Source organism: Erwinia sp. MYb416, assembly GCF_037479575.1.
GTDB lineage: Bacteria > Pseudomonadota > Gammaproteobacteria > Enterobacterales > Enterobacteriaceae > Erwinia > Erwinia rhapontici.
Map to the genome: position 1 here is coordinate 531,057 of NZ_JBBGYT010000438.1, position 57,041 is coordinate 588,097.

At 53.0% G+C, this 57,041-nt stretch carries 55 protein-coding genes, 6 tRNA genes and 1 pseudogene (2 of these 62 cut by a window edge); 21 read left to right on the plus strand and 41 right to left on the minus strand.

The window, feature by feature from the left end; genetic code table 11:
- Positions 1 to 354, plus strand: the 3' portion of a protein-coding gene (locus WH277_RS11980) for a hypothetical protein (protein WP_238337072.1). It extends 756 nt beyond the left edge of the window; only the last 354 of its 1,110 coding nucleotides appear in the window; the start codon falls outside the window, past its left edge; it ends in the stop codon at positions 352 to 354.
- A 222-nt stretch (positions 355 to 576) separates the two neighbouring features.
- Here WH277_RS11980 and WH277_RS11985 read toward each other — a convergent pair whose 3' ends face one another.
- Positions 577 to 822: a hypothetical protein gene (locus WH277_RS11985; RefSeq protein ID WP_133845626.1), complete on the minus strand. Its 246-nt coding sequence runs from the start codon at positions 820 to 822 to the stop codon at positions 577 to 579.
- 175 nt (positions 823 to 997) lie between these two features.
- On the minus strand, positions 998 to 1,759 hold the full coding sequence (gene ygbI, locus WH277_RS11990; protein ID WP_167864164.1) for a DNA-binding transcriptional repressor YgbI: 762 nt from the start codon (positions 1,757 to 1,759) through the stop codon (positions 998 to 1,000).
- Positions 1,760 to 2,073: 314 nt separating this feature from the next.
- Between ygbI and ltnD the strand changes: the two genes are divergently transcribed.
- The 11 genes from ltnD to tatE all read left to right on the plus strand — a co-directional run bounded on the left by ltnD (position 2,074) and on the right by tatE (position 11,129).
- Positions 2,074 to 2,988: an L-threonate dehydrogenase gene (gene ltnD / locus WH277_RS11995; protein ID WP_133845624.1), complete on the plus strand. Its 915-nt coding sequence runs from the start codon at positions 2,074 to 2,076 to the stop codon at positions 2,986 to 2,988.
- A complete protein-coding gene (otnK, locus tag WH277_RS12000; protein ID WP_133845622.1) occupies positions 2,988 to 4,250 on the plus strand; it encodes a 3-oxo-tetronate kinase in 1,263 nt (420 codons plus the stop codon). The genes ltnD and otnK overlap by 1 nt, the downstream gene beginning before the upstream one ends.
- Entirely contained in the window at positions 4,247 to 4,870 is a 624-nt protein-coding gene (gene otnC / locus WH277_RS12005) for a 3-oxo-tetronate 4-phosphate decarboxylase (protein WP_159337445.1), read from the plus strand. Before otnK ends, otnC begins: the two co-directional genes overlap by 4 nt.
- 2 nt (positions 4,871 to 4,872) lie before the next feature.
- Positions 4,873 to 5,649 (plus strand): HPr family phosphocarrier protein, encoded by a 777-nt coding sequence (locus tag WH277_RS12010; RefSeq protein ID WP_339505728.1) that lies wholly within the window; start codon positions 4,873 to 4,875, stop codon positions 5,647 to 5,649.
- A 145-nt stretch (positions 5,650 to 5,794) separates the two neighbouring features.
- Positions 5,795 to 7,150 carry a GntP family transporter gene (locus WH277_RS12015; protein ID WP_133845616.1) on the plus strand — a complete coding sequence of 452 codons (1,356 nt, stop codon included), beginning with the start codon at positions 5,795 to 5,797 and terminating at the stop codon, positions 7,148 to 7,150.
- Between the two features lie 97 nt (positions 7,151 to 7,247).
- Positions 7,248 to 7,331, plus strand: coding sequence for a membrane protein (locus tag WH277_RS28710; protein WP_017346848.1), 84 nt, complete (start codon positions 7,248 to 7,250; stop codon positions 7,329 to 7,331).
- An 835-nt stretch (positions 7,332 to 8,166) separates the two neighbouring features.
- Positions 8,167 to 8,736 carry a lipid IV(A) palmitoyltransferase PagP gene (gene pagP, locus WH277_RS12020; RefSeq protein WP_133845614.1) on the plus strand — a complete coding sequence of 190 codons (570 nt, stop codon included), beginning with the start codon at positions 8,167 to 8,169 and terminating at the stop codon, positions 8,734 to 8,736.
- A 150-nt stretch (positions 8,737 to 8,886) separates the two neighbouring features.
- Positions 8,887 to 9,096 (plus strand): transcription antiterminator/RNA stability regulator CspE, encoded by a 210-nt coding sequence (gene cspE, locus WH277_RS12025; RefSeq protein WP_004156612.1) that lies wholly within the window; start codon positions 8,887 to 8,889, stop codon positions 9,094 to 9,096.
- Positions 9,097 to 9,497: 401 nt separating this feature from the next.
- Positions 9,498 to 9,923 carry a GNAT family N-acetyltransferase gene (locus tag WH277_RS12030; RefSeq protein WP_133845612.1) on the plus strand — a complete coding sequence of 142 codons (426 nt, stop codon included), beginning with the start codon at positions 9,498 to 9,500 and terminating at the stop codon, positions 9,921 to 9,923.
- Positions 9,924 to 9,948: 25 nt separating this feature from the next.
- A complete protein-coding gene (locus WH277_RS12035; RefSeq protein ID WP_133845776.1) occupies positions 9,949 to 10,752 on the plus strand; it encodes a deaminated glutathione amidase in 804 nt (267 codons plus the stop codon).
- Positions 10,753 to 10,925: 173 nt separating this feature from the next.
- Positions 10,926 to 11,129, plus strand: coding sequence for a twin-arginine translocase subunit TatE (gene tatE / locus WH277_RS12040; RefSeq protein WP_133845610.1), 204 nt, complete (start codon positions 10,926 to 10,928; stop codon positions 11,127 to 11,129).
- 59 nt (positions 11,130 to 11,188) lie between these two features.
- On the opposite strand, the pseudogene lipA reads toward tatE, so the two are convergent.
- From lipA to leuS, 13 genes and pseudogenes are all read right to left on the minus strand, one after another.
- Positions 11,189 to 12,154 (minus strand): annotated as a pseudogene (gene lipA / locus WH277_RS12045) (lipoyl synthase).
- Between the two features lie 190 nt (positions 12,155 to 12,344).
- A complete protein-coding gene (lipB, locus tag WH277_RS12050) occupies positions 12,345 to 13,013 on the minus strand; it encodes a lipoyl(octanoyl) transferase LipB (protein WP_420361217.1) in 669 nt (222 codons plus the stop codon).
- A gap of 75 nt (positions 13,014 to 13,088) precedes the next feature.
- Complete coding sequence (ybeD, locus tag WH277_RS12055; RefSeq protein ID WP_062745316.1) at positions 13,089 to 13,352, minus strand: DUF493 family protein YbeD; 264 nt, start codon at positions 13,350 to 13,352, stop codon at positions 13,089 to 13,091.
- Between the two features lie 137 nt (positions 13,353 to 13,489).
- A complete protein-coding gene (gene dacA, locus WH277_RS12060) occupies positions 13,490 to 14,701 on the minus strand; it encodes a D-alanyl-D-alanine carboxypeptidase DacA (RefSeq protein ID WP_339505729.1) in 1,212 nt (403 codons plus the stop codon).
- Between the two features lie 100 nt (positions 14,702 to 14,801).
- On the minus strand, positions 14,802 to 15,959 hold the full coding sequence (gene rlpA, locus WH277_RS12065) for an endolytic peptidoglycan transglycosylase RlpA (protein WP_159337440.1): 1,158 nt from the start codon (positions 15,957 to 15,959) through the stop codon (positions 14,802 to 14,804).
- Positions 15,960 to 15,970: 11 nt separating this feature from the next.
- Complete coding sequence (gene mrdB / locus WH277_RS12070; RefSeq protein WP_133845600.1) at positions 15,971 to 17,083, minus strand: peptidoglycan glycosyltransferase MrdB; 1,113 nt, start codon at positions 17,081 to 17,083, stop codon at positions 15,971 to 15,973.
- A gap of 6 nt (positions 17,084 to 17,089) precedes the next feature.
- Positions 17,090 to 18,994, minus strand: coding sequence for a peptidoglycan DD-transpeptidase MrdA (gene mrdA / locus WH277_RS12075; protein ID WP_133845598.1), 1,905 nt, complete (start codon positions 18,992 to 18,994; stop codon positions 17,090 to 17,092).
- Positions 18,995 to 19,027: 33 nt separating this feature from the next.
- A complete protein-coding gene (gene rlmH / locus WH277_RS12080; RefSeq protein WP_056240011.1) occupies positions 19,028 to 19,498 on the minus strand; it encodes a 23S rRNA (pseudouridine(1915)-N(3))-methyltransferase RlmH in 471 nt (156 codons plus the stop codon).
- Between the two features lie 3 nt (positions 19,499 to 19,501).
- Positions 19,502 to 19,819: a ribosome silencing factor gene (rsfS, locus tag WH277_RS12085; protein WP_062745328.1), complete on the minus strand. Its 318-nt coding sequence runs from the start codon at positions 19,817 to 19,819 to the stop codon at positions 19,502 to 19,504.
- Positions 19,820 to 19,952: 133 nt separating this feature from the next.
- Positions 19,953 to 20,609, minus strand: a complete 657-nt coding sequence (gene nadD, locus WH277_RS12090) for a nicotinate-nucleotide adenylyltransferase (protein WP_133845595.1) — start codon at positions 20,607 to 20,609, stop codon at positions 19,953 to 19,955.
- A complete protein-coding gene (gene holA, locus WH277_RS12095; protein ID WP_339505730.1) occupies positions 20,602 to 21,633 on the minus strand; it encodes a DNA polymerase III subunit delta in 1,032 nt (343 codons plus the stop codon). Before holA ends, nadD begins: the two co-directional genes overlap by 8 nt.
- Positions 21,630 to 22,229, minus strand: a complete 600-nt coding sequence (gene lptE / locus WH277_RS12100; protein ID WP_133845591.1) for an LPS assembly lipoprotein LptE — start codon at positions 22,227 to 22,229, stop codon at positions 21,630 to 21,632. The genes holA and lptE overlap by 4 nt, the downstream gene beginning before the upstream one ends.
- A gap of 14 nt (positions 22,230 to 22,243) precedes the next feature.
- Entirely contained in the window at positions 22,244 to 24,826 is a 2,583-nt protein-coding gene (leuS, locus tag WH277_RS12105) for a leucine--tRNA ligase (RefSeq protein ID WP_133845589.1), read from the minus strand.
- 216 nt (positions 24,827 to 25,042) lie between these two features.
- Between leuS and WH277_RS12110 the strand changes: the two genes are divergently transcribed.
- Positions 25,043 to 25,525 (plus strand): zinc ribbon-containing protein, encoded by a 483-nt coding sequence (locus tag WH277_RS12110; RefSeq protein ID WP_133845588.1) that lies wholly within the window; start codon positions 25,043 to 25,045, stop codon positions 25,523 to 25,525.
- Positions 25,526 to 25,610: 85 nt separating this feature from the next.
- On the opposite strand, the gene WH277_RS12115 is transcribed toward WH277_RS12110, so the two are convergent.
- From WH277_RS12115 to miaB, 9 genes are all read right to left on the minus strand, one after another.
- Positions 25,611 to 26,336: an amino acid ABC transporter ATP-binding protein gene (locus WH277_RS12115; RefSeq protein ID WP_133845586.1), complete on the minus strand. Its 726-nt coding sequence runs from the start codon at positions 26,334 to 26,336 to the stop codon at positions 25,611 to 25,613.
- Positions 26,337 to 27,014: a glutamate/aspartate ABC transporter permease GltK gene (gltK, locus tag WH277_RS12120; protein WP_062745345.1), complete on the minus strand. Its 678-nt coding sequence runs from the start codon at positions 27,012 to 27,014 to the stop codon at positions 26,337 to 26,339.
- Positions 27,015 to 27,017: 3 nt separating this feature from the next.
- Complete coding sequence (locus tag WH277_RS12125; protein ID WP_133845584.1) at positions 27,018 to 27,749, minus strand: amino acid ABC transporter permease; 732 nt, start codon at positions 27,747 to 27,749, stop codon at positions 27,018 to 27,020.
- A 243-nt stretch (positions 27,750 to 27,992) separates the two neighbouring features.
- The gene (locus tag WH277_RS12130) at positions 27,993 to 28,922 is read right to left on the minus strand and encodes an amino acid ABC transporter substrate-binding protein (protein WP_133845582.1); all 930 of its coding nucleotides are present in this window, start codon (positions 28,920 to 28,922) and stop codon (positions 27,993 to 27,995) included.
- Between the two features lie 401 nt (positions 28,923 to 29,323).
- Positions 29,324 to 30,859 carry an apolipoprotein N-acyltransferase gene (gene lnt, locus WH277_RS12135; protein WP_133845580.1) on the minus strand — a complete coding sequence of 512 codons (1,536 nt, stop codon included), beginning with the start codon at positions 30,857 to 30,859 and terminating at the stop codon, positions 29,324 to 29,326.
- A 7-nt stretch (positions 30,860 to 30,866) separates the two neighbouring features.
- Positions 30,867 to 31,745, minus strand: coding sequence for a CNNM family magnesium/cobalt transport protein CorC (corC, locus tag WH277_RS12140; protein WP_133845578.1), 879 nt, complete (start codon positions 31,743 to 31,745; stop codon positions 30,867 to 30,869).
- A 128-nt stretch (positions 31,746 to 31,873) separates the two neighbouring features.
- Positions 31,874 to 32,341 (minus strand): rRNA maturation RNase YbeY, encoded by a 468-nt coding sequence (ybeY, locus tag WH277_RS12145; RefSeq protein ID WP_133845576.1) that lies wholly within the window; start codon positions 32,339 to 32,341, stop codon positions 31,874 to 31,876.
- A complete protein-coding gene (locus WH277_RS12150) occupies positions 32,338 to 33,399 on the minus strand; it encodes a PhoH family protein (RefSeq protein WP_133845574.1) in 1,062 nt (353 codons plus the stop codon). Before WH277_RS12150 ends, ybeY begins: the two co-directional genes overlap by 4 nt.
- Before the next feature lie 196 nt (positions 33,400 to 33,595).
- Complete coding sequence (gene miaB, locus WH277_RS12155; RefSeq protein ID WP_167864130.1) at positions 33,596 to 35,020, minus strand: tRNA (N6-isopentenyl adenosine(37)-C2)-methylthiotransferase MiaB; 1,425 nt, start codon at positions 35,018 to 35,020, stop codon at positions 33,596 to 33,598.
- A 185-nt stretch (positions 35,021 to 35,205) separates the two neighbouring features.
- Here miaB and ubiF point away from each other — a divergent pair, with 185 nt between their 5' ends.
- Positions 35,206 to 36,384 carry a 3-demethoxyubiquinol 3-hydroxylase gene (gene ubiF / locus WH277_RS12160; RefSeq protein WP_133845570.1) on the plus strand — a complete coding sequence of 393 codons (1,179 nt, stop codon included), beginning with the start codon at positions 35,206 to 35,208 and terminating at the stop codon, positions 36,382 to 36,384.
- A 102-nt stretch (positions 36,385 to 36,486) separates the two neighbouring features.
- Here the strand turns inward: ubiF and WH277_RS12165 are convergent.
- The 11 genes from WH277_RS12165 to nagB all read right to left on the minus strand — a co-directional run bounded on the left by WH277_RS12165 (position 36,487) and on the right by nagB (position 43,298).
- Positions 36,487 to 36,561 (minus strand) — tRNA-Gln (locus WH277_RS12165).
- A gap of 67 nt (positions 36,562 to 36,628) precedes the next feature.
- Positions 36,629 to 36,703, minus strand: a tRNA-Gln gene (locus WH277_RS12170).
- A gap of 7 nt (positions 36,704 to 36,710) precedes the next feature.
- Positions 36,711 to 36,787 (minus strand) — tRNA-Met (locus WH277_RS12175).
- A gap of 41 nt (positions 36,788 to 36,828) precedes the next feature.
- Positions 36,829 to 36,903: transfer RNA gene (locus WH277_RS12180), tRNA-Gln, on the minus strand.
- 24 nt (positions 36,904 to 36,927) lie between these two features.
- A tRNA-Leu gene (locus WH277_RS12185) sits at positions 36,928 to 37,012 on the minus strand.
- 10 nt (positions 37,013 to 37,022) lie between these two features.
- A tRNA-Met gene (locus WH277_RS12190) sits at positions 37,023 to 37,099 on the minus strand.
- A gap of 220 nt (positions 37,100 to 37,319) precedes the next feature.
- On the minus strand, positions 37,320 to 38,984 hold the full coding sequence (gene asnB / locus WH277_RS12195) for an asparagine synthase B (RefSeq protein WP_133845568.1): 1,665 nt from the start codon (positions 38,982 to 38,984) through the stop codon (positions 37,320 to 37,322).
- A 262-nt stretch (positions 38,985 to 39,246) separates the two neighbouring features.
- On the minus strand, positions 39,247 to 39,999 hold the full coding sequence (locus tag WH277_RS12200; protein ID WP_133845775.1) for an HAD-IIA family hydrolase: 753 nt from the start codon (positions 39,997 to 39,999) through the stop codon (positions 39,247 to 39,249).
- A gap of 22 nt (positions 40,000 to 40,021) precedes the next feature.
- Entirely contained in the window at positions 40,022 to 41,242 is a 1,221-nt protein-coding gene (gene nagC / locus WH277_RS12205) for a DNA-binding transcriptional regulator NagC (protein ID WP_133845566.1), read from the minus strand.
- Positions 41,243 to 41,249: 7 nt separating this feature from the next.
- On the minus strand, positions 41,250 to 42,398 hold the full coding sequence (gene nagA, locus WH277_RS12210; RefSeq protein ID WP_212813895.1) for an N-acetylglucosamine-6-phosphate deacetylase: 1,149 nt from the start codon (positions 42,396 to 42,398) through the stop codon (positions 41,250 to 41,252).
- Between the two features lie 99 nt (positions 42,399 to 42,497).
- On the minus strand, positions 42,498 to 43,298 hold the full coding sequence (gene nagB, locus WH277_RS12215; protein WP_133845562.1) for a glucosamine-6-phosphate deaminase: 801 nt from the start codon (positions 43,296 to 43,298) through the stop codon (positions 42,498 to 42,500).
- Positions 43,299 to 43,633: 335 nt separating this feature from the next.
- Between nagB and nagE the strand changes: the two genes are divergently transcribed.
- Both nagE and glnS read left to right on the plus strand, forming a co-directional pair.
- Positions 43,634 to 45,580, plus strand: a complete 1,947-nt coding sequence (nagE, locus tag WH277_RS12220) for a PTS N-acetyl glucosamine transporter subunit IIABC (protein ID WP_339506346.1) — start codon at positions 43,634 to 43,636, stop codon at positions 45,578 to 45,580.
- A gap of 157 nt (positions 45,581 to 45,737) precedes the next feature.
- Positions 45,738 to 47,405 (plus strand): glutamine--tRNA ligase, encoded by a 1,668-nt coding sequence (gene glnS, locus WH277_RS12225; RefSeq protein WP_133845560.1) that lies wholly within the window; start codon positions 45,738 to 45,740, stop codon positions 47,403 to 47,405.
- Positions 47,406 to 47,458: 53 nt separating this feature from the next.
- Here glnS and WH277_RS12230 read toward each other — a convergent pair whose 3' ends face one another.
- Positions 47,459 to 48,337 carry a LysR family transcriptional regulator gene (locus WH277_RS12230; RefSeq protein ID WP_339505731.1) on the minus strand — a complete coding sequence of 293 codons (879 nt, stop codon included), beginning with the start codon at positions 48,335 to 48,337 and terminating at the stop codon, positions 47,459 to 47,461.
- Positions 48,338 to 48,429: 92 nt separating this feature from the next.
- On the opposite strand from WH277_RS12230, the gene WH277_RS12235 reads away from it, so the two are divergent.
- From WH277_RS12235 to mtr, 3 genes are all read left to right on the plus strand, one after another.
- The gene (locus WH277_RS12235; RefSeq protein ID WP_339505732.1) at positions 48,430 to 49,788 is read left to right on the plus strand and encodes an MFS transporter; all 1,359 of its coding nucleotides are present in this window, start codon (positions 48,430 to 48,432) and stop codon (positions 49,786 to 49,788) included.
- Positions 49,776 to 50,165 carry a hypothetical protein gene (locus tag WH277_RS12240; protein ID WP_159337435.1) on the plus strand — a complete coding sequence of 130 codons (390 nt, stop codon included), beginning with the start codon at positions 49,776 to 49,778 and terminating at the stop codon, positions 50,163 to 50,165. Before WH277_RS12235 ends, WH277_RS12240 begins: the two co-directional genes overlap by 13 nt.
- Positions 50,166 to 50,281: 116 nt before the next feature.
- A complete protein-coding gene (mtr, locus tag WH277_RS12245; protein ID WP_339505733.1) occupies positions 50,282 to 51,529 on the plus strand; it encodes a tryptophan permease in 1,248 nt (415 codons plus the stop codon).
- 104 nt (positions 51,530 to 51,633) lie between these two features.
- On the opposite strand, the gene fur is transcribed toward mtr, so the two are convergent.
- The 4 genes from fur to ybfF all read right to left on the minus strand — a co-directional run bounded on the left by fur (position 51,634) and on the right by ybfF (position 54,305).
- On the minus strand, positions 51,634 to 52,077 hold the full coding sequence (fur, locus tag WH277_RS12250) for a ferric iron uptake transcriptional regulator (protein ID WP_062748415.1): 444 nt from the start codon (positions 52,075 to 52,077) through the stop codon (positions 51,634 to 51,636).
- 397 nt (positions 52,078 to 52,474) lie between these two features.
- Positions 52,475 to 53,005, minus strand: a complete 531-nt coding sequence (gene fldA / locus WH277_RS12255; RefSeq protein WP_133845550.1) for a flavodoxin FldA — start codon at positions 53,003 to 53,005, stop codon at positions 52,475 to 52,477.
- 141 nt (positions 53,006 to 53,146) lie between these two features.
- A complete protein-coding gene (ybfE, locus tag WH277_RS12260; protein ID WP_133845548.1) occupies positions 53,147 to 53,428 on the minus strand; it encodes a LexA regulated protein in 282 nt (93 codons plus the stop codon).
- A gap of 112 nt (positions 53,429 to 53,540) precedes the next feature.
- Entirely contained in the window at positions 53,541 to 54,305 is a 765-nt protein-coding gene (ybfF, locus tag WH277_RS12265; protein ID WP_133845546.1) for an esterase, read from the minus strand.
- Between the two features lie 261 nt (positions 54,306 to 54,566).
- On the opposite strand from ybfF, the gene seqA reads away from it, so the two are divergent.
- The gene (gene seqA, locus WH277_RS12270; protein ID WP_133845544.1) at positions 54,567 to 55,112 is read left to right on the plus strand and encodes a replication initiation negative regulator SeqA; all 546 of its coding nucleotides are present in this window, start codon (positions 54,567 to 54,569) and stop codon (positions 55,110 to 55,112) included.
- A gap of 24 nt (positions 55,113 to 55,136) precedes the next feature.
- The gene (gene pgm / locus WH277_RS12275; protein ID WP_133845542.1) at positions 55,137 to 56,777 is read left to right on the plus strand and encodes a phosphoglucomutase (alpha-D-glucose-1,6-bisphosphate-dependent); all 1,641 of its coding nucleotides are present in this window, start codon (positions 55,137 to 55,139) and stop codon (positions 56,775 to 56,777) included.
- Positions 56,778 to 56,822: 45 nt separating this feature from the next.
- Here the strand turns inward: pgm and kdpE are convergent, their stop codons facing one another.
- Positions 56,823 to 57,041, minus strand: the 3' end of a protein-coding gene (kdpE, locus tag WH277_RS12280; RefSeq protein WP_339505734.1) for a two-component system response regulator KdpE. Its footprint extends 465 nt past the window's final position; the window shows 219 of its 684 coding nt (coding positions 466–684); its start codon lies beyond the right edge, outside the window; it ends in the stop codon at positions 56,823 to 56,825.

Below are 57,041 nucleotides of genomic sequence, written 5' to 3' on the forward strand. Positions count from 1 at the left end.
GATCTACAGGCGCTGCAACAAAAAATAGAAGTGGAAGAACAGGAAGCGCTGCTGGCGGCTAAGCCGGTGAAAATGGCGCTGAGCGATATGGATATCGTGAATCTCTGGCCGGTGACGATGACCCTGACGTTCTTTTTCCTGCTCTCGCTGGTGGCAGCGGGCGTGACGGCGGGCGGGGGTTGGTTAGGTCTGATTAGTCTGGTGATCTGCGGGATGTCCGGCGCGCTGCTGCTGCTGCTCGCTGCACCTGTTTTCCTTGTGCGACAGAGTTTACGCAGCCGCAACAAAAAGGAGAGGGAAGAGTCGGCCACTTCTGTGCCAGAAGAGAACCCGGCATCCCCGCCAGCCGTATAAAAAAGCCCACGTAAAGTGGGCAACTAAAGCTATTCATCTGACTTTGCCATAATAATTACGGCAATAAATCATCGCACTAATCCCACAATAAATATAAGTGATTATACAGATCGATCTTTAGTGATCGATCGGAAAAACCGATTGATAGTCAAAATGTGAAGCAGGCGATACAAAGATAGAGCGAAATCGCACAATGCGCTTCTAAGTGGCGTCAATAACAGCCTAATGCGGTTGTTCAAATCCTGCTTTAACCATCTGTTCGCGCAGGGCACTGGTGATAACCCGGTTGCCCCCCGTGACCGGAAAGATCACGTTATTGATCACATCATCCAGATAGTGCTCATTAAATTCATGTGCGGTCAGCTGACCACCACCTTCATCGTTGATCGCTATCGATCCTTTAATATGATCGCCCGCATTCTTCGCGGTCAAACTGTAACGACCCATGCTGGTATTTATCGTGCTCATAAGATCTCCTTGTAACATTTTCAGGGGGAAAGGGTAGCAAGTGAGTCCATAAAATGACCTGAATAAGTCTAGCCAGGCTGCGCGCGATCCTCTAAGTCCTGAGCGTAAAGAAATGAAAGATCGTGAGCGCGGTCGCTAAATTTTATGCATGTTGCAGGGCATTATCTGTCCGTCGTTAACCCGCGAGGGTGACGTCAAGTTCAAGCGTAGCCAGTTCCTGACGTGCGGCGGCAGGCAGGTGTGGGTCAGTGATGATGCTATCAAACTGTGTCAGTGGCAGGGCAAGAAAGGTGGCAATTTTGTTGTACTTTGAGCTATCGGCCAGCAGTACTCGCTTGCGGCTGACTTCACTGACGGCGCGTTTAACGGCGATTTTTTCTTCATCCGGGGTAAAGGTGCCACGCATTCCCCAGCATGAGGCGGAGATAAATGCGATGTCTACGGACAGGCCACGCAGCGCCTGAGCAGCAGCATCCCCTACGCAGGAGCGGTTGTCGCGGCACAGTGTACCGCCAGTGTGGATCATCCGGCACTGGCTGGTGTCGATCAGGAAATTGGCAATCACAAAATCGTTGGTGATGATCAGCAGGTCGTCACGGATGCCCAATTCGCGTGCCAGGGCCAGCGTGGTGGTGCCGGCATCCAGGTAGATACAGCTGTTACGCGGGATATGGCGGGCGGCGGCGGCACCAATGGTCTGTTTTTCAAGGCTGAACATACTGGTTTTATCCAGATGCGTCGGCTCGCTGGAGAGGCGTTCTGTGGAACGGACACCGCCTGACACCAGTAACACGGCTCCCTGTTCTTCCAGCTTTTGCAGATCGCGGCGAATGGTCATGTGCGATACGGCCAGACGTTCAGTCAGTTCAGCAATACTCACGACTCCCCGCTCCTGTACCAGCGTTAATATTTGTTGATGTCGTTCTACCGGGATCATCATTATTCCTGTTGAGAGGGGAGTTGGCTTGACCAGAGTGTAAAGGAGCGTACCCGGCGTCTGCACCACAATTTTTATCAATTTATCACGGAAAGAAGACGTTTTCCTTCCCATATATCGATGGTTTTGTTTTTATCTTTATGAATTTAAATGAGTATTTTTATATCACGGTTATCGTGCTGCGGTGTTAATTCTTGTTATTCCTTCCTTTTTTACGGTTAATTGTTGTGATGCACGTCACCAAAAGTGCCGATAAAAGCGCCTATACTTCACATATCAAAACAAATAATCACCAAAATTAACACGGAGTGCGTATGTCTAAGGCAACATCAATGTCGGTTTGTGTCGTCGGCCTCGGTTCAATGGGGATGGGAGCTGCGCAGTCCTGTATCAAAGCGGGCCTGAAAACCTGGGGCGTGGATCTTAACCCACAGGCTCTGCAAACACTGCGCGACAGCGGTGCGCAGGCGGCGGAGAACTCGGCCAATGACTTTGCAGCCCAGCTTGATGCGGTGCTGCTGCTGGTGGTGAATGCCGCCCAGGTGAAACAGATTTTGTTTGCGGAGCACGGACTGGCGTCACGCTTAACACCCGGCACTGTGGTGATGGTTTCTTCGACGATCTCTGCGCAGGATGCACAGGCGATTGAACAGCAGCTGGCCGCACACCAGTTAATTATGCTCGATGCACCGGTATCCGGAGGGGCAGCGAAAGCGGCAACCGGTGAAATGACCGTGATGGCCTCCGGTAGTGATGAGGCATTTGATCGGTTACAGCCCGTGCTGGACGCGGTAGCGGGAAAAGTGTATCGCATTGGCAGCGAGATTGGTCTTGGTTCGACAGTGAAGATCATTCACCAGTTGCTCGCCGGTGTTCATATTGCCGCAGGCGCAGAAGCGATGGCACTGGCCGCCCGCGCCGGTATTCCTCTGGATACCATGTATGACGTGGTGACCAACGCCGCAGGCAACTCCTGGATGTTTGAAAACCGTATGCGTCATGTGGTTGACGGCGATTATTCACCGAAATCGGCGGTCGATATTTTTGTTAAAGATCTCGGCCTGGTCGCTGACACGGCGAAAGCGCTGCATTTCCCACTGCCGCTGGCGTCCACGGCATTCAATATGTTTACCTCCGCCAGTAACGCGGGCTTTGGCCGCGAAGATGACAGCGCAGTAATTAAGATTTTCAGCGGCATTACGCTGCCCGTAAAACAGGAGCAGAAATAATGCGTCTGGGTGTGATTGCGGATGATTTTACTGGGGCGACGGATATTGCCAGTTTCCTGGTACAGAACGGCATGTCTACCGTCCAGGTCAATGGCGTGCCAGCAGGGCCACTGTCGTCGCAGGCTGATGCCATTGTTGTCAGTCTGAAGTCGCGCTCCTGTGCAGCGGAGAAAGCGGTGGCTGATTCGTTACAGGCGCTGGCCTGGTTACAGCAGCAGGGGTGCGAACGTTTTTATTTTAAATACTGCTCCACTTTTGACAGTACCGCACAGGGGAATATTGGCCCGGTCACCGATGCGCTGCTGGCGGCACTGGGTGAGTCACAAACCATTATCTCTCCGTCACTGCCGGTGAATGGTCGCACGGTGTATCAGGGGCATCTTTTTGTCATGGATCAGCTGCTGTCAGATTCCGGTATGCGTCATCACCCTGTAACGCCGATGACCGACAGCAATCTGTTAAGGCTGATGGAAGCGCAGGCGAGCGGTAAGGCGGGATTGATTAACAGTCAGACGCTGGATCAGGGCGCCGATGCAGTGCGTCAGGCGCTGGAGGAACTGGCACAGCAGGGCGTGCAGTATGTAGTGCTGGATGCGCTGAATGAGCAGCATCTGCTGACCCAGGGAGAAGCGCTGCGCGATCGCCGCCTGGTGACGGGCGGCTCAGGGCTGGCAATCGGCCTGGCGCGCCAGTGGGCCAGTGCCGGGCACGATAGTGCGCGTGCTCAGGCCGCGGGTGCGCCGCAGGGCCAGCGCGCAGTGGTGCTGTCTGGTTCCTGCTCGACCATGACCAACCGCCAGGTGGCGCGTTATCGCCAGCAGGCTGCAGCCGCGGCGATTGATGTGGAACGTGCGCTGCATGAGCGCGACCGTTACGCCAGCGAACTGTGCGACTGGGTGGTGCAGCACGAATCGGATGCACTGGCCCCGTTGTTGTTCGCGACCTCAGACCCGGAAACCCTGCAACGTATTCAGCAGCAGTATGGCGCCGCGCACAGCAGTGAAGCCGTTGAGCAGTTGTTTGCCGCTGTGGTGCGTGAGCTGCAACAGCGTGGCTGGCAGCGTTTTATCGTGGCAGGAGGGGAAACCTCCGGCGTAGTAGCGCAGACGTTAGGCATTGATGCATTTCATATCGGCCCGGTGATTTCGCCAGGCGTGCCCTGGGTGCGCGCCCTCGGGCAGCCCGTTTCGCTGGCGCTGAAATCCGGTAATTTCGGCGATGAAAACTTTTTTGCCCGCGCACAAACGGAGTTTGTAGTATGACTGAACAACAAGCACGTGAAGAGATGGTCCGGCTGGGCGCTTCGTTTTTCCAGCGTGGCTATGCCACGGGCTCAGCCGGGAATCTGTCTATGCGACTGGAAGATGGTACGTTGCTGGCGACGCCCACCGGCTCCTGCCTGGGTGAGCTGGTCGCAGAAAGGCTATCGAAAGTGACCCCGGAAGGAGAGTGGATTGGCGGTGATAAACCGTCGAAAGAGATCAGCTTTCATCGCGCTATTTATCTGAATAATCCGGCATGTGGGGCGATTGTTCATCTGCACTGCCTGTATCTTACTGCGCTCTCCTGCCTGGAAGGGCTGGACACAAAAAACTGTATTCGCCCATTCACGCCGTATGTGGTGATGCGCGTGGGCGATGTCCCCGTGGTGCCTTATTATCGCCCGGGCGATGAGCGCCTGGGAGAGGACCTGGCGAAACTGGCCCCGCACTACAAGGCGTTTCTGCTGGCGAATCATGGTCCGGTGGTGGTGGGGAAAACCCTGCGTGAAGCCGCTGATAATACCGAAGAACTGGAAGAGACTGCCCGACTGATCTTTACGCTGGGCGACCGCCCGATTCGTTATCTTAATGATGACGAAGTGGCTGAATTACGGAGCTGAACATGCCTAAATTTGCTGCCAATCTGTCCACCCTGTTTAACGAACTGCCATTTTTGGCGCGTTTTGATGCCGCAGCTGAAGCTGGTTTTCATGGGGTAGAGTTTCTTTTTCCCTATGATTACGACGCCGATACGTTAAAGCAGGCGTTAACCCGCAATCATCTGGAACTGGTGCTGTTCAATACGGCGCCCGGTAATACAGCGGCGGGTGAGTGGGGGGTTTCTGCAATCCCCGGCCGTGAAGTGGATGCCCGCAAAGATATCGATCGGGCGCTGGAGTATGCGCTGGCGCTGAACTGCCGCCAGGTTCATATCATGGCGTCAGTGCTGCCGGAAGGGGCTGACCGTGAGGCTTACTGCCGCACTTTCATCGATAACGTGCGCTATGCCGCAGAGCGCTTTGCTCCGCATGGCGTGCGTGTTTTGCTGGAAGCGTTGAATCCAAAGACGAAACCCAATTATCTCTATTCCAGCCAGTATCAGGTGCTGGATATCATCAAACGTATCGACCGCCCAGGCGTGTTCAGCCAGCTCGATCTGTTCCATGCGCAGTTGGTAGATGGCAACCTGAGCCATCTGATTACTGACTATATCGGGCAGTATCAGCATATCCAGATTGCTTCCGCACCGGATCGTCATGAACCGGACGAGGGTGAAATTAACTATCCGTGGCTGTTCGATCTGCTCGATCGTAGCGGATATAGCGGCTGGATTGGCTGCGAGTATTTCCCGCGCACCACCACGCTGGAAGGACTGGGCTGGTTTAACGCCTTTAAATAACAGGACCTGTGTGATGAACGCTGCGTGTTCTGGCGCGCAGCGCTGGTTTTTTGCTGCCTGAATCAGGCGGTAAAGCCGGGGAAAATGAAATAAAACGGTGCTGTAGAGCACTGCGTAAAAAATAAAACCCTACGAGGCTGCAAAGATGTCTACTGCCCTGTTATTAACCATTGCTGTTGCCAGCGTGCTGATCCTGCTGCTGCTGGTGATTAAAGCCAAAGTTCATCCGTTTGTTGCTCTGCTGGTCGTCAGCCTGTTAGTGGCGATCTCGACCGGTATACCTGCCGATAACATTATGAAGGTGATTGTTTCCGGTATGGGCGGGCTGCTCGGCTCGATTACCATTATTATCGTGCTGGGCGCCATGCTGGGTGCGATCATTGAATCGTCCGGCGGAGCGGAGTCGCTGGCACAGCGCTTTACCCATACGCTGGGAGTCAAACGCACCGTCGCTGCACTGACTATGGCGGCGTTTATCCTCGGGATTCCGGTCTTCTTCGAAGTCGGGTTCATTATTGTTATCCCGCTGATTTACGGTTTCACCAAAGTGGCGCGCGTCTCTCCGCTAAAATATGGTTTGCCGATGGCGGGGGTGATGTTAACCGTGCACGTCGCATTGCCTACTCATCCGGGGGCGGCGGCAGCAGCGGGGTTGTTAGGGTCTGACATGGGCTGGTTGATGTTGCTGGGTATCGCGGTATCGATTCCGGTCGGTGTGGTGGGTTATTTTGTCGCGAAAGTGATGAACCGTCGTCAGTATCATTTATCGCTGGACGTCCTGGAGCAGCTTCAACTGGCGAAACCGGAAAGTAGCCCGCGTCAGAATCAGGAATTACCACCGGGTGCCTGGATGATTTCATCGCTCATTGTGGTGCCGATTGTCCTGATTGTGGTGGGTACACTGGCACATAGCGTACTGCCTGAAGGCAACAGCCTGCGCCAGTTCCTGACGCTGGTGGGGACGCCGGCCATTGCATTACTGATCGCACTGGCGCTTTCTGCCTGGTTGCTCGGTCTGCGCCGTGGCTGGAGCAAAGAAAAGCTCAGCGAATTGCTGGACCGCGCTATTCCGAGTTCAGCAGGGGTGATTCTGGTAGCAGGTGCAGGGGGCGCGTTTGGTAAGGTGTTGGTGGAATCAGGCGTCGGTAAAGCATTGGCACTGTCGCTGGAAACTATCCATCTGCCGTTGATTCCGGCTGCTTTTATTCTGTCGCTGGCACTGCGTGCCTCGCAGGGATCGGCGACCGTTGCCATTCTGACGACCAGTGGCCTGCTGACGCAGGCGGTCACCGGGTTAAGTGATACACAACTGGTGCTGGTCACCCTGTCTGCCTGCTTCGGTGGCCTGGGGCTGTCGCATGTGAATGATGCCGGATTCTGGGTGGTGACGCGTTATCTTGGCCTGTCGGTCGCCGACGGTCTGAGAACCTGGACCGTGCTGACAACGGCGATGGGATTGACCGGTTTTGCGCTGGTATGGATGCTGTCTCTGGTGCTGTAGTGTTTGTCTGATCGGTTTCACCACGCGAAGAATCAATCTTCTTCTATACTTAAGTCACTACGTTGTAGTGACTTTTTTTATGAGAAGAGGGCATGGAATGAAAATTATTCTCTGGATTATTGCGATCATCTTTATTGTCGGTCTGCTGACTATTACCGGTGTATTCAAGCTTATTTTCTAACGGTATGTGGATAAGCATTATTCCGTTTTAACACGGCGGTCAGCAGTTTGCTGGCCCCGTACTCAACGTCATTCCGTCAACATCAGCCGCGTAAGGGTTTATCCGTAAAGTAGCATACGGCATGCTTATCGCCTTTTTTCGCTGGCCATACTGAAACCGATTCCGCAGAACGGATGCAGACATCATGTGGATTCAGACGCTTATGACAGACTGCACAAGCAGCCCCGTGATATTCAGTACTATCATTACGCGTCGTGAATATAAATTTTGAACTTCCGCACCTGCCACACCTTAGCATTTTCACAACCTCTACTCTTCCTGAGTGCTATTCAATGAGAATTATCTTATCAAAAATTCCGAGGAGATCTATAAATAATATTCATTAATTAGCTTTGTGAATTAACGGCTAATAGTATGATTTTTGTAGTGTTTACGGTTTTTTTATCAGTTTTTTCGAATTATTGAGGATAAAAACAGTCATTTCATTCACTGTACAATGATTTTCATCAAGTAAACTTCACCGAATTTTTACTGATTGATTAGCGTTGTGAAGGTTTTTTTCACTTTTTGGAAAGATTACTGCTGAAGTTTACGAGTTTTCCTGGTGTGATATTTTCTCAGCTGAATTATATTTTTTCTTACCTACACCGATGTTTTATAATGTGAAATAACGGGAATGCTCTTTTTACTGATGGGATATATTTCGGTGATTAATGGAGTGTTTAAGTGCTTTGTTTATAATTATTACCAGAACGGGTAATACATTTGGTCAGGGTTTCTGACTAACGTTGAGGATGTTGCATACAGCGATCATCCAGGGAGCAGTGAATTTATCGTGAACACAAAACCGGCCTTATTACTTTCAACCCTGCTCGGTGGGCTGACTCTGAGCAGCGCGCATGCGGCAACTCTCGGAGATGGGATTGCTGATACATGGCATTCCTTCAGTGATAACGTTAGCCAGACATGGAATGAACCACAAACTGTCGATCTCTATGTCCCTGCTATTACCTGGCATAACCGCTGGACTTACGACAAAGAGAAAACGGACCGCTACAATGAACGTCCCTGGGGCGCGGGTGGCGGTGTTTCACGTTATGACGAAAAGGGTAACTGGAATGGCATCTATCTGATGGTGTTTAAGGACTCTTATAATAAGTGGGAACCGATTGGCGGTTATGGCTGGGAGAAAACCTGGCGACCGCTTAATGACCCTGACTTCCGCCTTGGCCTGGGGTATACCGCCGGGGTAACAATGCGTGATAACTGGAACTATATCCCGATCCCACTGGTGCTGCCGCTGGCCTCAGTCGGCTATGGGCCTGCAACTTTCCAGATGACTTACATTCCAGGAACTTACAATAACGGCAATGTTTTCTTCGCCTGGCTGCGCTGGCAGTTTTAATCTCCGGGGTTTGTCGTAAAAATGATGTCGGGTAAAAAAAGGCGATATTTATCACTTTTTCGTCCTCGGCTACTGGACAAAAGCCTTGGCAATTGCTGTACTAACCCCCGACACAGTTTAGTGTCCATTTTTCATGTAAAGGTAATATAGATGTCTAAGATCAAAGGTAGCGTTAAGTGGTTTAATGAGTCCAAAGGATTCGGTTTCATTACTCCTGAAGATGGTAGCAAAGACGTGTTCGTACACTTCTCTGCCATCCAGAGCAATGGTTTCAAAACTCTGGCTGAAGGTCAGCGCGTAGAGTTCGAAATCACCAACGGTGCCAAAGGCCCATCTGCTGCTAACGTTGCCGCTATTTAAGTTATCAGACAGAATTTTTAAAAACCCGCCAATGGCGGGTTTTTTTTCGCCTGCGATCCGGGGGCACAGTATGTCTCTACGTGTTGAAATACTGCATTAGCCACGCAACAGTCGCAGTACAGGCCAGCAGCACGGCAAGATACTCATTTTTGTGGCGGGGAAGAAGGTTCATGGCGATCATCTCTGTTGGCTGAATGATGACCAGTGTGCCGTGCGATTATTAAGGAAACATTAAAATAGGGGGTTGCACGCCATAATTAAGGGGATCCTTACACGAATTAGCTTTTGTAACATTACCCTGTGATCTGGCTCCTTGCAGGGACTGCCTTGCTACAGCTATAAACATAGGCAGAAGTTTTCACCTGTTCACCCGGCTTGTTGGCATATTGCGGAGAATGACCATGAATATTCGTCTGGCTGAATCGAAAGATGCTTTTGCCCTCAGCGCATTGTTAACAGAACTGGGCTATGCGGATACCGCGCCTTTTATTGAGCGCAGGCTGGCTCAACTGATGATCGACGAGACTGAACAACTTCTTATTGCCGAACAGGGAAATACGGTATTGGGGTTTCTGTCGTTGCATTTTATTCCACAGCTTGCGTTGGCAGGGGATTTTGCCCGTATCAGCTATTTCTGCATTGCCGAAGGTGAGCGCAGCAAAGGGGCCGGGCAGCAGCTGTTACAACATGCTGAGCAGTTGGCAATGGAGCGTGGCTGTGACCGGGTCGAGGTACACTGCCATGAGCGTCGTGAAAAGGCGAATGCGTTTTACGCGCGCGAGGGTTACCAGGAATCACCACGCTACCACATCAAAGATTTGACCTGACCGCCCCAGGAGCATAACGATGACGATGAAAGTGGCATTAGGACAGTTCGCCGTGAGCCGTGAGTGGCAAGATAACGCCGATATCTGCATCGGCTTAATGGCTCAGGCAGAGCAGCAGGGAGCAAGACTGCTGGTGCTGCCAGAAGGGGTGCTGGCGCGTGATATTACCGACCCGGACCTGGTGCTAAAAGCGGCGCAGCCGCTTGATGGCCCGTTCCTCAGCCAGGTCCTGGCCGCCAGTCGGGCGAATACGCTGACGACGATGATGACGGTGCACGTACCGACGGCGGATGGACGGGCGCTGAATGTGCTGGTGGCGATACGTAACGGTGAGATTATTGCCCGTTACGACAAACTGCATCTGTATGACGCCTTTGCGATGCAGGAGTCGCGCAATGTCACGGCGGGCAATAATGTCCCTTCGCTGGTGGATGTGGACGGGTTGAAGGTCGGGTTGATGACCTGTTATGACGTCCGCTTCCCTGAGCTGGCACGTCGCCTGGCGCTGGACGGTGCTGACCTGTTGGTACTGCCTGCTGCCTGGGTGAAAGGGCCGCTGAAAGAGATGCACTGGGAGGTGCTGGTGACCGCCCGAGCGCTGGAGAATACCTGTTATGTGGTCGCGGTGGGTGAGTGCGGCCCGCGTAATATCGGCAATAGCCTGGTGGTTGACCCGCTCGGTGTGGCGATTGCCAAAGCCGCAGAAGGCCCGGCACTGGTGTTTGCCGAGGTCGACCCACAGCGTATTGCCGATGCACGCCGTGCATTGCCGGTATTAGAGAATCGTCGCTTTGCCCGCCCTGAACTTGATTGTGGGAAGACTCAGTAATGAAATAACACGCTATTACGCTGATGCTGGGGACGTTAAATCTGGTCAGCCACGCTGCGCCAATACAGCGCATATTCTGTTACAGATTGCAGTTGTAATTTCACGCCATCAGCGCGTTAATACTCGCCTGTTACCGACCGTTGTGACGGTCAGATAAATGAAAGAAGGTAAGTATGGAAGGTCTCAGTCTTGGCAAATTGCTGATCGTTGGCGCGTTAATCGTCCTATTATTCGGAACCAAAAAACTGCGCACCCTGGGAGGGGATTTAGGTTCGGCCATAAAGGGATTTAAGAAGGCGATGAATGACGATGATTCTTCTGCGCAGAAAGCCTCGTCAGAAGAGAAAAACGCCGGACAGATCTCTCACAAAGAGTAATTCTGCTCAAAAAAAACGGATGACATTGTCATCCGTTTTTTTTGCTCCGGGCAGAAGGATTACTTTACTTCCAACCCTTTCGCCTGCAGATCAGCATGGTATGACGAACGTACGAACGGGCCACAGGCTGCATGGGTGAAGCCCATATCCATTGCGGCTTCTTTCATTTCGTCGAACTCAGCAGGGCTCACATAGCGCTGTACGGGTAAATGGTGGCGGCTTGGCGACAGATATTGCCCGAGGGTCAGCATGGTCACGCCATGGCGACGCAGATCACGCATCACTTCAACGATTTCTGCATTAGTTTCACCTAATCCCACCATCAGGCCTGACTTGGTTGGAACGTCCGGGTGAGCTTCTTTAAAGCGCTCCAGCAATTTCAGTGACCAGTCATAGTTAGCACCCGGACGTACCTGGCGGTAAACGCGCGGCACGTTTTCCAGGTTGTGGTTAAACACATCCGGTGGTGTATCAATCAGAATTTCCAGTGCGCGGTCCATACGACCACGGAAATCAGGCACCAGCGTTTCGATTTTAATCGCAGGGCTTTTTTCACGGATAGCACGGATACAGTCAGCAAAGTGCTGTGCTCCGCCATCGCGCAGGTCATCACGGTCAACCGAGGTGATCACCACGTAGCGCAGTGCCATATCCGCGATGGTCTGTGCCAGTTTGCCGGGTTCATTGGCATCAGGTGTTACCGGGCGGCCGTGGGCCACATCGCAGAACGGGCAGCGGCGTGTTCAGATGGCGCCCAGAATCATAAAGGTGGCCGTGCCGTGGTTAAAACATTCAGACAGGTTAGGGCAGGAAGCCTCTTCGCAAACGGAGTGCAGACCATTTTTACGCATCGCGGCTTTGATGCCCTGAATACGGCTGGAATCGGCAGGAAGTTTAATACGCATCCAGTCTGGCTTACGTAAAATCTCCGTACGCTCGGTCATCACGGTTTTCACCGGGATCAATGCCATTTTGTCTGCGTCGCGGTATTTTACACCGCGTTCCATCACGATCGGTTTACTCATATTCTTGCAGGTTCCAGGTTGGATTGCGGCAATCTATTCGTATACAAAACAGCCGCTAACACTCAATGAGTTGGTGATTTTCAACTTTTTTTGATAAAGCGCAAAAATTATATCATCTCCTCGCAGCAGATTCAGCCTGACTGTGCGAGAAAGCGTTGCAGAATTGTAAAGCAACATACGTATTTGCCCCCTATCTTAGCGGGAGTTCCGTACTTTCGCTCCAGGAAACGTCAGTTATTGCCAGTTGAAGAGCAAAATTTTTGATCAGCAACGGCTGGATATCGGCAGGTGTCGCAGAGGCAGTGAGTGCCGCCAGCTGTGTCATCTCCATTCCGGCATAGCCGCAGGGGTTAATGCGCAGGAAAGGGGTTAAATCCATATCAATATTCAGCGCAAGGCCGTGAAAGGAGCAGCCATTGCGGATCCGCAGCCCTAATGAGCAGATTTTTTTGCCGTCAACATAGACACCCGGGGCATCGGGGCGCGCATTGGCGGTCACGGAAAAATGCGCCAGTGTATCGATCACCGTTTGTTCAAGGGCGGTAACCAGCTGGCGTACGCCCGTTTTACGACGCTTCAGATTCACCATCACATACATGATCTGCTGACCGGGGCCATGATAAGTCACCTGGCCGCCACGATCGCTCTGCATGACTGGAATGTCGCCGGGCATTAACAGGTGTTCACTTTTTCCTGCCTGCCCCTGAGTAAACACCGGGGGGTGTTCCACCAGCCAGATCTCGTCCGGCGTATTATCGTCACGCTGGTCGGTGAACTGATGCATGGCGAGAGAAACAGGCGCCCAGGGCTGCATGCCGAGTTGGCGGATAATCAGGCTAGTGTGAGGCAAAACGGACAATCCGGTTGGGTAACGAGGGGAACAGTATAACGTTGGCACAGGGCAAGAGCCAGCTTGCCCCCGCCAACGTCAGGGTTACAGCACCATGCGGACAATTTCAATCTTACCCAACTCGTCATACAGGGTTTCGACCTGTTCGATGTGGGTGGCGGTGATGGTAATCGACACCGAATGATAATTGCCTTTGCTGCTTGGTTTAACATCCGGAGAGTAGTCACCTGGTGCATGACGCTGCACCACTTCAACCACTTGATCGACCAGCTCCGGCTGTGCCAGACCCATCACTTTATAGGTAAAAGAGGTGGGGAATTCGAGCAGTTCTTTAAGATTGGTTTTCATATGGACTCCGGTGACACCAACAAGGACTCCCGCCGCAGCGGGAGTAAACAGATACTCACAATATGGGGATATTAGAGATTAATTTCAAGATGTGAGCGATCGCGTAGGGGTCGGGCATGCCCAACCCGGATCTGTGGTTAACCGAACCAGTGGTGGAACATCAGTTTGATATAATCAATGATGCGGCCAAAGAAGCCACCTTCCGGCATATCATTCAGCACCACCAGTGGGTGCTGTTCAATGGTTTTGCCGTCCAACTGGAAGTTGATGCTGCCGACGACCTGGTTTTTCTGCAAGGGAGCATGCAGCTCGGTATTGCTCAGGGTATAGCTGGCTTTCAGGTCTTTCATGCGGCCACGAGGGATGGTAAGGAACACATCTTTTTCCACGCCCAGCTGCACACGATCGCTGTTACCGAACCATACAGGCTCAGAGGCAAACTCTTTCCCGGCTTTCAGTGGTGCCACCGTTTCGAAGAAGCGGAAGCCCCAGGTCAGCAATTTCTTGCTCTCGGTTTCACGCCCTTTGTAGGTGTGGCCGCCCATCACGGTGGAGATCAAACGCATCTGGCCTTCGGTCGCAGAGGCCACCAGGTTGTAACCTGCCGCATCGGTGTGGCCGGTTTTAATACCGTCAACGTTGAGGCTGGTATCCCACAACAAACCGTTACGGTTGGTCTGGCGAATATTATTAAAGGTGAACTCTTTCTCGTGATAAACAGCGTATTCGTCCGGCACATCACGGATCAGTGAGCGGCCAATCAGCGCCATATCGCGCGCAGAGCTGTACTGCCCTTCAGCGTCCAGACCGTGGACCGTCTGGAAGTGAGTGTTTTGCAGGCCCAGCGCTTTCACGTAGTTGTTCATCAGGCCCACGCACGCATCCTGACTGCCGGCAACATAATCGGCCATGGCCACACAGGCATCATTACCTGATTGCAGTACGATACCGCGCGTCAGCTGGGAGACCGGTACGCGGTCGCCAGGCTTCAGAAACATCAGAGACGAACCTTTGAACACCGGGTTGCCGGTGGCCCAGGCATCTTTCCCGACGGTGACGATATCATCCTGATGGATTTTACCGGCTTTGACCGCCTGGCCGATGACATAGCTGGTCATCATTTTTGTCAGACTCGCCGGGTCACGGCGCGCATCGGCATTCTTCTCAGCCAGGACTTTCCCTGAGTTGTAATCGATCAGGACATAGGCTTCAGCATCAATTTCCGGTACGCCGGGGATCATGGTCTTGATGTTCAGGTCGTCAGCATAAGCGACAACATTGAGGCTGAGGGCGATAAGCGTGCCTGTAGTCAGGCGTTTGAGCAGTCGGGATGGCTTCAGAGTGTTCATGTAAGGACAACAACATCCATGGGCTAGGTTAAAAAAAGTGACTCACTATAGCAAAATCATCCTGCCACGACCCGCCTAAATCTGGCGGATCGGTGGAGAATTACATTGCGTCAGGTGCGACAGTAATAAACGATTGTTGCTGTGCTTCACTCGCCAGGCGCTGCTGTAATGCGGCGGCCTGCTGGCGCGAAGTGAAACGACCAAGCTGGACGCGATACACATTGCCACGGCTGTCTACTGAGCCGGGAACGCCGAACTGTTTACCCAAACTGGTTGCCAGCTGGCGTGCACGTGGACCATCGCTCAGTGCGCCAACCTGCACCACATAATTGCCGGTGGCACCCGTTGCAGGGCGTGAAGCTGCTGCTGCTGCCGTTGGGGCCGCGACAGCAGCAGGGGCTGAAGAAGCGGAAGGTGTTACCGCGACCGGTTCACTGCTTTCCAGTACGCCGCCCGGTAAGGGTTGTGCCGCGCCAAGGAAACCACTGCTGCGCACGGGAGCGCCCATGGTGTTATCACTGTTCAGCGAGCCGTTATCCACCGGACGTGACTGTTGTTCCATTTCCTGTGGCTGCGGACTGGAGTACTGTGCGGGCTGTGATGGTGATGATGACATCACGGGTGTCGAAGCAGCACCGCCGCCCATTGTCATACCGCCACCAATTTCCGGGCGCGAGGGCAGTGCATAGCTCTGTTTCGCCACGGTAGTGCCAACCGTCCCCGGGCCTGACAGGCTGCCATCCGGTGCGACAGCAATGTAATCGACGCGGACTTTGCTGTTATTGGAGATATTAAGGCGGTCGCCTGCCGCACGAGACAGGTCAATAATACGGCCTGGCGTGTAAGGGCCGCGATCGTTGACGCGCACCACAATCATACGGCCATTGGCAATATTGGTCACACGGACGTAGCTGGGCAGAGGCAGCGTGGGGTGTGCGGCCGTCATGGCGTTCGGATCGAAGGTTTCGCCCGTTGCGGTACGGTTGCCGTTGGCTTCTTCGCCATACCATGCAGCCAGGCCAACCTGACTGAAGTTCGATGGATCTTTGACAATTTTATAATTTTTGCCGTTGACCGAGTAATCCTGGCTGGTGCCGGGATTAATCGGTTCATAGCGAGGCTCCGCACCGCCAATCTCGACCACCGGGCCGTTATAGGTCGCTTGCTGTTGGGTGACGGGCGCCTGCTGGTCGCTGTCAGTAGTACAGGCTGCCAGCAATGCTGAAGCCAGGGCAATCCAAAGCCAATCCTTACGCATGTTTATGCCTCTTAAACGCTCTTCGACAACAGTTTTCGATGGGTGTGAATCGACATAATGATCCCGAACCCGGCCATCAGGACGATCAGCGCGGAACCCCCGTAGCTCACCAGCGGTAACGGTACCCCAACAACGGGCAGAATGCCGCTCACCATGCCAATGTTAACAAAAACATAAACAAAGAAGATCAGCATCATTCCACCAGCCATCACGCGACCAAAGGTTGTCTGCGCGCGGGCGGCCATCATCAGGCCGCGCATAATCAGCAGCACGTAGAGTATCAGCAGAACCAGCACCCCGACTAATCCTAATTCTTCGGCCAGTACGGCGAAAATAAAGTCCGTGTGACGCTCCGGTAAAAACTCCAGCTGTGACTGGGTTCCATGCAGCCACCCCTTCCCGCGCAGGCCACCAGAGCCGATGGCTATCTTCGATTGAATAATATGGTAACCCGCCCCCAGCGGATCACTTTCCGGATCCAGCAACATCATCACGCGATCGCGCTGATAGTCGTGCATCAGGAAGAACCACAGGATCGGGATAAATGCGGCGACCAGCAGCACCGCAACAGCGATCAGTTTCCAGCTCATGCCAGACAGGAAAAGGACAAAAAGCCCGGAAGCGGCAATCAGGATCGACGTTCCCAGATCGGGCTGTGCAGCCACCAGCAGGGTCGGCATAAAGATCAGTACCAGCGCGATAGCGGTATTTTTCAGCGTAGGCGGGCAGACATCACGGTTAATAAAGCGCGCCACCATCAGTGGTACGGCTATTTTAGCGATTTCCGATGGTTGGAATCGTACCACGCCGAGATCCAGCCAGCGCTGTGCGCCTTTACTGATATGACCGAACGCATCGACCGCAATCAGCAGGATCACGCAGACAATATACAGATAGGGTGCCCACCCCTCGTAGACGCGCGGTGGGATCTGCGCCATCACCAGCATGACAATCACGCCCATGGCGATCTGACCGAGCTTGCGCTCCATCATGCCGGGATCCTGGCCGCTGGCACTCCACATCACCAGCGCACTGTAGATCAGCAGCGCGGTAATGATGAGGCAAAATAGAGGATCAACGTGGATGCGAGTCCAGATTGTCCGTTTTTGATGGCTATCATTCATAACCGGTTATTCGCCTTCATAGCCTGGCGGCGTTGGTGCAGCGTCAGGCAGGTTGGTATTGTTATCGCCAAGAATAATATGGTCGAGTATCTGGCGCATGATCGTACCGACTGCCGGGCCTGCGCCGCCGTTTTCGAGAATAATACTGACGGCCACGCGTGGGTGATCATAAGGCGCAAACGCGGTCATCAGTTTATGGTCACGCAGGCGCTCAGTCAGTTTGTGGGCGTTGTAGGTTTCGTTCGCTTTCAGGCCAAATACCTGCGCGGTACCGGACTTGGCGGCAATTTTATAGGGCGCATCGTCAAAGCTTTTACGCGCCGTACCGTTTGGACGGTTCGCCACGCCATACATCCCGTCTTTCGCAATTTCCCAGTATCCGGTGTGAATATCCGCGATAGGCGCAGCCGGGGGTTGACGCCACGGCACTTTCACCGAGCCTTGCATGGTGTCCATCATCAGGTGTGGCGTTTTAATCACACCGTCGTTAATCAGGATCATCAGCGCTTTGTTCATCTGCACCGGTGTCGCGGTCCAGTAACCCTGGCCGATGCCCACCGGGATGGTATCACCCTGGTACCAGGGTTTCTTAAAGCGCTTCATTTTCCATTCGCGCGTGGGCATGTTACCCGGGGTTTCTTCGATCAGATCGATGCCCGAAAGATGACCGTAACCGAATTTGCTCATCCATTCGCCCAGACGGTCAATGCCCATATCATAGGCGACCTGATAGAAGAAGGTATCGGCAGATTCTTCCAGCGATTTGGTGACATTCAGACGACCATGACCCCAGCGTTTCCAGTCACGAAAGCGCTTCTCAGAACCGGGCAGCTGCCACCAGCCGGGGTCAAACAAACTGGTATTGCGGGTGATAACACCTGCCGTCAGGGCGGAGACCGCAATATACGGTTTCACCGTCGAGGCGGGAGGGTAGGCACCCTGGGTGGCACGGTTAATCAATGGGCGGTTTTCGTCATGCAGCAGGCCGTTGTAATCTTTACTCGAGATACCATCGACAAACAGATTTGGATCATAGCTTGGCATGGAAACCATCGACAGGATTTCGCCATTCCGCGGATCCGTTACCACCACTGCCGCACGGCTACCCGCCAGCAAGGTTTCGATATATTGCTGAAGTTTAAGATCAATGGTCAGGTAGATATCACGCCCGGCCTGAGGGGATTGCTCATGCAACTGGCGGATCACGCGGCCACGATTGTTAACTTCTACTTCTTCGTAGCCGGTTTTACCGTGCAGAACATCTTCATAGTAGCGTTCAATACCCAGTTTGCCGATGTCATGAGTGGCAGCATAGTTCGGCCATTTACCCTCTTTGTCCAGGCGCTCGACGTCACGATCGTTAATTTTCGACACGTAACCCAGCACATGGGTCAGGGCAGATCCGTAGGGATAATAGCGACGCTGGTAGCCTTTGACTTCAGCGCCGGGGAAGCGATATTGGTTCACGGCGAAACGCGCCACCTGGACATCGTTCAGGCTGGTTTTCACCGCGATAGACGTAAAGCGGCGCGAGCGTTTGCGCTCTTTTTGAAAGGCTTCGATATCGTCATCGGTGAGATCGATAATCGGTTTAAGTTCCTGCAACGTCTGCTGCAGGTTCTCCACTTTTTCGGGCATCAGCTCAAGCTGATAAATGGTGCGATTAAGCGCCAGCGGGACGCCATTACGATCGTAAATAATCCCGCGACTCGGTGCGACAGGAACCAGCTTGATGCGGTTTTCATTGGAGCGCGTGCTGTAGTCATCAAAGCGGATGATTTGCAGGTGGTAAAGATTGGCCACCAGAACACCGGAAAGTGTGATAATGCCAAAAAATGCAATCAGAGCCCTGCGAACAAACAGAGTCTGCTCGGCGGTGTAGTCACGAAAGGAGTTACGTTGTAATTTCATCCGCTGCTTTGTCAGTCCGGTTAGCCTTATTCGCTATTCGCGATGATAAGGATGATTCGCAGTAATGCTCCATGCACGATATAAACTCTCTGCAACCAATACGCGTACCAGCGGATGGGGCAGGGTTAGCGCCGAGAGTGACCAGCTTTGTTCCGCCGCAGCCTTGCAGGCGGGTGACAAGCCTTCCGGTCCGCCAATAAACAGGCTGACATCACGGCCATCCTGCTTCCAGCGCTCCAGCTGGCTGGCAAGCTGCGGGGTTTCCCACGGCTGGCCGGGTATATCCAGCGTGACGATGCGGTTGCCTTTTCCTGCGGCGGCCAGCATCAGTTCGCCTTCTTTTTCCAGAATGCGTTTGATATCCGCATTTTTACCGCGCTTTCCGGCGGGCACTTCAACCAGTTCAAAGGGCATATCTTTGGGAAAACGCCGCAGATATTCCATAAAACCAGTTTGTACCCAGTCAGGCATTTTGGTGCCGACGGCGACCAGTTGAAGCTTCACGGTTTAACTCCAGAGCTTTTCCAGTTCGTAGAGCTTACGGCTCTCAGCTTCCATCACATGAACAATGACTTCACCGAGATCAACCACTACCCAGTCACTTGGGGCACGGCTGTTCACGCGAAATGCATCCAGACCGATCAGCTTGGCTTCCTGTACCACGTGTTCTGCGATTGAAACCAGATGACGTGTAGATGTACCGGTGCAGATAACCATGCAGCTGGTGATGCTTGATTTGCCCTGAACGTCGATAGCAATGATGTCCTGAGCTTTTAAATCGTCACATTTATCAATGACGAAGTCTTGGAGTGCTTGACCTTGCAAAAGGTTCCCCCTTGGGATTTTAAGTCTGATGGGTTATCTCATATAAGCTATGTCAGCCGAAATGATAACCGTAACATTGTGTGTTTGCGGGGCTTACGCCCTGAAAATTTGAGCGGCGCAGTATATCACGCTGTTAGAGGTTACGATATAAACCCTCGCGATCGATGTAGTCGCTGACTGCCGGGGGCAGCAGGTCGACATCCGACTGGCCCCGATGGCGGCGAGCGCGGATTTCCGTGGCGGAAATATCAATCAACGGTGTTTCAGCCAGAAGAATATTACCGGCGGGCGATTGTTGTAGCACCTGTGGCTGTGTTGTCAGATGACAGTCAAGCCAGCGTTGCAGCTCTGGTGTCTCCATTTCACTGCGATAGCCGGGGCGTTGACAGACCAGCAGGTGGCAAAGTGACAGTAAATCCTGCCAGCGATGCCATTTGTGTAAGGTGAGCAGGGAATCCTGACCAATGATAAAGGCGAGTGGCTGTCGGTCACCGCGTTCAAGGCGCAGGGCTGCCAGCGTGTCGATAGTATAAGACGGCGTGTCGCGCTGCATTTCCCGCAGATCAAGGTCAAACAGCGGGTTATCGCTAATCGCCAGTTTTACCATCGCCACACGCTGTTCTGGTGTGGCTTCCGGCTGTGGACGATGTGGCGGGACGTTGTTCGGCAATAATGTCACTTTTTCCAGCCCGGTGAGATGGGCCAGTGCTTCTGCTGGTTTCAGGTGACCGTAATGAATCGGGTCAAATGTGCCACCGAACAGCGCATGGAGCGCGTAGCGATCAGACATCACAAAAACTCGCCGGGAATGATGGATGGCATAACATCAGCGCCAGGGTTTCCAGCTCAGACCAAACAGACTGGCCGTAATCCTGTTTTAGTGTTAACTCAATCTGCGTTAGCAGCCTTACCGCCTGGGCGAGTTGCATGGCACTCAGTCGCTGTAATGCATCGCTGAATAGCGTACGGCGGTTCTGCCAGACGCGATGCTGATCGAACAGCGTGCGGAGCGGCGTCTGTGCCATTTGTCGCTGTAACGTCACCAGCAGCAGCAGGTCGCGTTGCAGGGTTCGCATCAGGATCACCGGCTCGCTATCTTCGGAATGCATCTGGTGCAGGATGTGCAGGGCGCGTTTGCTTTTACCTGCCAGCAGGGCATCTACCCAGTGGAAAGGGGTAAAGTGCGCAGCATCGTTTACCGCCTGCTCAACGCGGGGTAGCGTCAGCTTTCCGTCCGGCCACAGCAGCGAAAGCCGCTCCAGCGCTTGCGACAAAGCCAGCAGGTTGCCTTCGTAGCAGTAACACAACAGCTGATTAGCGGCATCATCCAGCGTGAGTTGGTGCTTTTTGGCGCGTGCAGAAACCCAGCGCGGCAGTTGCGCCTGTTCCGGCGTCTGGCAGGGAACCACAACACCTTGTGCACTGAGCGCTTTATACCAGGCGCTATTTTCCTGCGCCTTGGTCAGTTTGGCGGCTCGCAGCACCAGCAGAATATCGCTGTGCAGCAGTGTCGACAGGGTGAGCAGTTGTTCACCTGTCGCGGCATTGGGGCCATTTTCTGGCAAAATCAGTTGCAGTGTCTGGCGGCTGGAAAACAGACTGAGCGCCTGACAGATGGCAAAAATATCCTGCCAGTCGGTGCTCGCTTCCAGTGTGACACTGAAGTGTTCGGTAAAGCCCTGCTGCTGGGCGGCGGCACGAATGTCATCTTGCGCTTCCTGCAGCAGCAGCGGTTCATTACCACTCAATAAATAACAGGCGCGCAGCCCCTCACGGAGTTGCGCGCCTAGCTGTTCAGGGTAAATCCTGATCATCGTGTGTAAGAACTGTCCGACATACTGCCCGGATCAGTCGGTAAACGGTCGACCGCTGAGGGGGTATTGCCAAGCGTGTTGATTGACGCATCGTTCTCAGCCGCATGCACGGTGAGAAGCTTGCGCACCAGCTGCTGCACGGCCTGAGTTCGCATTTCATTGACAATGATCTGCTGTTCAGAGTCTTTCGCCAACGCTGCCAGTGGGTTATCAAAGAATGAACGATACACCGTGGCGCTGATTGGATAGATGCCCTTATTGGGTACCAGTACCTGAGCATTAACAGTCATCACCATTGAATACTCCGCCGTTTTACCGTCCTGGAAAATCGAGGCGGTATCACGACCCCGAGTTTCGCCCATCAGACGCAGGGAAGGGACATCGGTGCGCTCTTGCGGATTATCAATAATGTTAACATCGTTCAGTCTTAACTGTTCACGCACCTCGCGAGTCAGTGGACCGTACGGGTCAGCGGTATCGAGAATCAGGGTTTTCATTTCCGGCGGCACCGATGTGGTGCCGCGCAGATGGTAACCACAACCGGCGGTGATCAACACCGCCAGGCTGAGTAACAGAGAGACTATAGGATGTCGCACAATTCCTCCAGACATCAACCAACGACCAGGTTAAGCAGCTTGCCCGGTACGTAAATCACTTTACGAATGGTGACGCCATCGAGATATTTGGCCACCAGATGCTCCTGCGCAGCGCGAGCCTGCACCTGTTCTTGATTAGCGTCAGCGGCTACGGTGATTTTACCGCGCACCTTGCCGTTAACCTGTACCACAACCAGCAGTGAATCTTCTACCATTGCAGCGTCGTCTGCCTGCGGCCACGGTGCGTTGTCAATATCCCCAGCGCCACCCAGCGCCTGCCACAGCACGAAGCTGGCGTGCGGGGTAAACGGGTTGAGCATGCGTACAACGGCCAGCAGCGCTTCCTGCATCAGCGCACGATCCTGTTCGCTCTCCTGTGGGGCGCGTGCCAGTTTGTTCATCAGCTCCATAATTGCCGCAATCGCGGTGTTAAAGGTCTGACGACGGCCGATATCATCAGACACTTTACTGATGGTTTTGTGCAAGTCACGACGCAGGCTTTTTTGATCGTCGTTGAGTTCATCAACGTTCAGGGCAACCGTTGCGCCTTTTTCTGTATGTTCAAACGCCAGCTTCCAGACACGTTTCAGGAAGCGGTTAGCCCCTTCCACGCCGGATTCCTGCCATTCCAGCGTCATTTCTGCTGGTGAAGCAAACATCATAAACAGACGAACAGTATCTGCACCGTAACGCTCAACCATGATCTGTGGGTCGATGCCGTTGTTTTTCGACTTCGACATTTTGCTCATGCCGGCATACACCAGCTCATGGCCTTCGGCATCGCTGGCTTTGGTGATACGGCCCTTCTCATCACGCTCAACGGTCACGTCAACCGGTGAAACCCAGTTACGTTCTCCGCTGGTACCAAGATAGTAGAAGGCATCTGCCAGTACCATTCCCTGACACAGCAGGCGTTTTGCGGGTTCATCCGAGTTCACCAGGCCTGCATCACGCAGCAGTTTATGGAAGAAACGGAAGTAAAGCAGGTGCATGATGGCGTGTTCGATGCCGCCAACATATTGGTCCACTGGCAGCCAGTAGTTGGCGGCAGCCGGGTCCAGCATGCCTTTATCGTAATCCGGGCAGGTGTAACGCGCGTAATACCATGAGGATTCCATAAAGGTGTCAAAGGTGTCGGTTTCACGCAACGCAGGCTGGCCGTTGACGGTGGTCTTTGCCCATTCAGGATCGGCTTTAATCGGGCTGGTAATGCCATCCATCACCACGTCTTCTGGCAGGATCACCGGCAGCTGGTCTTCCGGGGTTGGCATAACGGTACCGTCTTCCAGGGTGACCATTGGGATTGGGGCGCCCCAGTAACGCTGACGAGACACACCCCAGTCGCGCAGGCGGTAGTTCACTTTACGCTCACCGACGCCGTTATCGGCCAGTTTCGTCGCGATGGCGTTGAAGCCTTCTTCATAAGACAAACCGTCAAACTCACCGGAGTTAAACAGCGTGCCTTTTTCGGTCATTGCCGCTTCGCTCAGATCCGGTGCGCTGCCGTCTGCAGCCAGGATAACCGGTTTGATCTGCAGGTCGTATTTAGTGGCGAACTCCCAGTCGCGCTGGTCGTGGCCAGGAACGGCCATCACAGCACCTGTGCCGTATTCCATCAGCACGAAGTTAGCGACCCATACCGGCACGTCCTCACCCGTCAGCGGGTGTTGTGCGTACAGGCCGGTGGCCATGCCTTTTTTCTCCATGGTTGCCATTTCTGCTTCAGCAACTTTGGTGTTACGGCATTCAGCGATAAAGTCAGCCAGCGCAGGGTTGCTTGCTGCTGCTTGTGCAGCCAGAGGATGGCCTGCAGCCACAGCGAGGTAAGTCACACCCATGAACGTGTCAGGACGTGTGGTATATACGCGCAGCTTTTCCGGGCTGTTGCTGACATTAAACTCGATTTCCACGCCTTCAGAACGGCCAATCCAGTTACGCTGCATGGTTTTAACCTGTTCAGGCCAGCTTTCCAGCGTGTCGAGGTCATTCAGCAGTTCGTCAGCATAATCCGTGATTTTTACAAACCACTGCGGGATCTCTTTACGCTCAACTTTGGTATCACAACGCCAGCAGCAGCCATCGATGACCTGCTCGTTAGCCAGAACGGTCAGATCGTGTGGACACCAGTTAACCGCAGAGGTCTTTTTATAGACCAGGCCTTTTTCATACAGCTTGGTAAAGAACCACTGTTCCCAGCGATAGTATTCTGGCTGACAGGTCGCCAGTTCGCGGTTCCAGTCGTAGCCGAAGCCCAGCAGTTTAAGCTGGTTCTTCATGTAGTCGATGTTGGAGTAAGTCCATGGCGCAGGCGCAGTGTTGTTTTTAACTGCGGCTCCTTCAGCGGGCAGACCGAATGCATCCCAGCCGATAGGCTGTAAGACGTTTTTACCCAGCATGCGCTGATAGCGGGAGATCACATCGCCAATGGTATAGTTGCGTACGTGGCCCATGTGCAGGCGGCCAGAAGGATAGGGCAGCATGGAGAGGCAGTAGTACTTCTCTTTACCTTCTTCTTCGGTCACTTTGAACGTTTGCTTGTTATCCCATTGCTGCTGAACATGGGATTCTATCTCTTCCGGGCGATATTGCTCTTGCATAGTAGCCAGTAGTCCTTTGTATCAATTTTTTCGTGTTCGTTCAGATCCGCATAGCATAGCTGATTCGGCCCCGAGGCAACAACAGTAAGCGTCCTGCCGCGGGGCATTTCTCTACAAGCTGGAAGCGCGGCGGCAAATTTCAGTGCGAAAATGTGGGTATTTGCCATCAGCAACTAGAATGAGGAGAAACGCTTTCGTTATCAATAAGGAGTGTCTATGAACAAGGTTGCTCAGTATTATCGCGAGCTGGTGTCCTCGCTGACCCAACGCCTGGAGCGCGGTGAACGTGACATCGATACTCTGGTGGAGAGTGCCCGACAGCGCATGCAAAACCGGGGTGAGTTGACCCGTAGCGAAATTGATGAAGTCAGTCGTGCCGTTCGTCGTGATCTCGAAGAGTTTGCCCGCAGCTATGCGGAGAACCAGGAAGAATTAAGCGATAGCGTGTTTATGCGGGTTATCCGTCAGAGCCTGTGGAAGGAGCTGGCTGATATTACGGATAAGAGTCAGCTTGAGTGGCGCGAGGTCTTCCAGGACCTCAACCATCATGGTGTCTATCAAAGTGGTGAAGTGGTGGGATTGGGCAATCTGGTGTGTGAGAACTGTCAGTATACGCGGGCGATTTACACACCCGAGGTTCTGAAACGTTGCCCGGAGTGCAGTCATGACCAGTTTGTACGTCAGCCCTTTGAGCCATAAATGAACGCAGGACAATGGCACAACGGATTAATGTAGGGGTCGGGCATGCCCGACCCAGAGCCAGGCATACCTGGCTCCCTACGGATTAATGCAGAATCTTCGCCAGGAAGTCTTTAGCACGCTCAGACTGTGGATTGTTGAAGAACTCATCCTTCGGTGAATCTTCGACAATCTTTCCTTCATCCATAAAGATCACCCGGTTGGCCACTTTACGGGCGAAGCCCATTTCGTGCGTCACCACCATCATTGTCATGCCTTCATTCGCCAGTTCGACCATGACGTCCAGCACTTCATTGATCATTTCTGGGTCCAGCGCTGAAGTGGGTTCGTCGAACAACATGGCGATAGGATCCATACACAGCGCGCGGGCAATTGCTACACGCTGTTGCTGACCACCGGAGAGCTGTCCAGGGAACTTATTGGCATGGGCGGACAGTCCAACGCGTTCGAGTAGCTTAAGCCCTTTCTGACGCGCTTCTTCTTTATTGCGTTTCAGGACTTTTACCTGTGCCAGCGTCAGGTTCTCGACGATCGACAGATGTGGGAACAGCTCAAAATGCTGAAACACCATGCCAACTTTAGAACGCAGTTGGGCAAGGTTGGTCTTCTTGTCGTTGACGGGGGTGCCATTCACTTCAATCAGCCCTTTTTGGATAGGCTCAAGACCGTTCACCGTTTTGATCAGCGTCGACTTCCCTGAGCCTGAAGGACCACACACCACCACCACTTCACCTTTTTTGACTTCGGTTGAGCAGTCGGTCAGCACCTGAAAGTGACCATACCACTTAGAAACATTTTTCAGGGTAATCATTTACGCAGTCCTTTTTTTCTTTAAATAGCTGACCAACAGCGAAGCGCTAAGGCTGATAACGAAGTAAATCGCACCGGCAAACAGCACCATTTCAATCTCAGTACCGTTATTCACACCGATGGTATCGGCAGTACGGAAGAAGTCCGCCAGGCTCAGAACATAGACCAGCGAGGTGTCCTGGAATAAAACAATGCCCTGGGTAAGCAGCAGCGGCACCATGGCGCGAAACGCCTGAGGCAGGATGATCAACCGCATCGATTGCCACTGCGTCATACCCAGTGCCAGTGCAGCGCTACCCTGACCACGAGCAATACTCAGAATACCCGCACGGATGATTTCTGAGTAATACGCGGCTTCGAATAGCGAGAAGGCCACCATCGCAGAGATCAGGCGGATATCTGTCTTCGGCGACAGCCCCAGCACCTGCTGCAGGAAACTTGGCACCACCAGATAGAACCACAGCAACACCATCACCAGCGGAACGGAGCGGAACAGGTTAACGTAGATCTTGGCGAACCAGCTGATAGGTTTGAAGGATGACAGGCGCATGACCGCCAGCAGGGTGCCCCAGATGATGCCAAAAATTACCGCCGTCACGGTGATTTTCAGCGTAACAACCATCCCTGCCCAGAGGTAAGGAAGATTGGGGACGATGGTACTCCAGTCAAATTCATACATTGTTTATTTGCCCCCCGGTAAGCGGACTTTACGTTCAACCAGCCCCATCAGCAGCATGATCACCGCGTTGATAGCGATGTAGGCGAGGGTAATTGCGGTGAAAGATTCATAGGCGTGTGCGGAGTAGTCCAGCAGTTTTCCCGCCTGAGCCGCCATATCAACCAGCCCGATGGTGGAAGCAATGGCTGAGTTTTTGACCAGATTGAGCATCTCCGAGGTCATCGGCGGCACAATCACGCGATAGGCGTTAGGCAGCAGCACATAGCGGTAGGTTTGTGGCAGCGTCAGCCCCATGGCCAGTCCGGCATTTTTTTGGCCGCTGGGAAGTGACTGAATAGCGGCACGAACCTGTTCACAAACACGGGCGGCGGTGAACAGACCCAGGCACAGCACGGAGCAGGTGAAGAACTGGATGTTCGGATCGATTTCCGATTTAAACCACATGCCAAGACCTTCCGGCAGCAGCTCCGGCACCACCAGATACCAGATAAAGAATTGCACGATCAGCGGCACGTTACGGAATAACTCAACGTAGCAGGTGCCAAGACCGGACAGTAAACGGTTAGGAACGGTTCGCAAAATACCGAACAGGGAACCGACTAACAGGGCGATGATCCAGGCACAAACGGAGACGGCGATGGTGACCTGAAAACCGGACCACAGCCAACCAAGATAGGTTGTATTACCGAATGGGGCCTCTTGCAGGAATATTCCCCAGTTCCAATCAATAGACATAAAATACTCCGGAAAAAAAGGGTAGCGACCGCTACCCTGAAGATTGATGAGAGGCTCAAATACTCTCCCTGTTTCGGGAGAATATTTTGATATGCGCACCGGGGAACGACCGGTTTGCATCTTCGTCAGGCGCCAGAACGTAAGCCCTGTCCGCCTGACTGTGTCTGTCCGAGCCTGTGTTCAACAATCGTAGGGCAGCGTACCGCCCTGTTGACACGCGAATCAGTGCGTGTTTTTTCTTTATTAATTCATTGCCTTGTCGTTAGGCGCTTTGAACAATGCTTTCATGTCGTCAGACAGGTCAAAGTCCATCGTCATATTTTTTGGTGGGATAGGCTGTTTGAACCATTTGTCGAACCACTTAGTGGCTTCGCCAGACGTCTGTGCCTGGGCAATTGTGTCGTCCATCAGCTTTTTAAACTCGCCATCACCTTTTCTCAGCATACAGCCGTAAGCTTCGTGAGACTGTGGAGTGCCAAGAATTTCCCAGTTAGCCGGTTTTTTTGCCTTAGCTCGTTCACCTGCCAGCAGTGCATCATCCATCATAAATGCGACAGCGCGGCCGCTTTCCAGGGTGCGGAAAGAGTCACCGTGATCTTTTGCACTGATGATACGCATGTCGAGTTTCTTCTCGTCGTTCAGCTTGTTCAGCAGAATTTCTGACGTGGTACCTGAAGTCACAACAACACTTTTGCCTTTCAGATCGGCGAAGTCTTTAATCGCGCCGCCTTTCTTCACCAGCAGACGCGTACCGACGACGAAGATGCTGTCGGAGAAGCTGGCCTGTTTCTGGCGCTCAAGGTTATTGGTGGTAGAGCCACATTCAAAATCGTAGGTGCCGTTTTGCAACAGCGGAATACGGTTCTGCGAGGTAATCGGTAGCATTTTTACTTGCAGGTCAGGTTTGTTCAGCTTTTTCTTGATAGCTTCAACAATCGCGTTGGAATAATCCTGAGAGTAACCCACAACTTTTTGCTGGTTGTCGTAGTAGGAGAACGGGACGGAGGATTCACGGTGGCCAACGACGATCACGCCGTTTTTAGCAATCTTTTCCAGAGTAGATGCTTGCTGTTGTGCATCAGCTGCTGCCTGTGGTTTTGCGTCCTCAGCGTGAGCGATACCAGAGGCGAATCCTGCCAGTGCAAGGCAAAGCCCCAGTTTCCGTAATTTCATGTTCCAACTCCTTTGCAGTTGTGGCGCGAAATAAACCCACGCCGACGTGATGTGATGTGTGTATTTCCTGCTAGTTATCTGTTTTATCCATAGCGAAAACGGTGTCATTCCCCCATAACATAGCTGAATGTTAATGAAGTGATACGGAAAAGTTTCTTTTTTGCGATGCAACCCGCACCAATTAAGTGCGATTCTTTCGACAATGCTTCGCATGGGTGCAATATCTGCGCCATGACGGTGCGCGAACGATTTCGTAGCGACTTGATATCGGGCTGACACACGTTTCACGGAAATATTTTGCAATCATCGTGCCAACGGCGGTTTTTTAACAGAAATGCAGCATAAGCTGTTGGGGATGGGGGGAGAAAGATCGGGGCGAGGCATGCCTCGCCCGGAGAGAGTTATGAACGGCGTGAACGCCAGGCGCAGAGGACGCCAGCAAGGGCAAACAGTAATGTCACAGCCCAGATACCCCAGTTGCCGATTCGGGCATAAGGTGTCAGCCCGGTCGTCGGTGTGACCTTGGCTGCCAGTACTTCCGCTTTGAACTGTGGAATAATCTGTGCAATCTCACCCTCAGCATTCACCACTGCTGTCACTCCGTTATTGGTGCTGCGAAGCAGTGGGCGGCCGAGTTCCAGTGCACGCATACGCGCCATTTGCAGATGCTGCCACGGACCAATGGAGTGACCAAACCAGGCATCGTTCGAGATTGTCAGAAGGAAGTTGGTATCGGGCCTGAAGTTGTCACGCACCTGCTGGCCCAGTACGATTTCGTAGCAGATGGCGGCTGTCAGGTTGTAACCCGCAACCTGGAGCTGTGGCTGCACGTAGTCACCCCGACTGAAGGAAGACATTGGCAGGTCGAAGAACGGTGCCAGTGGACGCAGCAGGGTTTCCAGCGGAACGAACTCACCAAAAGGCACCAGATGATTCTTCTGGTAGCGGTTCTTGCTGAAATAGTTGTAAGGCTGCGGTCCGCCCAGCACGATGATGGTGTTGTAGTCGTGGTAGCGATTGCTTTCGAGGCGTGAATCAACAATGCCGGTCACCAGGCTACTGCCTCCAGCCCGCAGTTGTTCATCCACGGCTTTCAGGAACGGCTGCTGGCGAGTTTCCAGGTCAGGAATCGCCGACTCTGGCCAGATGATGATCGGCGCTTTCCCTACAAACGGACGGCTGAGCGCGGTATAGGTTTTCAGCGTATTCACCAGCTGATCCGGATCCCACTTCATCGATTGTTCGATATTGCCCTGAACCAGCGCCACATCCACTGCCCGCTCGGGCAAAGGCTGGAACCAGCTGATCTGACGCAGCGGCCAGGGGAGCAACAGTAATGCCAGGGCGGCGACACCAGCAGCCAGATGGCGTTTCAGTGCGGCATACACCGCCAGGCCGGCGATAATCATCAGCAGGAAGGTGATGCCTTCCACACCCAGTAATGGCGCCAGGCCTTTCAGCGGGCCATTAATCTGGCTGTAGCCAAACTGCAACCACGGGAAACCGGTCAGTACCCAGCCGCGCAGGAACTCCGTCATTTGCCACAGCACCGGAGCCGCCAGCGCCAGGCGCAGCAGCGTGGTTTTCGGGCTCAGGCGGTTGAGCAGGGCAGCAAACAGCAGGGGGTAGAGAGACAGCCAGGCTGCCAGCAGGATCACAAGGAAGACATTGACCGGGCCAGGCATTCCGCCGAAGGTGGCAATGCTGACGTAAACCCAGTTAATGCCGCTACCGAACAGTCCCATGCCCCAGACAAAGCCGATGGCACTGGCCTGACGCGTGCTGCGGTTTAACGTCAGGGCCTGTAAGCCGATCAGTGAAACCAGTGCCGCAGGCCAGAAATCATAGGGGGAGAAAGAAAGGGTGCCAATGGCACCCGTGATAAGCGCTAAAAGCAGGCGAACCTGCTGGCGCTGGCAGAATAAGGCAATTGCCATAAGTCGGTTACTCTTCCAGAGTCGGTTGCGGCGAATTTTCCGGGATTTTGACATGGACCTGAATAATACGGCGGCTGTCTGCCATCGCGACTTTAAACTGGTAACCATCGATCTCAATGCTTTCACCCCGTGCCGGCAGATGGCCAAAGCCCTGCATCACCAGGCCGCCGATGGTATCCACTTCTTCATCGCTGAAGTGGGTGTTGAAGACTTCGTTGAAATCTTCGATCGGCGTCAGGGCGCGAATGGTGTAAGTGTGGCGACTGAGCTGACGAATATCGCGATCTTCTTCATCGTCATACTCATCTTCAATTTCACCGACGATCAGCTCAAGGATATCCTCGATAGTCACCAGGCCGGACACGCCACCAAATTCATCAATCACAATAGCCATATGATAGCGCTGTGAACGGAACTCTTTCAGCATCCGGTCGACACGCTTACTTTCCGGCACCACCACCGCTGGGCGCAGTACCTTTTCCATACTGAACGGCTCAGACTCACTGCTCATAAATGGCAGCAGGTCCTTGGCCATCAGGATGCCTTCAACATGGTCCTTGTCTTCGCTGATCACCGGAAAACGTGAGTGGGCAGACTCAATAATCACCGCCAGGCACTCTTCCAGCGTCTGGTTACGCTTGAGCGTGACCATCTGAGAGCGAGGGATCATGATGTCGCGTACACGCTGTTCGGCGATATCCATCACACCTTCCAGCATGTCCCTGGTATCCGGGTCGATCAGGTCATTCTGTTCAGAATCACGGATCAACTCCAGCAGGTCATCGCGGTTTTTCGGCTCACCGTGGAACAATTGGTTGAGAATCAGCGTAAAAAATCCCTTTTTGGTACTGGGACTGTCATTGTTTTGTGAATGGTCATCGCTCATGGCGTTTTTGAGTTTGTCTCTCTATCAATAAAATCGGCTGCCCCAGGTGGGGCAGGCGTGATGGCTTGTACAAATCTGTCATCTGAAGCCGCAGTGGCCTTCATTTTCAGGCGATACAAGCCAGGTACTTATTCTTTCTCCGAAATGTACGGATCGGGATAGCCAAGAGCAAGCATTATCTCGGTCTCCAGCGATTCCATCTCTTCGGCTTCGTCATCTTCAATGTGATCATAACCCAACAGATGCAGGCTACCGTGGATCACCATGTGCGCCCAGTGGGCCTCAAGCGTTTTTTCCTGTTCGGTAGCTTCCGCTTCCACCACCTGGCGACAGATAATCAAATCGCCCAGCAGGGGCAGTTCGATGCCCGGAGGGGCTTCAAATGGGAAGGACAGCACATTAGTCGGTTTGTCTTTTGCGCGATAGGTGTGGTTTAACTCACGGCTTTCCGCTTCATCAACCAGACGGATAGTGACTTCGCTTTCTGGCTGGAACTGCGGCAGTACCGCCTCCAGCCAGCGTTGAAAATCGGCTTCAGCTGGCAGACCCTGCTCGCTTTCACAGGCGAGTTGCAGGTCCAGAATAACATTACTCATTTGTTCTCCTGTGAAGCCTGCTGGGCAGCCAGTGCTTCACGTTTACGTTCTTCTGCCTGGGCATCACGCCGTTTTTGGTCGGCAGCTTCCCAGGCTTCATAGGCAACGACAATGCGCGCAACGACAGGATGGCGCACCACGTCTTCACTGTGAAAGAAGTTAAAACTCAGTTCATCCACATCGGACAGCACCTCAATAGCATGGCGCAGGCCGGATTTCAGGTTACGTGGCAGGTCAATTTGCGTCACATCACCGGTGATCACCGCTTTCGAGTTAAATCCAATACGCGTCAGAAACATCTTCATCTGTTCGATGGTGGTGTTCTGGCTTTCATCGAGAATGATAAACGCATCGTTCAGTGTACGACCGCGCATATAGGCCAGCGGTGCCACTTCAATCACGTTACGCTCGATCAGCTTCTCCACGCGTTCAAAGCCCAGCATCTCGAACAGAGCGTCGTACAGAGGGCGCAGGTAGGGGTCCACCTTCTGGCTGAGGTCCCCCGGCAGGAAGCCGAGTTTTTCACCGGCTTCAACGGCAGGACGGGTCAGCATAATACGACGGATCTCCTGGCGCTCCAGGGCATCCACCGCGGCTGCGACCGCCAGATACGTTTTACCGGTTCCCGCAGGGCCAATACCAAACGTAACATCATGGTCGAGAATGTTGGCGACATACTGCGCCTGGTTTGGCGTACGCGGTTTGATCACGCCGCGTTTGGTTTTAATATGAATCGCTTTGCCGAACTCGGGCACACTGTCCGCGGTCTGTTCAAGCACGCCGCTCTCTTTGATAGCCAGATGAATCTGTTCCGGGTCGATATCCGGGATATGGCCTCGTACAGGGGCGGTATCCACATAAAGATGACGCAGAATGTCTACGCCAGCATGAACGCTCAGCGCACGTCCCACCAGCTTAAAGGCGTTTTCACGGCGGTTGATCTCAATACCCAGTCGGCGTTCCAACTGTTTGATATTGTCATCAAATGGGCCGCACAGGCTCAGCAGCCGCGCGTTATCAATAGGTTCCAGCGTTACTTCACGTGTTTCAATATTCAAACTAATCCTTTGGGTCACACAGGGCCAGGTTGAGAAATGGATGACTGTCTGGCTTCAGCGCCATAAATGAATTATTTATGGCAGCACATAAAGCTGCAAGCGTCCGAGTGGATATTTGGGCGCGTCTTTCAGAAAGCAAGTGTAACGCAATGAAATCATACGGCGAACCCGGAAGGCTCGCCGCATTATTGAGGGATTAAGGCTGGAAGGTGCCGACGCCCAGTTCGTTCTCTTTGCGCGTGCGTGCAATAACGGAGGCTGGGGTCTCGATGCTGCGCAGGTCCATTTGAGCTTCACCGCGGACAAAAATGCCGCGCAGTGAGTTGGCATAGACATCGACGATATCGACATCAACGAATTTGCCAATGTGTTCTGGCGTGCCTTCAAAATTCACCACGCGATTACATGCAGTACGGCCGGACAGCTCCATCACATTTTTACGTGAAGTGCCTTCGACCAGAATGCGTTGCACAGTGCCAAGCTTACGGCGACTCCAGGCCATCACCTGCTGATTAAGGCGATCCTGCAGAATATAAAGACGCTGTTTTTTCTCGTCGTCGGAGACATCATCCGGCAGGTCGGCAGCGGGGGTTCCCGGACGGGCTGAATAGATAAAGCTGTAGCTGGTATCAAAATTGATTTCACCGACCAGCTTCATGGTCTGCTCGAAGTCTGCCTGCGTTTCGCCAGGAAAACCGATGATAAAGTCAGAGCTGATTTGAATATCCGGGCGTGCAGCAACCAGCTTGCGAATAATCGCTTTGTATTCCAGCGCCGTGTGGGCACGCTTCATCAGCGTCAGGATGCGGTCGGCTCCGCTTTGTACCGGCAGGTGCAGGAAGCTCACCAGCTCTGGTGTGTCGCGGTAGACATCAATGATATCGTCGGTAAATTCGATAGGGTGGCTGGTGGTAAAGCGAATGCGGTCAATACCATCAATGGCGGCAACCAGGCGCAGTAGCTCAGCGAATGAGCAGATACCGCTGTCGAAGGTCTCACCGCGATACGCATTGACGTTCTGACCCAGCAGATTCACCTCACGCACGCCCTGTGCGGCCAGTTGAGCGATCTCGAACAGAATATCATCCGAAGGGCGGCTGACTTCCTCACCGCGCGTATAAGGCACCACACAGAAGGTGCAGTATTTATTGCAGCCTTCCATGATCGAGACAAATGCGGTCGGCCCATCAGCACGCGGCTCGGGCATGCGGTCAAATTTCTCGATTTCCGGGAAGCTGACGTCAACGATTGGGCTTTTTGTGCCACGCACCGTATTAATCATCTCCGGCAAACGGTGCAGGGTCTGCGGGCCAAAAACAATATCCACGCAGCTGGCACGTTGGCGCAGTTGATCGCCTTCCTGTGATGCCACACAGCCGCCGACGCCGATAATCACATCGGGATTAGACTCCTTCAGTTTTCTCCAACGGCCAAGCAAAGCAAAAACTTTTTCCTGGGCCTTTTCACGAATCGAACAGGTGTTGAGCAGCAGGACATCGGCATCTTCTGCCGCATCGGTCAGGGTATAACCATGAGTGCTGTTTAACAGGTCTGCCATTTTGGATGAGTCATACTCATTCATCTGACAGCCCCAGGTTTTAATATGCAGTTTTTTTGTCATCGACTTGCCATTTGTCATGCAGAAAGGAGAGCGGGGCGCGTATTGTAGTGCTTCGCTGCCAGTGAGGCCGGTGTTCTGAATGTCACAGAAAAATCCGGTACACTTACGAACGATCAGGATAACAGAATTCTGCCGGTGAGGTGTAGCTGCACAGCACGCGTGATACGGCCGGAGAAGGAAAAAAAATGACGGAAAAAAAACATAAAGTGGATGTGGCCATCGTCGGTGGCGGCATGGTGGGCGCCGCGCTGGCAAGTGGGCTGGCGCAGCAGGGTTTTCAGGTCGCGGTACTGGAGCAGGCGGCACCGGCCGCGTTTGATGTTGCCAGCCCCCCTGACGTGCGAATTTCGGCCATTGGTGCGGCCTCTGTCGCACTGCTGAAGCAGCTGGATGTCTGGCCTGCGGTACTCGGTATGCGCTGCGTCCCTTATCGTAAGCTGGAGACCTGGGAGTGGCAGACCGCGCATGTCGGATTCGATGCTGAATCGCTCGGCTTACCTGAGCTCGGTTATATGGTTGAAAACAGCGTATTGCAGCGTGCGCTGTGGCAGCGTTTGCAACAACAGGAGGTGGCGCTGTTATGCCCGGCCCGCCTGCGCGATTTACAGCAAGTTAACGGTGGCTGGCAATTGGCGTTGGAGAGCGGTGAGACAGTCACCGCCAGGCTGGTCGTGGGGGCCGATGGTGCTAATTCGCAGGTACGTCAGTTAGCGGGGATTGGTATTCACGGCTGGAACTATGCTCAGTCCTGTATGCTAATCAGCGTTCGCTGTGAGCAGGATGCCGGGGATACCACCTGGCAGCAGTTTACCCCGGAGGGGCCACGTGCTTTCCTGCCGCTGTTTGACCGCTGGGCTTCACTGGTGTGGTACGACAGCCCGGCGCGTATTCGCCAACTGCAAGCAATGACGATGCCACAGCTGCAAAAAGAGATTCAGGCGCATTTCCCGGCACGTCTCGGCCAGGTTACGCCGTTTGCGGCTGGATCATTCCCGTTGGTTCGTCGTCACGCCACGCGTTATGTCCTCCCTGGCCTGGCGCTGGTGGGTGATGCTGCGCACACTATTAATCCGCTGGCCGGACAGGGCGTAAATCTGGGCTATCGTGATGTTGATGCATTAATCAGTGTATTAAGCGAGTCGCGTCTGCGGGCAGAGGATTGGGCGTCGACGGCGGTATTACAGCGTTATCAGCGTAAACGACAGAAAGATAATCTGCTGATGCAAAGTGGTATGGACCTGTTCTATTTCGCCTTCAGTAATCAGTCTGCGCCGCTTAAAGTGGTGCGTAATCTGGGGCTGATAGTGGCGCAGCATTCTGGCGTGTTAAAACGGCAGGCGCTGAAGTACGCACTGGGATTGTGAGATTGCGGGTTGACCGAAACAGAAGGCCAACCCCTGCATGATCGTTAGTTTGGATTTACTACAGACGTAAAAAAGCCCGCTTGCGCAGGCTTTTATACTTTATGGCTGGGGTGCAGGGATTCGAACCCCGGAATGCTGGTATCAGAAACCAGTGCCTTACCGCTTGGCGACACCCCAATTTTTTATGCGACTGGCGAACCAGGCGTCTTCTTCTTTGCGACTCGTACTACCAGCCGTCTTTATATGGCTGGGGTGCAGGGATTCGAACCCCGGAATGCTGGTATCAGAAACCAGAGCCTTACCACTTGGCGACACCCCAATAAAATTGGTGGCTACTACGGGAATCGAACCTGTGACCCCAGCATTATGAGTGCTGTGCTCTAACCAGCTGAGCTAAGTAGCCTAATTTTACTGCTTTACAATACTAACATACTTCTAAAAAAATGGCTGGGGTACCTGGATTCGAACCAGGGAATGCCGGTATCAAAAACCGGTGCCTTACCGCTTGGCGATACCCCATCCGTGCAAAACCGCTTATGGAAATGGTGCGGGAGGCGAGACTTGAACTCGCACACCTTGCGGCGCCAGAACCTAAATCTGGTGCGTCTACCAATTTCGCCACTCCCGCGCAAAAAAGATGGTGGCTACTACGGGAATCGAACCTGTGACCCCAGCATTATGAGTGCTGTGCTCTAACCAGCTGAGCTAAGTAGCCTTCTTTTTTCGCGTAACCTTCTGCGGCGTTGCGGGGCGCATTATGCGGAGTTGGCCTAAAAGCGTCAACAAGTTTTTTCCCGTTTTTTGTCACAATCGTGTTGTTTGACTGCCTTGTGAGCAGGATGACGATAAAATCAACGAATTCTGATGCTAACAGACGCAACGGCTAAATAAAAACGGGCCACAAGGGCCCGTTAGCGGTGATTTATCCGAACGTATTAGTAAGCGGACTGGTGCACACCTACGGCGCGACCTGATGGATCGTCCATGTTTTTGAACGCTTCATCCCATTCTATGGCCTTAGCGGACGAACAGGCCACTGACGGGCCGCCAGGGACGCATTCTGCTGCGCTTGGCAGCGGGAACAGCTCTTCAAAGATTTCACGGTACAAATACGCTTCTTTAGACGTTGGCGTGTTGTACGCGAAACGGAAGTGGGCGGTTTGCAACTGCTGGTCGCTAATCTGCTCTGCAGCCACTTCTTTCAGCGTATCAATCCAGCTGTAGCCCACACCATCAGAGAACTGCTCTTTCTGGCGCCATGCGACGCTGGCTGGCAGGTAAGATTCAAAACACTCACGCAGGATGTGTTTTTCCATTTTACCGTTGCTGCCACACATTTTATCCTGTGGGTTGATGCGCATTGCTACATCCAGGAATTTTTTATCCAGGAACGGTACACGCGCTTCCACGCCCCAGGCTGACATCGCCTTGTTAGCGCGAGCACAGTCAAACATATGCAGTGCATGCAATTTACGCACGTTCTCTTCGTGGAATTCACGGGCGTTCGGTGCTTTATGGAAGTAAAGGTAGCCGCCGAACACTTCGTCAGCACCTTCACCGGACAGTACCATCTTAATGCCCATTGCCTTGATTTTACGTGACATCAGGTACATCGGCGTAGACGCGCGGATGGTGGTCACATCATAGGTTTCGATGTGGTAAATCACATCGCGAATCGCATCGAGACCTTCCTGCACGGTGAAATGAATTTCGTGGTGCACGGTACCCAGATGTTCTGCCACGGCTTTCGCCGCGGTCAGGTCCGGCGATCCTTCCAGGCCAACGGCAAAGGAGTGCAGCTGTGGCCACCAGGCTTCGCTTTTATCCTGATCTTCTACGCGCTTCGCCGCAAAACGTTTGGTCACGGCAGAGATAATCGAAGAATCCAGACCACCGGACAGCAGGACACCGTAAGGCACATCTGACATCAGGTGGCTTTTAACGGACTCTTCCAGTGCGTTTTTCAACGCCGCTGCATCAGTGACGTTTTCTTCTACTGCGGCATAGTCAAACCAGTCACGCTGCCAGTAGCGGCGGATCTCGCCATCGGTGCTGGACAGATAGCTTCCCGGTGGGAATTCTTTAATGCTGCGGCATACAGGCACCAGCGCTTTCATTTCGGAAGCGACATACAGGTTACCGTGCTCGTCGTTGCCCATATACAGCGGGATAATCCCGATATGGTCACGGCCGATTAACCAGGTGTTTTTCACACTGTCATACAGAATGAAGGCAAACATGCCTTGCAGGTCATCGAGGAAATCGATGCCTTTTTCCTGATACAGCGCGAGAATCACTTCACAGTCAGACTCGGTCTGGAACTCATAGCGATCGCTCAGTTCAGCGCGCAGCGCCTGATGGTTGTAAATTTCACCGTTCACCGCAAGTACGTGGGTATGCGCTGCGTTGTACAGCGGCTGTGCGCCGTTGTTAACGTCAACGATCGACAGACGCTCATGGACGAGGATCGCTTTGTCATCGGCATACACGCCGGACCAGTCCGGGCCACGGTGACGCATCAGACGTGAAAGCTCCAGGGCTTTCTTGCGCAGTTCAACAGGATCGCTTTTCAGATCGAGTACACCAAAAATAGAACACATAAACAGCTCCCTAACGACTTACCTTGCGGTGATGATATTGGTTTAAAGCGACAGATATCGCGTGATGTATAAGAAAATGCGCTAACCAGTGAGGTGATGCAAGTAATTTAGTCATTAGGTGAAAAATAGCCTGTTGACCAAGGTGAATTCTTAGTGGATATGCAAATTAAATGGAGTTTTATTGACGAATCGATAATGAATGGTGAAAAGTGAACAAGAAGTGCACAGCGTGGGGGCGGTGCCCGGCGGACCGGGCAGAAAACTAGATAATGTCGATATCGGCAACGGAAGGGTAGATCCAGGTAGGACGGAACGGCATCGCGTCAACGTCACTCAGGCTGGAAACTCCCGACAGAACCAGAATGGTTTCCAACCCGGCCTGGAAGCCAGCAAGAATATCGGTGCGCAGGTTATCACCTACGATCACCGTTTCTTCGGAGTGCGCCTGAATCTTATTCAGTGCTGCACGCATAATCCACGGACTGGGTTTACCGACGTAAAAAGGCTGACGGCCGGATATTTTTTCGATACCTGCGCAAAGCGCGCCACAGGCTGGTGAGAAGCCATGTCCACGGCTGTCCGGGTTAGTTGCGATGAATCGTGCACCATTGGCCACGAAGAAAGCGGCTTTATGCATCATGTCCCAGTTAAAGGAACGGGTTTCTCCGACGATAACGAAATCAGGATTGATATCGGTAATCGTAAATCCGGCTTTGTACAGCTCATGGATCAACGCGCCTTCTCCAACCACATAGGCTTTTTTTCCTTCCTGACGCTTCAGGAAGTCCGCAGTGGCCATTGCAGAGGTATAGAACACGCTGTCCGGCAGTTCAATGCCGGCAGAGGCAAAGCGATTAGACAGGTCCATCGCGGTTTGGGAAGGGTAGTTTGTTAACACCACCAGCGGCATATTATTGCCGACGATGCGCTGTAAAAACTCACGCGCGCCGGGGACGGCAGTATTGTCGTGCATCAGCACGCCGTCGATATCACAGATTACGTTCTTTATCGTCATGCGTTCAGAGTCCATCATTCAATTAACCTTCCAGCAGGCGCTGAAGCAGAATTCCGTTGAGCATGGCGCGTTTCACCAGTGCAAAAGCACCAATGGCCGATCGGTGGTCGATCTCCGAGCGTACAACGGGTAAATTTTTACGGAAGGCTTTGAGTGCCTGAGTATTAATGCAGCCTTCAATTGCCGGCAGCAGCACTTTATCTGCTTCCGTAATTTCACCGGCAATGACAATTTTTTGTGGATTGAACAGATTAATGGCAATGGCGATTGCTTTGCCGAGGTGACGGCCAACATGTTCAATCACTTCACTTGATAGCGCATCTCCGCGATTGGCGGCACGGCAGATAAGTTGAATCTGACAATCATCAAGGGTGAGACTACTTGGATAACCCTGCGTGAGTAGATGGCGCACGCGATGTTCAATGGCGCTGTTGGCAGCGATAGTTTCAAGACAGCCAAAGTTGCCGCAGTGGCAACGCTCGCCTAACGGGTCCACCTGGATGTGCCCCAGCTCACCCACGTTGCCGTTGCTGCCGAGGAAAATCTGACCGTTAGCAATAATCCCGGCACCTGTTCCCCGATGAACACGCACCAAAATGGAGTCAGCACAATCGCGCGATGCGCCAAAATAGTGCTCTGCCAGGGCCAGACTACGGATGTCATGGCCGACAAAACTGGTGACATTGAATCGTTTTTCCAGGTTGGCGACCAGCGGCCAGTGGCTGACGCTGATGTGTGGCATATAACGAATAATACCGTTTTTCGGGTCGACCAGACCTGGCAGAATGACGGAGATCGCAATCAGTTCGCGCAGTTTGCGCTGATGCAGTTCGCTAAAGTCAGCAATGGCCTTAAACAGCGCGTTTTCGAGGGTTTCCTGCGTGCGTTCTGGCAGTGGGTAGTGCTCTTCCGCCAGCGATTTTCCGCTTAAATCAAACAGGGTGACGGTGGCATCGTTGCGACCAAGGCGCACGCCAATGGTATTAAATCCGCGGGTTTCCGTAATGATAGAAATCGCCCGGCGCCCCCCGGTAGAAGCCTGTTGGTCAACTTCTTTAATCAGACCACGCTCAATGAGCTGACGCGTGATCTTGGTGACACTGGCGGGGGCGAGCTGACTGTGCTCGGCGATCTGGATTCGTGAGATAGGGCCCTGCTGATCGATGAGCCGGTAGACGGCTGCACCATTAAGTTGTTTAACAAGATCAACATTTCCAATTTGAGCCTGGCCGCCAGTGGTCATTAAATATCTACTCGCTTAAGACCTCGTTACCATTAACGATAGTCCGGGTGATTTTGTAATCGCGGGTGAACACCGTCAGATTAGCCACTTTCCCGGCTTCAATTGACCCTAAATGCGTGTCTACCCCCATTGCGCGGGCCGGATAAAGTGTTGCCATACGCAGCGCCTCGTCAAGGGAAATGCCCACGTGTTCGACGCTGTTTGCTACAGCCTCAATCATAGTTAGCGCAGATCCGCTCAGAGTGCCGTTCTCATCAACACACAGCCCGTTGCGATAGTATATTGTTTTACCAGCAAAAATGAACCGATCAATAGAAGCACCCGCCGGTGCCGTGGCATCGGTAACGAGGATCAGTTTGTCGCCTTTGATTCGTTTAGCATTACGAATGTTAGCGTAATGGACATGTAAACCGTCGGCGATGATACCGCACCAGACATCCGGTGAATCAAACAACGCACCGATTAATCCAGGTTCACGACCGCTGGTGGTCGGCATAGCGTTATATAAATGCGTGGCAAAGGAGACCCCGGCATCAATCCCGGCAAGCGCTTCGTCATAAGTACCGTGGGAATGGCCCGCAGAGATGATAATCCCGGCATCACGCAGTTGACGAATAACCGCGGCGTCTACTTTTTCTGGCGCGAGGGTAATCTTACTGATGACATCGGCGTTGGCACACAGGAAATCGACCAGCGCGCTATCCGGAGCACGGATGAGGTCTGGATTGTGGGTGCCTTTTTTCAACGGATTGAGCCAGGGGCCTTCCAGATGCAGGCCGAGCGCCTGGTTGCTGTTCTGCGCCAGCCAGGCACGCATCACTTCAACGGCACGTTTCATCAGCTCATCGGTGCTGGTGATAAGCGTAGGCAGAAAGCTGGTACAGCCTGACTTCTCATTGGCTTTCTGCATGATTTGCAGGGTTTCTACGCTGATCGCTGAAATATCATCGTTAAACTGCACGCCGCCGCAGCCATTCAGCTGCAGGTCAATAAAGCCAGGGGCAATAATCGCACCGCCAACCTGACGAGTTTCAATGCCAGCGGGCAGATCCTCCAGCGGGCAGATACGATCGATCAGGCCATTGGCAACCACTACCGCATGCCGATCGAGGATTTTATGGCCTGTGTAGATACGGCCCTGGGTTAATGCGTACATAGTTGTTCTCCTGACTTTCCTGATATTTCTTGTCCTGCCGGCTGGGCGCTAACCCTCCGGCAGGCACCGGTCTGAAATGACGACAGCGACCAGGGATGATCACAGATCTTTAATATTTCCAGCTTCCATCTCGCGGAAATACTTCACGGTTTTCATCTTCAGCTCCATCGTGGACGGTTCATCACACACCACGACCGCTTTCGCGTGCAGCTGCAAACAGCTGATGGTCCACATATGATTCACGTTGCCTTCTACTGCGGCTTGCAGCGCCTGAGCTTTCAGATGGCCCGTGACCAGAATCATCACCTCTTCTGCATCCAGTAATGTACCCACACCCACCGTCAGGGCATATTTTGGCACCTGGTCGACGTCGCCACCAAAGAAGCGTGAGTTGGCGATGCGGGTATCGTGAGTCAGCGTTTTAATACGGGTACGAGACGCCAGAGAGGAAGCGGGTTCGTTAAAGGCAATGTGTCCGTCATTTCCTACGCCACCCATGAACAGGTGAATTTTGCCGTAAGAACGGATTTTTTCCTCATATTGGCGACATTCTGCGTCAATATCCGGTGCATTACCATTGAGAAGGTTGATGTTTTCACTTGAAATATCAACATGATCAAAAAAGTTACGGAACATAAAACTGTGGTAACTTTCCGGGTGCTCTTTCGGCAGGCCGACATATTCATCCATATTGAAGGTCACAACATGCTTGAAGCTGACCTGGCCCGCTTTGTGCATATCAATAAGATGTTTATAGGCTTCCAGCGGTGTGCCTCCAGTGGGTAAGCCCAGGACAAACGGACGATCGGCGGTAGGATTGAACGCATTGATGCGATTTACAATATGGCGTGCCGCCCATTTTCCGACCTGGGCTGGTGTTGCCAGAGGAATCAGTCTCATGTTGCACCTCGTATATAAGCAGAGTTAGGTATTAAGTTAAAACGGTGCTCTGTCGTTGTTCTGGTAAGCGTAACGCGATTACCATCATGCAACAGAGGGATTTGTCCGTTTTGATTTTTCGAATCATAAAATAAGTTTGTGCTGTTGACCAGCCATATGCTAAGAATAATGCGTTTTTAGGTGATTTTAATCACATATATGACGGTTTAATTTGCGAAGCGAATTAATTTTTTTTTACACTTCGTTTCGTGGTGTGTAGTGTCGGGCTGACAAAAAAAACCGTGAAAAAAAACAGACGGTTTTTGCCGCCTTAACGGGTCTCATAGGGGGAAATGGTGAATATTTTAGGATTCTTTCAAAGATTAGGGCGGTCGTTACAGCTGCCAATAGCCGTGCTGCCTGTTGCTGCACTGATGCTGCGCTTCGGCCAGCCTGATTTACTCAATATGCCGTTTATTGCACAGGGCGGCGGGGCGATTTTTGACAACCTCGCACTGATTTTTGCTATCGGTGTGGCGTCGACCTGGTCTAAAGACAACGCCGGTGCTGCCGCGCTGGCTGGTGCTGTGGGTTACTTTATTCTGACCAAAGCGATGGTGACCATCAACCCAACGGTCAATATGGGTGTGCTGGCGGGGATTATTACGGGCCTGATAGCCGGTATGACCTACAACCGCTGGGCTGACATCAAACTGCCTGACTTCCTGAGCTTCTTTGGCGGTAAACGCTTCGTACCTATCGCGACGGGCTTTTTCTGTCTGGTGCTGGCGGCGGTGTTTGGTTATGTCTGGCCTCCGGTTCAGGCGGCAATTCATTCCGGCGGTGAGTGGATTGTCTCTGAGGGGGCTTTCGGTGCGGGTATCTTCGGTTTCGTTAACCGTCTGCTGATCCCAACCGGTTTGCATCAGGTGCTGAACACTATTGCCTGGTTCCAGATTGGTGAGTTCACCAATGCGGCCGGTGCTGTGGTCCACGGTGATATCAACCGCTTCTATGCGGGTGACGGCACGGCGGGGATGTTCATGTCCGGGTTCTTCCCGATCATGATGTTTGGTCTGCCGGGTGCTGCACTGGCGATGTATCTGGCTGCGCCGAAAGCGCGCCGTCCAATGGTTGGTGGTATGCTGCTTTCTGTTGCGGTGACCGCATTCCTGACGGGTGTGACCGAGCCGCTGGAATTCCTGTTTATGTTCCTGGCGCCGATGCTGTATCTGATCCACGCCTTGCTGACGGGCATCAGTCTGTTTGTGGCGACAACGCTGGGCATTCATGCCGGGTTCTCTTTCTCTGCGGGCGCCATCGACTATGTATTGATGTATAAATTGCCTGCGGCCAGCCAGAATGTGTGGTTGCTGCTGGTGATGGGGCTGGTGGCCTTTGTAGTCTACTTCGTTCTGTTCAGCGCAGTGATCCGTATGCTCAATCTGAAAACGCCAGGCCGCGAAGATGAAGGCGACCTGCTGGTAAAAGATGAAGCGAACAGCAATACCGAAGAGGGCCTGGCAGACCTGTCCCGCCAGTATATTGGTGCGATTGGTGGCTCGGATAACCTTAATGTTATTGATGCCTGCATCACTCGCCTGCGTCTGTCCGTTAAAGATGCATCGCTGGTGAATGATGCACAGTGTAAACGCCTGGGGGCTTCCGGGGTGGTGAAACTGAATAAGCAGACCATTCAGGTGATTGTGGGTGCGAAAGCAGAATCCATCGCCGAAGAGATGAAAAAGCAGATTGCCAAAGGCCCGGTTGCTGCCGCAGCGACGAGCTCGAAACCTGTTGCGCCAGTCGCCGCTCCGCAGGCAATACCCAATGCGGCTAAAGGGGTGATCGGTACACTGGTTGCACCGGTTAGCGGTAAGGTTGTTGCCATTGACCAGGTGCCTGATGAAGCCTTCGCCAGCAAAGCCGTGGGCGACGGCCTGGCCATCTTGCCAACCGGTAGCACCGTTGTTGCTCCGGCTTCCGGTACGCTGGTGAAAATCTTTAATACTAACCATGCATTCTGTCTTGAAACCGAAAACGGCGTTGAAATTGTAGTGCACATGGGGCTGGATACGGTTGCACTGGAAGGTAAAGGGTTTACGCGTCTGGCTGAAGAAGGCTCAACGGTAGTGGCGGGTCAGCCAGTACTGGAAATGGACCTTGTCTTCCTGAATGCGAATGCCCGTTCGATGATCAGTCCGGTGGTGATCAGCAACATTGATGATTTCGCGGGATTAACGCTGCTGGCCGGTGAAACCGTGGTAGCGGGTGAGACCCGAATCGTTGAAATTAATGGCTAACACCGTCGACTGATGCGACTGTGACAGGGCGGGAAGCGATTCCCGCCCTTTTTTTATGTGATTCCCGCAACAAACGGTTGTTTCCCCTCTCTGCTTTGTGGATCATACTCCGTTATTTCATAGCTAATTTAAGCCATGCACTATTGAGGAAATTGAGATGAGTGAGGCTGAAGCCCGCCCAACTAACTTTATTCGTCAGATCATCGACGAAGATCTGGCGAACGGCAAGCACAGCTCAGTGCATACCCGCTTCCCGCCTGAGCCGAATGGCTATCTGCATATTGGTCATGCGAAATCGATCTGCCTGAACTTTGGCATCGCACAAGATTATCAGGGGCAGTGCAACCTGCGCTTCGATGACACCAACCCGGTGAAAGAAGATCTGGAGTTTGTTGAGTCGATCAAGCGCGATGTGCAATGGCTGGGTTTCACGTGGAGCGGTGAAGTACGCTACTCATCTGATTATTTTGAACAGCTGCATAACTATGCTGTTGAACTGATCACCAAAGGGCTGGCTTATGTTGACGAACTGTCGCCTGAGCAGATCCGTGAATACCGTGGCAGCCTGACGTCAGCGGGTAAAAACAGTCCCTACCGCGATCGCAGTGTGGAAGAGAACCTGGCGCTGTTTGCCAAAATGCGTGCCGGTGGCTTTGCCGAAGGCACCGCCTGCCTGCGCGCTAAAATCGATATGGCTTCCAACTTTATCGTGCTGCGCGATCCGGTGATTTACCGTATTAAATTTGCTGAACATCATCAGACCGGTAACGCCTGGTGCATCTATCCGATGTACGACTTTACCCACTGCATCTCGGATGCGCTGGAAGGCATTACCCACTCCCTGTGTACGCTGGAGTTCCAGGACAACCGTCGTCTGTACGACTGGGTGCTGGATAACATCACTATTCCCGTTCACCCGCGTCAGTATGAGTTCTCCCGTCTGAATCTCGAATACGCCATTATGTCTAAGCGTAAATTGAGCCAGCTGGTGTCTGAGAATGTGGTGGAAGGCTGGGACGATCCTCGCATGCTGACTGTTTCTGGTCTGCGTCGCCGTGGTTACAGCGCTGAGTCTATCCGTGAGTTTTGCCGCCGTATCGGCGTGACAAAACAGGATAATATCGTTGAGATGGCTGCGCTGGAATCCTGTATTCGTGACGACCTGAACGAAAATGCACCGCGCGCGATGGCGGTGATGGATCCGGTTAAAGTGGTGATTGAAAACCTGCCTGCGCATCATGACGAGATGATTAGCATGCCGAATCATCCGAACAAGCCCGAAATGGGAACACGTGAAGTGCCGTTCAGCCGTGAGATCTATATCGATCGCGCTGATTTCCGAGAAGAAGCGAACAAGCAGTACAAACGTCTGGTGCTGGGCAAAGAAGTCCGCCTGCGTAACGCTTACGTGATCAAAGCCGAGCGTGTGGCGAAAGATGACGAAGGCAACATCACCTGCCTGTTCTGTACCTGCGATGTGGATACTCTGAGCAAAGATCCGGCTGACGGCCGTAAAGTGAAGGGCGTGATCCACTGGGTATCGGCTGTTCATGCGCTGCCAGCGGAGTTCCGTCTTTATGATCGCCTGTTCAGCGTGCCGAACCCGGCAGCGGCAGAAGACTTCCTCGCCAGCATCAACCCGGATTCTTTAGTGATCCGCCAGGGCTTTGTTGAGCCGGGTATGCAGCAGGCGGAAGCCTCTGCGCCGTATCAGTTTGAGCGCGAAGGTTATTTCTGTGCCGATAGCGTGTATTCCAGTGCCAGCAATCTGGTGTTTAACCGCACCGTTGGCCTGCGTGATACCTGGGCAAAAGTGGGCGAGTAAACCGCTATTTGCTGATAAAAGGCCGCCGATGCGGCCTTTTTTTCGTCTGCTACTTATAATTCGGCACACAGATAATCAATAAACATCCGCGTTTTACGCGGCAGAGCGCTGCGGGTGGCAAAGACAGCGCTGACGGGCTGTACCGGTAGCTGCCAGTCATTGAACAGAAGCTGTAATTCTCCGCTGGCCAGATCGTCTGTCACCAGCCATTCAGGCAGCACCGCCACGCCCATTCCGGCCAGTGCCATCTGGCGCATAATCTGCGCAGAATTGGCGCTGTAACGTGCTTCGCTTTTCACTTCACAACGATCCTGCCCGCGCTGGAAATGCCAGCGGCCGGGATGGGAGAGATTACTGTTGTGTATCCATGGCAGGGTGCCCACCTCACTGAGCTGTTGCAGCGAATAGCGCGCCATCAGCAGCGGCGACGCCACCAGCACAATACGGTATTCCCCCAATTTGCGACTCTTTAGCGAGGAGTCGCGCAGTGTGCCGAGGCGGATAGCCACATCCAGTTTGTTGCTCACCAGGTCATCAAGCGAGGCACCGACGTTATAGCTCAGGGTGAGCCCGGGGTGACGCTGGCAAAAACGGGCTACGGGTGGCATCAGGAACTGCTGGCCATACTCCCAGGTGGAGGTGATACGCAGTTCCCCCGATAGCGGCTGGCTGTCATCGGTGATGCGACTTACGGCAAGGTCGATATCGCAGAAGATCCCCTTAAAATCCTGGTAGAGCTGGCTTCCGCTCTCTGTCAGCGCCAGGTTACGGGTATTGCGCGTCAGCAGGGCGACGCCGAGTACCTGTTCCAGTGTCTTAATATGCAGGCTGACCATCGCCTTACTTAAGCCGAGATTATCGGCGGCGCGGGTAAAACTGCCGCTTTCCACGACCGCAAAAAAAGTGTGAATTTTATCCAGTTGAGCATGCATGGGATTGTTTACTTATATCGAACAATCTTTTCACTGTATGCCAGTCGATCTCCGTGGTCAATCGCCGCTATGCTGCGCCCGGAGGTATGACTATGAGCTATCGCTACCGCATAGCAGTAATTTTCCTGCTCGGCTTCTTTATTGATTGTATTAATATTTTTATGTCGGCGATTGCGCTGCCGGAGATGGCGGGAGAACTGCGTATAGCCAGCGGTTCGCTCGGCTGGGTGGCCAACAGCTATATACTCGGCTTGACGGTGATTATCCCAATCAGCAGCTGGCTTGCCGGGCGTTATGGTGCTCGCCGGGTGCTGGTGGCCTCGATGTTGCTGTTCAGCCTGGCGGCACTGGGCTGCGGTCTGGCAGATACGTTTATCACGTTGGTAATGTGGCGTTTTGTACAGGGTATGGCGGGAGGGTTGCTCATCCCGGTGGGGCAGGCTCTGACATTTAATCTGTTTAAGGGCAAGGAACGGGCAACCATATCGACCCTGATTATGAGCGTGGCATTGATTGCGCCAGCACTGTCGCCGCTGCTGGGCGGCATGATTGTCGACAGCCTCTCATGGCGCTGGATTTTCTGGTGCAATATTCCGTTCAGCCTGATGGCCGCTGCGCTGGCCGCGCTATGGGTGCAGCGTGAAACGCGGGTGGCAGTCCGGCCTGATATCCGTGGCATTCTGCTGGTGTGCCTGGCACTGGCTGCCGTTCTGCTTGGATTGTCGCAGCTTGCGGAGGCGGGGTCTCTTATTTCTGCATCGTTATGGCTGCTGGCCGCGTTGGGCCTGGCTATCGGCTATTTGCGCCATTACCATCGTCAACCCCAGGCGGTGATTGATTTGAACCTGTTGCGTAATCCCCGGCTAAAGCTGGCGGTGGTCATTTACTACGCCGTGCCGGGCATCTTCACCGGTGTGAACCTGCTCAACATTTTTTATCTGCAACAGTGCCTGCATTTTTCTGCCGAACGCTGTGGAGCATTTATGCTGCTGTACGGTGGTGGGGCACTGGTGGCGATGCTGGTATGTGGTCGTCTTTACCATTGTCTGGGCGCACTGACCCTGTTCAGCTGTGGGTTGGTCTTACATGCAGGCGGCATCGTGCTGCTGGCGCTGGTACAGAGTCCCGAACAGGTGATGCTATTGAATGCGGCTTATCTGCTGATGGGGATTGGCGGTGGAATCAGTGCCAATACGGCACAAACCAGTGCTCTGACTGATTTTCACGATGAGCAGATGACGCGGGCCAGTGTGATATGGAATATTAATCGTCAGCTTTCATTCAGCCTCGGCGCCGCATTGTTTACACTGCTGTTTACGTTGATGAGCCGCCACTATTCTGCTGCTCAGTCTTATCATCAGGTCTTTGTTGTTGCCGCAGTTACCGGCCTGTTCCCCTTGTGGATGATTTATCGCCACGCCCGTCATAAGGATGTTGTATGTCAGCGTTAACCGAAAAAGCCTGTGAAAGTATCATTGTACTGCATCAGCTTATTGAGAAAGTGTTTCACGGAGATGGGAGCTTTGTCCCTGAGCTGTTGCGACATTTTGAACCCGATTTTATCATGGTCGCGCCCAGCGGAAAAAGTCTGTCGATGGAGGAGGTGACTGCGCTGTTCACTCGTCTGGTCGGCGAACGGCAGGGTGTTGCTATCACGATTGAACACTGCAAAGTGATCTCTCAGTTTGGCCAGGAAGTAGCGATCCAGTATCACGAGCTACAACAGCAGGGTGATAATCATACCCACCGTATTTCACTGGCGGTGATTGATTGTGGTTGTACGCCACCTCGCTGGCGCTATTTGCAGGAAACAATGGTGGTCAGTTAATTACTGTACTAGTTCGTGAGTGTGATTCTGTGTAGACTATGCGGCATTCTTGCCGTTTAGCCAGTGGATTATCCCGGTTTATGGCATGTTATTTATTGCATTCGCTAAGGGATTTCATGGCTACACCTGCTTCTGCTGTTCGTCTGCCGTCAACACTCTGGGGGGCGTTGATTATCAGTGGCACCATTATTGGTGCCGGGATGTTCTCGCTGCCGGTAGTGATGTCCGGTGCCTGGTTTGCCTGGTCCTCCGCGCTGCTGATCGTGACCTGGTTCTGTATGCTGCTGTCCGGATTACTGTATCTGGAAGCCAGCCTGCATTATCCCATCGGGGCGAGTTTTGATACGGTCACACGCGATTTACTTGGGCGTGGCTGGAACCTGATCAACGGTTTGTCCGTGGTCTTTGTGCTGGGGATCCTCACCTATGCGTACATTTCTGCCAGTGGCGCGATTATTCAGCACAGCCTCAATCAATTAAATGTCGGAATATCGGCACGTATGGCTGGGCTGCTCTTTACGCTACTGGTGGCGCTGTTTATCTGGCTGGGAACAGCGGTTGTCAGCCGGATGACGCTGATTTTTCTCGGCGCGAAGATCCTCACCTTTCTGATGATTTTTGGCGGCCTGCTGTGGCATGTTCAGCCGGCTATTCTGCTCGACAGCCAGGGAGCCGATCGCGATTATCTGCGATATCTCTGGATAGTGGTGCCGTTTTGTCTGGCCTCCTTCGGCTACCATGGCAACATTGCCGGGTTGACGACTTACTACCATAAGAATGCAGGCCGCGTGAGCCGTTGCCTGATTTACGGCACGCTGCTGGCTCTGATGATTTACTTTATCTGGATCATCGGCACGATGGGCAATATTCCCCGCAGCGAATTTAAAGCGATTGCCGCGCAAGGCGGTAATATTGACGTACTGGTGGGGGCGTTATCCGGCGTACTGCACAATCGCTCTCTGAATCTGTTACTGGATATCTTCTCTAACTTCGCCGTTGCCTGTTCATTCCTCGGTGTCAGTCTTGGCTTTTTTGATTACCTTGCCGATCTCTTTAAACTGGATAACTCCGCGTCCGGAAGATTAAAAACCACGCTGCTGACGTTTATTCTGCCGCTAACGGCCGCGATGATCTGGCCCAACGGTTTTCTGCTGGCAATCGGTTATGCCGGGCTGGCCGCGACGTTGTGGGCTGTTGTCACGCCAGCGCTACTGGCCTGGCAGTCACGTCGGCGTTTTGCCATTTCCACGTGGCGAGTCAGGGGGGGGATGGCACCGATTGTGCTGGTTCTGCTGTTTGGTGCATTGAATGCCGTGGTCTCGTTGCTTTCATATGGTGGCTGGCTGCCGCTCTATACGCGATAACCTTTTGAGACAGATTGGCAGCGTTTTAGCCGGGAGGAATCGCTATAACGCAGGCATAAAAAAACCGGTGGCAAGCCACCGGTTTTTACACTGAACAGTGCAGATTATTTGTCGTGCAGAGTCTCGTCTTCACGACAGTCACCCAGAGAACAATGGCCATAAAGATACAGGCTATGGTTGCTCAGTTTGATACCGTGACGCGTGGCGATTTCACGCTGACGTTCCTCAATGTATTCGTCTCTGAACTCAATAACTTTACCGCAGTCCAGGCAGATCAGGTGATCGTGATGGTGCTGCTGAGTCAGTTCGAAAACGGATTTACCGCCTTCAAAGTTATGGCGGGTAACGATCCCCGCATCATCAAATTGGTTCAGCACGCGGTAAACGGTGGCCAGACCAATTTCTTCGCCCATATCAATCAGGCGTTTGTACAAGTCTTCCGCACTGACATGATGGCCCTCTGGTTCCTGAAGCACTTCCAGAATTTTCAGTCGGGGAAGCGTGACTTTCAGGCCGGCCTTCTTTAATGCGGTGTTATTGTCAGTCATGCGGATATTGTCCTGTTACTTTGCTAGTCACTTAGTGGCTGAAAAGCCCTGAACATCGGTCGACGCTAAAAGATGAGTGCGTCTCAGTATAGAACTGATACTCCGAAATGAAAACCATAAGGGGTGCCTGAAACCGCAATGGATGTAAGGATAAGTGTCATTACATCCAGGGTAGCACGCGCCCGAATTAGGCTGGGTTAACATTTCAATCTGCATCATCTTCACCGCTCTTTGGGCGACTCACATCCTCAAAGAGTGGGGCAGGTGCTGAGTAAGCGGGTAACCGATGGGGTTATTGTACAGTTTTGCAGATGAAAGTTACAAACATGTATCTATTACTTCTATAGGAAAAACCACTTACTTGATGTGAGATAGCTCCCACATCAAGCGGCTATGGTTATGCTTCGATGATATCTTTTAGCTGAAGTTCATCAAAAATTTGTTTTACCCACTTTTCAACGCGTTCGTTGGTGAGCTCTGGCTGGCGATCTTCATCAATGGCCAGGCCAAGGAAATGGTTATCATCTGCCATGCCTTTCGAGGCCTCGAAATGGTAACCTTCGCTCGGCCAGTGGCCGACAATCACTGCGCCGTTCGGCTCAATGATGTCGCGGATGGTGCCCATTGCATCGCAGAAATACTCGGAATAGTCTTCCTGATCGCCGCAACCAAACAGCGCAACCAGTTTACCGTTGAAGTCGATTTCTTCCAGCGTTGGGAAGAAGTCATCCCAGTCGCACTGGGCTTCACCGTAGTACCAGGTTGGGATGCCAAGCAGCAGAATATCAAAGGCTTCAAGGTCTTCTTTGCTGCTTTTAGCAATATCACGAACTTCTGCAACATCTTTCCCCAGTTGCTTCTGGATCATTTTTGCAATGTTTTCGGTATTGCCTGTATCGCTACCAAAGAAAATGCCGACGAGTGCCATGAGTTTAATAACCTCTTGAATCTTAATGATATGGTGACTGCTGATTTTTTCGCAGATATCGCTAATGATAACAGACCGTCGTGAGCGGATAAATGAGTAATGCTGCCGGTTTTGTCGCTGAGTGCTAAGGCCCTGATACCATCAGGACGGATGACGTTGCAACTGTTCCAGCAGCATTTCTTCGATCAGTTCACTGCGGCTGATATTGCGCTCGAAAGCTAGCTGATTCAGGACATCAACCGCGTCGCTGTTCATTTTCAGTTCGACACGCTTCAGGCCGCGCACTTTATCGCGCTTGAGCTGATTGCGTTTGTTGATACGCAACTGCTCATCACGCGTCAGCGGATTAGTCTTGGGTCGTCCCGGACGTCGTTCATCTGCAAACAGATCGATCGTTGTGCGGTCCGTGTTCTCTTTTGCCATAGGAATCGTAATACTGAAAGGCTGGATTGCTGATGAATAGGGCCGTTATGCCGTCTGATAATCAGCAGCGGCAAAATTTTAGCGCGCCATCATACCCCAGCGAAAATGGTTTTCACAGCGCTAAAAAACGTCGGATTGCACGTAATACCGCATCGGGTTTCTCAGCATGTACCCAATGCCCTGCGCCGGTGATGACATGGGCACGCGCCTGCGGGAACTGGGTTAACAGTGCATCGCGATATGCATCGGCCAAATAGGGAGAACGCTCCCCACGAATGAACAGCACAGGATGTGACCAGGGGGCCAATGGCTCCCAGCCAATGATGTTTTCATAACATGCCAGCAGCGCCGGAACGTTGAAACGCCAAACACCCTCGTGGAACGACTTGAGTAAAAACTGGATAACGCCTTCTTCACTGATACTTTGACGCATCAGGGCAGTAGCTTCGCTGCGCGTGGTGATACCGGCCTCAGTCACCGCATTCAGTGCGGCAAAAATATCGTCATGATGACGCGTGGTGTAGGCCACAGGAGCGATATCAATCACTACGATCTCCTCAACACGATCGGGCGCCAGTGCGGTAATCGCCATGGCGATCTTCCCCCCCATCGAGTGACCGATCACGCTGAAACGATCGACCTGCATCGCGTCAAGCGTGTCCAGGACATCCTGAGCCATTAACGCATAATCCATCTTTTGCGCACGCGGAGACAAACCGTGGTTGCGGACATCGAGTTGAATCAAACGGCGATCGTCTTTTAATCCCCGGGCCAGTACGCCGAGGTTATCCAGGCTACCAAATAAACCGTGGATCAATACCAGTGGAAGCCCGTCAGTGGCGGATTGTTCAGATTGCAGGCGAAAATTCAAATTCATAGAGAAAGTTCTTACAGTTGGCACCAAGGCTTAGGGTATCATGGATCCCACAATTTCTGCCGCTGGCGCGAATGGCGGGTATGATCTTTTTGCGGCATATTCCGACTTTTGCCCTGAAACGGGTCTGGCGCTACACCCTGGCGGGATTTAACTTTATAATCCTGATGTTAGAACTGGATCGGCTCAACGTCATGATGGTTGCGTGGATTGTTGTCCCCGAACAACCGGTTCTGATACTAGCAACAACCGTACTGGATAAAGATGAAAACGATAGAAGTCGACGAAGAGCTATACCGTTATATTGCCAGCCACACTCAGCATATTGGTGAAAGCGCATCCGATATTTTGCGCCGTATGCTGAAGTTCACTGCGGGTCAAACTGCTCCTGTGGCGGCGAATGCTGCAGCGGCAGCCAAAGAACCTGCCGCTGCAGGTATTAAATCTGAATCCCGACCGCAGGATCGTGTTCGTGCGGTACGTGAGCTGTTGCTTTCGGATGAGTACGCGGAGCAGAAGCGTGCAGTGAATCGCTTTATGCTGATTCTATCGACTTTATACAGTCTGGATGCCAAAACGTTTGGCGCAGCGACTGAGTCTCTGCAAGGTCGTACGCGTGTTTACTTCGCGGGCAACCAGCAAACGTTGGTAGAGAATGGCACCCATACCAAGCCGCAGCACGTTCCGGGCACACCGTATTGGGTGATCACCAACACAAATACTGACCGTAAGCGCAGCATGGTGGAACACATTATGTTGTCGATGCAGTTCCCGGTGGAGCTGACAGAGAAAGTTTGCGGTACCCTCTAACTGAAGCGTCAGGGAGAAGCGCCAATGGCCAATCACCCCCGTGCCGGGCAACCCGCCCAGCAGAGCGATTTGATTAACGTTGCACAATTAACATCTCAATATTATGTCCTGCAGCCTGAACTGGGTAACGCAGAGCATGCGGTGAAATTTGGCACTTCCGGCCATCGCGGTAGCGCGGGCCGTCATAGCTTCAACGAGACGCACATTCTGGCCATCGCGCAGGCGATTGCGGAAGAACGCAAAAAGAACGGTGTAACCGGTCCTTGTTTTGTGGGTAAAGATACGCACGCGTTGTCTGAACCGGCCATCATCTCGGTATTGGAAGTGCTTACCGCTAACGGTGTTGATGTGATCGTTCAGCAGGATAACGGCTATACGCCGACCCCTGCGATCTCCAATGCGATCCTTGAACACAACAAAACCGGTGGTGCTCAGGCTGATGGTATCGTCATCACGCCTTCACACAATCCACCTGAAGATGGCGGTATTAAATACAATCCACCAAACGGTGGCCCGGCCGATACGAACGTCACGAAAGTGGTGGAAGATCGCGCTAACGCTCTGATCAAAGACAGCCTGAAAGAAGTGAAACGCATAACGCTGGATCAGGCCTGGGCCAGCGGTCACTTGACGGAAAAAGATCTGATCCAGCCTTATATTGAAGGTCTGGCTCAGATCGTTGATATTCCGGCGATCCAGAAAGCCGGTCTGAAGATTGGCGTTGATCCGCTGGGCGGTTCAGGGATTGCCTACTGGCAGCGTATTGCGGAGTTCTACAATCTTGATTTGACCATCGTTAACGATGCTGTCGATCAGACTTTCCGCTTTATGCACCTTGACCACGATGGTGTGATCCGCATGGACTGCTCGTCTGAGTCGGCGATGGCGGGTTTGCTGGCGTTGCGTGACAAGTTCGACCTGGCCTTTGCCAACGATCCTGATTATGACCGTCACGGTATCGTCACGCCTGCGGGACTGATGAATCCAAACCACTATCTGGCAGTAGCGATTCAGTATCTGTTCCAGCATCGTCCACAGTGGGGCAAAGATGTCGCGGTGGGTAAAACGCTGGTGTCCAGCGCGATGATTGACCGCGTAGTCGACGATCTGGGCCGCAAGCTGGTAGAAGTGCCGGTTGGCTTCAAATGGTTTGTTGATGGTCTGTTCGATGGCAGTTTCGGTTTTGGTGGCGAAGAGAGTGCGGGTGCTTCGTTCCTGCGCTTCGACGGCACGCCTTGGTCAACCGATAAAGACGGCATCATCATGTGTCTGTTGGCTGCAGAGATTACTGCGGTAACGGGTAAGAACCCGCAGCAGCACTACGACGAACTGGCACAGCGCTTTGGCGCACCAAGCTACAACCGTATCCAGGCTCCGGCCACTTCCGCGCAGAAAGCTGCGTTGTCAAAACTGTCCCCGGAAATGGTCAGTGCTGACACGCTGGCGGGTGATCCTATCACGGCACGTCTGACGGCAGCACCGGGTAACGGTGCCTCTATCGGCGGCTTGAAAGTGATGACCAAAAACGGCTGGTTCGCTGCGCGTCCATCCGGTACGGAAGATGCTTATAAAATCTATTGCGAAAGCTTCCTGGGTGCTGAACACCGCGAGAAGATTGAGAAAGAAGCGGTAGAGATTGTGAGTGCGGTACTGAAAAACGCCTGAGATATCAGGCAGTGAAGAGAAGGGCTCACGCAGTGAGCCCTTTTTTTATGGCATAAAGCGATAGCCCACACCGGTTTCGGTCAGCAGATGTTGGGGTCTGGCGGGGTCGCGTTCAATTTTGTGACGCAGATGCCCCATATAAATACGCAGATAGTGGCTGTGCTCAACCGCATTCGGCCCCCAGACTTGAGTCAGCAGCTGTCGCTGAGTCATCACCTTACCCGGGTGGTTAATCAGGCTGACCAGCAGACGAAATTCAATCGG

Excerpts from the sequence above, each read along its gene's own strand:
- WH277_RS11985 (WP_133845626.1), bottom strand. The coding sequence starts at position 822 with ATGAGCACGATAAATACCAGCATGGGTCGTTACAGTTTGACCGCGAAG.
- ygbI (WP_167864164.1), bottom strand. The coding sequence starts at position 1,759 with ATGATCCCGGTAGAACGACATCAACAAATATTAACGCTGGTACAGGAG.
- ltnD (WP_133845624.1), top strand. The coding sequence starts at position 2,074 with ATGTCTAAGGCAACATCAATGTCGGTTTGTGTCGTCGGCCTCGGTTCA.
- otnK (WP_133845622.1), top strand. The coding sequence starts at position 2,988 with ATGCGTCTGGGTGTGATTGCGGATGATTTTACTGGGGCGACGGATATT.
- otnC (WP_159337445.1), top strand. The coding sequence starts at position 4,247 with ATGACTGAACAACAAGCACGTGAAGAGATGGTCCGGCTGGGCGCTTCG.
- WH277_RS12010 (WP_339505728.1), top strand. The coding sequence starts at position 4,873 with ATGCCTAAATTTGCTGCCAATCTGTCCACCCTGTTTAACGAACTGCCA.
- WH277_RS12015 (WP_133845616.1), top strand. The coding sequence starts at position 5,795 with ATGTCTACTGCCCTGTTATTAACCATTGCTGTTGCCAGCGTGCTGATC.
- WH277_RS28710 (WP_017346848.1), top strand. The coding sequence starts at position 7,248 with ATGAAAATTATTCTCTGGATTATTGCGATCATCTTTATTGTCGGTCTG.
- cspE (WP_004156612.1), top strand. The coding sequence starts at position 8,887 with ATGTCTAAGATCAAAGGTAGCGTTAAGTGGTTTAATGAGTCCAAAGGA.
- WH277_RS12030 (WP_133845612.1), top strand. The coding sequence starts at position 9,498 with ATGAATATTCGTCTGGCTGAATCGAAAGATGCTTTTGCCCTCAGCGCA.
- WH277_RS12035 (WP_133845776.1), top strand. The coding sequence starts at position 9,949 with ATGAAAGTGGCATTAGGACAGTTCGCCGTGAGCCGTGAGTGGCAAGAT.
- tatE (WP_133845610.1), top strand. The coding sequence starts at position 10,926 with ATGGAAGGTCTCAGTCTTGGCAAATTGCTGATCGTTGGCGCGTTAATC.
- ybeD (WP_062745316.1), bottom strand. The coding sequence starts at position 13,352 with ATGAAAACCAATCTTAAAGAACTGCTCGAATTCCCCACCTCTTTTACC.
- dacA (WP_339505729.1), bottom strand. The coding sequence starts at position 14,701 with ATGAACACTCTGAAGCCATCCCGACTGCTCAAACGCCTGACTACAGGC.
- rlpA (WP_159337440.1), bottom strand. The coding sequence starts at position 15,959 with ATGCGTAAGGATTGGCTTTGGATTGCCCTGGCTTCAGCATTGCTGGCA.
- mrdB (WP_133845600.1), bottom strand. The coding sequence starts at position 17,083 with ATGAATGATAGCCATCAAAAACGGACAATCTGGACTCGCATCCACGTT.
- mrdA (WP_133845598.1), bottom strand. The coding sequence starts at position 18,994 with ATGAAATTACAACGTAACTCCTTTCGTGACTACACCGCCGAGCAGACT.
- nadD (WP_133845595.1), bottom strand. The coding sequence starts at position 20,609 with ATGTCTGATCGCTACGCGCTCCATGCGCTGTTCGGTGGCACATTTGAC.
- holA (WP_339505730.1), bottom strand. The coding sequence starts at position 21,633 with ATGATCAGGATTTACCCTGAACAGCTAGGCGCGCAACTCCGTGAGGGG.
- leuS (WP_133845589.1), bottom strand. The coding sequence starts at position 24,826 with ATGCAAGAGCAATATCGCCCGGAAGAGATAGAATCCCATGTTCAGCAG.
- WH277_RS12110 (WP_133845588.1), top strand. The coding sequence starts at position 25,043 with ATGAACAAGGTTGCTCAGTATTATCGCGAGCTGGTGTCCTCGCTGACC.
- WH277_RS12115 (WP_133845586.1), bottom strand. The coding sequence starts at position 26,336 with ATGATTACCCTGAAAAATGTTTCTAAGTGGTATGGTCACTTTCAGGTG.
- gltK (WP_062745345.1), bottom strand. The coding sequence starts at position 27,014 with ATGTATGAATTTGACTGGAGTACCATCGTCCCCAATCTTCCTTACCTC.
- WH277_RS12125 (WP_133845584.1), bottom strand. The coding sequence starts at position 27,749 with ATGTCTATTGATTGGAACTGGGGAATATTCCTGCAAGAGGCCCCATTC.
- WH277_RS12130 (WP_133845582.1), bottom strand. The coding sequence starts at position 28,922 with ATGAAATTACGGAAACTGGGGCTTTGCCTTGCACTGGCAGGATTCGCC.
- lnt (WP_133845580.1), bottom strand. The coding sequence starts at position 30,859 with ATGGCAATTGCCTTATTCTGCCAGCGCCAGCAGGTTCGCCTGCTTTTA.
- corC (WP_133845578.1), bottom strand. The coding sequence starts at position 31,745 with ATGAGCGATGACCATTCACAAAACAATGACAGTCCCAGTACCAAAAAG.
- ybeY (WP_133845576.1), bottom strand. The coding sequence starts at position 32,341 with ATGAGTAATGTTATTCTGGACCTGCAACTCGCCTGTGAAAGCGAGCAG.
- miaB (WP_167864130.1), bottom strand. The coding sequence starts at position 35,020 with ATGACAAAAAAACTGCATATTAAAACCTGGGGCTGTCAGATGAATGAG.
- ubiF (WP_133845570.1), top strand. The coding sequence starts at position 35,206 with ATGACGGAAAAAAAACATAAAGTGGATGTGGCCATCGTCGGTGGCGGC.
- asnB (WP_133845568.1), bottom strand. The coding sequence starts at position 38,984 with ATGTGTTCTATTTTTGGTGTACTCGATCTGAAAAGCGATCCTGTTGAA.
- WH277_RS12200 (WP_133845775.1), bottom strand. The coding sequence starts at position 39,999 with ATGACGATAAAGAACGTAATCTGTGATATCGACGGCGTGCTGATGCAC.
- nagC (WP_133845566.1), bottom strand. The coding sequence starts at position 41,242 with ATGACCACTGGCGGCCAGGCTCAAATTGGAAATGTTGATCTTGTTAAA.
- nagA (WP_212813895.1), bottom strand. The coding sequence starts at position 42,398 with ATGTACGCATTAACCCAGGGCCGTATCTACACAGGCCATAAAATCCTC.
- nagB (WP_133845562.1), bottom strand. The coding sequence starts at position 43,298 with ATGAGACTGATTCCTCTGGCAACACCAGCCCAGGTCGGAAAATGGGCG.
- glnS (WP_133845560.1), top strand. The coding sequence starts at position 45,738 with ATGAGTGAGGCTGAAGCCCGCCCAACTAACTTTATTCGTCAGATCATC.
- WH277_RS12230 (WP_339505731.1), bottom strand. The coding sequence starts at position 48,337 with ATGCATGCTCAACTGGATAAAATTCACACTTTTTTTGCGGTCGTGGAA.
- WH277_RS12235 (WP_339505732.1), top strand. The coding sequence starts at position 48,430 with ATGAGCTATCGCTACCGCATAGCAGTAATTTTCCTGCTCGGCTTCTTT.
- WH277_RS12240 (WP_159337435.1), top strand. The coding sequence starts at position 49,776 with ATGTCAGCGTTAACCGAAAAAGCCTGTGAAAGTATCATTGTACTGCAT.
- mtr (WP_339505733.1), top strand. The coding sequence starts at position 50,282 with ATGGCTACACCTGCTTCTGCTGTTCGTCTGCCGTCAACACTCTGGGGG.
- fur (WP_062748415.1), bottom strand. The coding sequence starts at position 52,077 with ATGACTGACAATAACACCGCATTAAAGAAGGCCGGCCTGAAAGTCACG.
- fldA (WP_133845550.1), bottom strand. The coding sequence starts at position 53,005 with ATGGCACTCGTCGGCATTTTCTTTGGTAGCGATACAGGCAATACCGAA.
- ybfE (WP_133845548.1), bottom strand. The coding sequence starts at position 53,428 with ATGGCAAAAGAGAACACGGACCGCACAACGATCGATCTGTTTGCAGAT.
- ybfF (WP_133845546.1), bottom strand. The coding sequence starts at position 54,305 with ATGAATTTGAATTTTCGCCTGCAATCTGAACAATCCGCCACTGACGGG.
- seqA (WP_133845544.1), top strand. The coding sequence starts at position 54,567 with ATGAAAACGATAGAAGTCGACGAAGAGCTATACCGTTATATTGCCAGC.
- pgm (WP_133845542.1), top strand. The coding sequence starts at position 55,137 with ATGGCCAATCACCCCCGTGCCGGGCAACCCGCCCAGCAGAGCGATTTG.